The 40,998-nt window shown below is 60.3% G+C and carries 34 protein-coding genes and 1 tRNA gene; 9 read left to right on the forward strand and 26 right to left on the reverse strand.

Features of this window, described 5'->3' with window-relative positions; genetic code table 11:
* Window positions 1–484 precede the first annotated feature (484 nt).
* From rplT to recJ, 9 genes are all read right to left on the reverse strand, one after another.
* Window positions 485–844 (reverse strand): 50S ribosomal protein L20, encoded by a 360-nt coding sequence (gene rplT / locus AAAX77_RS08820; RefSeq protein ID WP_006234421.1) that lies wholly within the window; start codon window positions 842–844, stop codon window positions 485–487.
* Window positions 845–890: 46 nt separating this feature from the next.
* On the reverse strand, window positions 891–1,082 hold the full coding sequence (gene rpmI, locus AAAX77_RS08825) for a 50S ribosomal protein L35 (protein WP_006234422.1): 192 nt from the start codon (window positions 1,080–1,082) through the stop codon (window positions 891–893).
* A gap of 32 nt (window positions 1,083–1,114) precedes the next feature.
* Window positions 1,115–1,684: a translation initiation factor IF-3 gene (gene infC / locus AAAX77_RS08830; RefSeq protein ID WP_006234423.1), complete on the reverse strand. Its 570-nt coding sequence runs from the start codon at window positions 1,682–1,684 to the stop codon at window positions 1,115–1,117.
* A gap of 376 nt (window positions 1,685–2,060) precedes the next feature.
* Window positions 2,061–2,147 (reverse strand) — tRNA-Leu (locus tag AAAX77_RS08835).
* 39 nt (window positions 2,148–2,186) lie between these two features.
* On the reverse strand, window positions 2,187–3,620 hold the full coding sequence (locus AAAX77_RS08840) for a transglutaminase-like domain-containing protein (RefSeq protein WP_349105883.1): 1,434 nt from the start codon (window positions 3,618–3,620) through the stop codon (window positions 2,187–2,189).
* Window positions 3,621–3,875: 255 nt separating this feature from the next.
* Window positions 3,876–4,742: a class II fructose-1,6-bisphosphate aldolase gene (gene fba, locus AAAX77_RS08845; protein WP_035137086.1), complete on the reverse strand. Its 867-nt coding sequence runs from the start codon at window positions 4,740–4,742 to the stop codon at window positions 3,876–3,878.
* A 194-nt stretch (window positions 4,743–4,936) separates the two neighbouring features.
* Window positions 4,937–5,620, reverse strand: a complete 684-nt coding sequence (locus AAAX77_RS08850; RefSeq protein ID WP_349105884.1) for an MBL fold metallo-hydrolase — start codon at window positions 5,618–5,620, stop codon at window positions 4,937–4,939.
* A gap of 88 nt (window positions 5,621–5,708) precedes the next feature.
* Window positions 5,709–8,069, reverse strand: a complete 2,361-nt coding sequence (locus AAAX77_RS08855; protein ID WP_117769793.1) for a bifunctional (p)ppGpp synthetase/guanosine-3',5'-bis(diphosphate) 3'-pyrophosphohydrolase — start codon at window positions 8,067–8,069, stop codon at window positions 5,709–5,711.
* Window positions 8,070–8,084: 15 nt separating this feature from the next.
* On the reverse strand, window positions 8,085–11,372 hold the full coding sequence (gene recJ / locus AAAX77_RS08860) for a single-stranded-DNA-specific exonuclease RecJ (protein ID WP_349105886.1): 3,288 nt from the start codon (window positions 11,370–11,372) through the stop codon (window positions 8,085–8,087).
* Window positions 11,373–11,646: 274 nt separating this feature from the next.
* On the opposite strand from recJ, the gene AAAX77_RS08865 reads away from it, so the two are divergent.
* Entirely contained in the window at window positions 11,647–12,645 is a 999-nt protein-coding gene (locus tag AAAX77_RS08865; RefSeq protein WP_349105888.1) for a bile acid:sodium symporter family protein, read from the forward strand.
* A gap of 27 nt (window positions 12,646–12,672) precedes the next feature.
* On the opposite strand, the gene AAAX77_RS08870 is transcribed toward AAAX77_RS08865, so the two are convergent.
* The 8 genes from AAAX77_RS08870 to AAAX77_RS08905 all read right to left on the reverse strand — a co-directional run bounded on the left by AAAX77_RS08870 (window position 12,673) and on the right by AAAX77_RS08905 (window position 20,628).
* Window positions 12,673–13,473, reverse strand: a complete 801-nt coding sequence (locus AAAX77_RS08870) for a DUF4931 domain-containing protein (RefSeq protein WP_349105889.1) — start codon at window positions 13,471–13,473, stop codon at window positions 12,673–12,675.
* A 3-nt stretch (window positions 13,474–13,476) separates the two neighbouring features.
* Window positions 13,477–14,154: a copper homeostasis protein CutC gene (locus AAAX77_RS08875; RefSeq protein ID WP_196032236.1), complete on the reverse strand. Its 678-nt coding sequence runs from the start codon at window positions 14,152–14,154 to the stop codon at window positions 13,477–13,479.
* 175 nt (window positions 14,155–14,329) lie between these two features.
* Window positions 14,330–15,031 carry an ABC transporter ATP-binding protein gene (locus AAAX77_RS08880; protein ID WP_035137222.1) on the reverse strand — a complete coding sequence of 234 codons (702 nt, stop codon included), beginning with the start codon at window positions 15,029–15,031 and terminating at the stop codon, window positions 14,330–14,332.
* 12 nt (window positions 15,032–15,043) lie between these two features.
* Window positions 15,044–15,904, reverse strand: a complete 861-nt coding sequence (locus AAAX77_RS08885; RefSeq protein ID WP_271748688.1) for an ABC transporter ATP-binding protein — start codon at window positions 15,902–15,904, stop codon at window positions 15,044–15,046.
* Window positions 15,894–16,973, reverse strand: coding sequence for a branched-chain amino acid ABC transporter permease (locus AAAX77_RS08890; RefSeq protein WP_349105891.1), 1,080 nt, complete (start codon window positions 16,971–16,973; stop codon window positions 15,894–15,896). The genes AAAX77_RS08885 and AAAX77_RS08890 overlap by 11 nt, the downstream gene beginning before the upstream one ends.
* A gap of 9 nt (window positions 16,974–16,982) precedes the next feature.
* A complete protein-coding gene (locus AAAX77_RS08895) occupies window positions 16,983–17,864 on the reverse strand; it encodes a branched-chain amino acid ABC transporter permease (RefSeq protein ID WP_035137220.1) in 882 nt (293 codons plus the stop codon).
* 139 nt (window positions 17,865–18,003) lie between these two features.
* Window positions 18,004–19,191: an ABC transporter substrate-binding protein gene (locus AAAX77_RS08900; protein ID WP_161155122.1), complete on the reverse strand. Its 1,188-nt coding sequence runs from the start codon at window positions 19,189–19,191 to the stop codon at window positions 18,004–18,006.
* Between the two features lie 270 nt (window positions 19,192–19,461).
* Window positions 19,462–20,628, reverse strand: coding sequence for an ABC transporter substrate-binding protein (locus AAAX77_RS08905; protein ID WP_349105893.1), 1,167 nt, complete (start codon window positions 20,626–20,628; stop codon window positions 19,462–19,464).
* Between the two features lie 250 nt (window positions 20,629–20,878).
* On the opposite strand from AAAX77_RS08905, the gene AAAX77_RS08910 reads away from it, so the two are divergent.
* Window positions 20,879–22,222, forward strand: coding sequence for a homoserine dehydrogenase (locus tag AAAX77_RS08910; RefSeq protein WP_346963605.1), 1,344 nt, complete (start codon window positions 20,879–20,881; stop codon window positions 22,220–22,222).
* Between the two features lie 271 nt (window positions 22,223–22,493).
* Here AAAX77_RS08910 and AAAX77_RS08915 read toward each other — a convergent pair whose 3' ends face one another.
* The gene (locus AAAX77_RS08915; protein ID WP_349074588.1) at window positions 22,494–24,056 is read right to left on the reverse strand and encodes a cation:proton antiporter; all 1,563 of its coding nucleotides are present in this window, start codon (window positions 24,054–24,056) and stop codon (window positions 22,494–22,496) included.
* A 184-nt stretch (window positions 24,057–24,240) separates the two neighbouring features.
* Between AAAX77_RS08915 and AAAX77_RS08920 the strand changes: the two genes are divergently transcribed.
* Both AAAX77_RS08920 and AAAX77_RS08925 read left to right on the forward strand, forming a co-directional pair.
* Window positions 24,241–27,987, forward strand: coding sequence for a phosphoribosylformylglycinamidine synthase (locus AAAX77_RS08920; RefSeq protein ID WP_349105896.1), 3,747 nt, complete (start codon window positions 24,241–24,243; stop codon window positions 27,985–27,987).
* A gap of 99 nt (window positions 27,988–28,086) precedes the next feature.
* Entirely contained in the window at window positions 28,087–29,022 is a 936-nt protein-coding gene (locus tag AAAX77_RS08925) for a DMT family transporter (protein ID WP_349105898.1), read from the forward strand.
* A 189-nt stretch (window positions 29,023–29,211) separates the two neighbouring features.
* On the opposite strand, the gene AAAX77_RS08930 is transcribed toward AAAX77_RS08925, so the two are convergent.
* From AAAX77_RS08930 to AAAX77_RS08945, 4 genes are all read right to left on the reverse strand, one after another.
* Window positions 29,212–30,354: a diguanylate cyclase gene (locus AAAX77_RS08930; protein ID WP_349105900.1), complete on the reverse strand. Its 1,143-nt coding sequence runs from the start codon at window positions 30,352–30,354 to the stop codon at window positions 29,212–29,214.
* Between the two features lie 190 nt (window positions 30,355–30,544).
* The gene (locus AAAX77_RS08935; protein WP_349088836.1) at window positions 30,545–31,567 is read right to left on the reverse strand and encodes a 2-keto-3-deoxygluconate permease; all 1,023 of its coding nucleotides are present in this window, start codon (window positions 31,565–31,567) and stop codon (window positions 30,545–30,547) included.
* 150 nt (window positions 31,568–31,717) lie between these two features.
* On the reverse strand, window positions 31,718–32,041 hold the full coding sequence (locus tag AAAX77_RS08940; RefSeq protein WP_349105902.1) for an AzlD domain-containing protein: 324 nt from the start codon (window positions 32,039–32,041) through the stop codon (window positions 31,718–31,720).
* Window positions 32,031–32,723 carry an AzlC family ABC transporter permease gene (locus tag AAAX77_RS08945; protein ID WP_343006571.1) on the reverse strand — a complete coding sequence of 231 codons (693 nt, stop codon included), beginning with the start codon at window positions 32,721–32,723 and terminating at the stop codon, window positions 32,031–32,033. The genes AAAX77_RS08940 and AAAX77_RS08945 overlap by 11 nt, the downstream gene beginning before the upstream one ends.
* A 127-nt stretch (window positions 32,724–32,850) precedes the next feature.
* On the opposite strand from AAAX77_RS08945, the gene AAAX77_RS08950 reads away from it, so the two are divergent.
* Window positions 32,851–33,663, forward strand: a complete 813-nt coding sequence (locus tag AAAX77_RS08950; protein WP_349105903.1) for an HD domain-containing protein — start codon at window positions 32,851–32,853, stop codon at window positions 33,661–33,663.
* Here the strand turns inward: AAAX77_RS08950 and AAAX77_RS08955 are convergent.
* From AAAX77_RS08955 to AAAX77_RS08965, 3 genes are read right to left on the reverse strand one after another with little or no spacing between them, the layout of a single operon-like run.
* Entirely contained in the window at window positions 33,660–34,865 is a 1,206-nt protein-coding gene (locus AAAX77_RS08955; RefSeq protein WP_349105905.1) for an electron transfer flavoprotein subunit alpha, read from the reverse strand. The two genes, AAAX77_RS08950 and AAAX77_RS08955, sit on opposite strands and share 4 nt — an antisense overlap.
* A complete protein-coding gene (locus tag AAAX77_RS08960) occupies window positions 34,866–35,681 on the reverse strand; it encodes an electron transfer flavoprotein subunit beta/FixA family protein (protein ID WP_196032209.1) in 816 nt (271 codons plus the stop codon).
* Window positions 35,682–35,683: 2 nt separating this feature from the next.
* Complete coding sequence (locus AAAX77_RS08965) at window positions 35,684–37,285, reverse strand: FAD-binding oxidoreductase (protein ID WP_349105907.1); 1,602 nt, start codon at window positions 37,283–37,285, stop codon at window positions 35,684–35,686.
* A gap of 345 nt (window positions 37,286–37,630) precedes the next feature.
* Between AAAX77_RS08965 and AAAX77_RS08970 the strand changes: the two genes are divergently transcribed.
* From AAAX77_RS08970 to AAAX77_RS08980, 3 genes are all read left to right on the forward strand, one after another.
* The gene (locus AAAX77_RS08970; protein ID WP_035137058.1) at window positions 37,631–37,927 is read left to right on the forward strand and encodes a hypothetical protein; all 297 of its coding nucleotides are present in this window, start codon (window positions 37,631–37,633) and stop codon (window positions 37,925–37,927) included.
* Window positions 37,924–38,433, forward strand: coding sequence for a hypothetical protein (locus AAAX77_RS08975; protein ID WP_055310535.1), 510 nt, complete (start codon window positions 37,924–37,926; stop codon window positions 38,431–38,433). The genes AAAX77_RS08970 and AAAX77_RS08975 overlap by 4 nt, the downstream gene beginning before the upstream one ends.
* An 89-nt stretch (window positions 38,434–38,522) precedes the next feature.
* Window positions 38,523–39,122 carry a hypothetical protein gene (locus AAAX77_RS08980; protein WP_195568625.1) on the forward strand — a complete coding sequence of 200 codons (600 nt, stop codon included), beginning with the start codon at window positions 38,523–38,525 and terminating at the stop codon, window positions 39,120–39,122.
* A gap of 31 nt (window positions 39,123–39,153) precedes the next feature.
* Here AAAX77_RS08980 and AAAX77_RS08985 read toward each other — a convergent pair whose 3' ends face one another.
* Entirely contained in the window at window positions 39,154–39,384 is a 231-nt protein-coding gene (locus AAAX77_RS08985) for a hypothetical protein (protein WP_349105908.1), read from the reverse strand.
* A gap of 21 nt (window positions 39,385–39,405) precedes the next feature.
* Between AAAX77_RS08985 and AAAX77_RS08990 the strand changes: the two genes are divergently transcribed.
* Window positions 39,406–40,836: a hypothetical protein gene (locus tag AAAX77_RS08990; protein ID WP_217107697.1), complete on the forward strand. Its 1,431-nt coding sequence runs from the start codon at window positions 39,406–39,408 to the stop codon at window positions 40,834–40,836.
* Window positions 40,837–40,998: the final 162 nt, after the last annotated feature.

Genomic DNA, 40,998 nt, shown 5'->3' on the forward strand with positions numbered 1-40,998 from the left:
CCGTTCGATTCATATGGTTCTAGTATAGGAAAAGGAATTTCTCGGGGCCGCCTCTCGGCGGCCTTGCGAAAAACAAATCCAAGTTAGACCATTTCAAATGGTTCGATGTCTGCCCGGATGCGACACATCTGGTGTGTCCATCCTCGCAGTATCCGGTTCTCAAGGTGCACGCCCCGCGGCTGATCCGGTTCCACCGGGCCGCGCGGCAAGGAGATATATTGCCAGACCGGAGGGCCCCCGCGGGCGGGAATTCCACTCTTCACAAGTCCTACACAATACATCGCTTCCTATATAAGTCATAGAAAGGCTGGTGCAGAAATACTGCACGTATCAGATGATGACCCTTCGGTTAAGAGATATATAAAGATCGGTCACCTGTAAGTGTCTATCTACCCGCGCTTTTGCTATATAAACCAGCGCTTCAGATAAAAAGAGGGAGCGCCGCGCACAACGCGACACTCCCCTAGCGATTCAAGAGAATCTATTAGGCCTCGAGAGCCTTCTTGGCGATGGTAGCCAGCTCGTTGAAGGACTCGATGTCCTCGTAAGCCATCTGAGCCAGGACCTTGCGGTCGAGCTCGATGCCGGCAACCTTCAGGCCGTGCATGAACTGAGAGTAAGAGATGTCGTTCAGGCGAGCAGCAGCGTTGATACGAGTGATCCAGAGAGAACGGATCTCGCGCTTCTTGTTGCGGCGATCACGATACTGATACTGCAGGGAGTGCTGGACCTGCTCTTTAGCATGCTTGTAAGTACGCGAAGCGGCACCGTAGTAACCCTTCGCACGGTGCATAACGGTACGGCGCTTCTTCTTGGCGGCAACAGCGCGCTTAATACGTGCCATGTTCTATCAACTCCTAGACGGTAAAACGAAAAACGGGAACGCGAACTTAGGCGAGACGCGACTTGATGACCTTGCGGTCGGCAGCGGCGATCTCGGTCTCCTGACGGAAGCCACGCTTACGCTTGGTGGACTTCTTGCTCAGGATGTGGCTCTTGAAAGCCTTGGCGCGCATAAGCTTGCCGGTACCAGTCTTGCGGAAACGCTTCTTGGTGCCGCTGTGGGACTTCATCTTAGGCATGAAATACTCCTTAATCGGTTACAGAACACTAGTTACTTGGTATCGCTTGCCGCTTTATCCTCATCGAAGGCGCCCTTAATCGGGGCGAGCAGCATAAGCATGTTACGGCCTTCCATCTTAGGCTTGGACTCGACCGTAGCGTAAGGCTTGAGATCCTCGGCGAGACGCTCGAGAACGTTAAGGCCCTGCTCCGGGTGAGCCATCTCACGGCCGCGGAACATGATGGTGATCTTAACGCGTGCGCCCTTCTTGAGGAAACGCAGAACGTGGCCCTTCTTGGTCTCGTAGTCGCCAACGTCGATCTTGGGTCGGAACTTCATTTCCTTGACCTCGACCTTGGACTGGTTCTTACGAGCAGCCTTGGCCTTCATGGCCTGCTGGTACTTGAACTTACCGTAGTCCATGACCTTGCAGACCGGCGGCTCCGCGTTGGGAGCGATCTCGACTAGGTCGAGACCCTGATCGTCGGCGACGCGCTGGGCATCGCGGATGGCGAACAGGCCGAGCTGAGAGCCATCGACGCCAATCAAACGGCACGAAGATGCAGTGATCTCGTCGTTGATGCGGGTGTCATCAGACTTAGCTATTTTCCCTACCTCCATTCATAAAAAAATAACCCGGCGCTTCTCAGCAACCAGGTCGTACACATAGAGTTCCTCGATTTGAGGAAGGGAATCTAAGTTGTATGACCAGTCAGCTGCTCATTGGCGCCAAAAGGTGGGAACCCTCGGGTTCCTCTTTAGGGCATTGCGGGAACAACGCCTTGCGAATAATAACACGTACAGCGCGTTATCACATTACGTACACGAAAAAGGGGGCCGCAACCCCCTTGAACGTTCACTTGCATGTATGGTGCCCGACGCGAGACTCGAAGGGCCTTCGCTTCGCGAAGCCCCGGGCTTCGGACGCGTGGCGCGCTCACGCGAGTTCGGCACGAAAAAGGGGGCCGCAACCCCCTTGAACGCTCACTTGCATGTATGGTGCCCGAGGCGAGACTCGAACTCGCACGTTGTTGCCAACGGTGGATTTTGAGTCCACTGCGTCTGCCAATTCCGCCACTCGGGCACGCAATGCGTGAGTTAGTTTATCACAGCTTTCTACCGATTAGTCCGAAAATGGAACTTCGAGCATTTCGATAAGTTCGACCGTGCGTAGCATCTCGCGCTGACGGCATCCGCGACCGTCGACCGAAGCCTCACCCATCTGGTTATCGTAAGGGTCCTCGCGCATGCCGTCGAAAGAGGGCTCAAACTCTGCCTGGAATCGATTGTTGGCCACCATACGCCACGGGTCGAGATTGCCAAAGTAGTGACGGCGGCGCCACTCCTCCCCCATCCTGCGAGCAGAAGATCCAAATGACACGTCGGCGTTGAGCCAACCGGTCTGCGGCGTATAGAACTCTGCCCAGTCGTGCGACCCCACCGAATCGGGCGCAACGTACAGGCCGCTCTGCCAACGGGCAGGCACGCCCGCGATACGGCACATGGTGATAAACGTGAGCGCCATAACGCCGCAATCGCCGCGGAGCGAATGCGCGCAGTCATCGGCAATAGATCCCAAAAGCAAGTACGGCGGCTGATAGCGATAGTCGATATACTGCGTCAGGTAATCATAGATAGCACGGGCGCGATCGAGCGGATCCTCGAGTCCGCCAACAACACTGGCCGTCAGCTGCTGCAGATACGGCGTAAATGCAATGTGCGGACGGTCCTCGGAAATATCCTCGGGCAGAGGCGCGTCCATACGCGGATGAACCGGAAGTATGCCACCGTAGACATCACAATAAGCAGCATCGATGTGATAACGATAAGTCACCGAGAATGAGCGCTCACTCGAAGAAGACCACGAGGCGGTACGCGCCGAAGCGTTCGCGGGAGCAACAGCACCCTCCGGCGTCATGTCGAGAATCTCGACCCGAGACTGCTGACGGCAGGCAGCCGCGACGGGAAGCCAAGCGCAAACGGTCTCCCCCTCCAGAGCGCCGGGGACAGACACGGACGCTTTAAGCGTAATGACGCGAGCCAATCCGTTTTGCGACTCCATCTCCTCGAGCATCTGGTTGCGCAGTGCAATTCCGTCCGTAGGATCGGGCCGCATGCCGGGAACCTCTTTGGGATATACGCGAAGCGAATCGAGGAAGTTGTCGAGAACGAACAGCTCGCCATCGATAAAGCGCCAGTCAATACGCTTACGGTCAATCAGATCGTCAAACTGCTCCTCGGTAAACTCAGGCCACTCCTCGCGAATCATCGCAATAGCTCGATCGCGCGACACCGAAAAATGAAGCGGCGTCTCAAGCATGCGATACCGCTCGGCACGAACGCAGGCAGCAAGCGAGGGATCGGGATTCTGCCCCAAAAGACGATCACAAGCCGCAACAGCCTGCGTCAAATATCCGGCATCCTTGAGTCGAAGAATCTCGGGCGGCAGTCCAATATCGAGATGACGGAAATCATCACAGCAAACATCAACAGAGCAACCAACAGGACCCTCGTCAATGACCTTCCCATCCGAAGGCAGCACCTTAACAACAGCCATACTAAAACTCCAAGTCACTAGAACGCTTGAAGTCCATTGTAGCGAGATAAAAAAGAAAGCCCCAACAAGGGAGCCATCAACACCGCCGAACGGTAGCAAAAATGAAATCAGCCCAGTAACCCTGTAGCGAGTTAACAAAGGAGGCCCCGTTTCCCCGGAGCTGATTCCGTCGCGCGACTTCTGGCGAAGCCAGGTGAGCGCGAGGGAAACAGCGTAGGGGAAACGGGGCCTCCGGCGGGAAAGTTAAACCGCTACTTACGCCTTGTTGACGGAGCCAAACTCCTCCATGAGCTCCTTGGTGCGGGCAACGATGTTGTCGCGACCAGGCTTGAGGAGCTTGCGGGGGTCAAAGCCCTTGCCCTGCTGATCCTTGCCGGCCTCGATGTACTCGCGAACACCCTTGGCGAAGACGAGCTGCAGATCGGTGTTGACGTTGATCTTGGAGATACCCAGGGAGATGGCCTTCTTGATCTGATCCTCGGGGATGCCGGTGCCACCGTGCAGGACGAGGGGCAGGTCGCCGGTCTGAGCCTTGATCTCGCCCAGACGCTCGAAGGAAAGGCCAGCCCAGTCGGCAGGGTACACGCCGTGGATGTTGCCGATACCGCAGGCAAGGAAGTCGACGCCCAGGTCAGCAATCTGCTTGCACTCAGCAGGATCAGCGAGCTCGCCGCTGGAGGTCACGCCGTCCTCGGTGCCGCCGATGCCGCCGACCTCGGCCTCGATGGACATACCCTTGGAGTGGGCAAGCTCAACGAGCTCCTTGGTGCGGTCGAGGTTAAGCTGGAAGGTCTCCTCGTGAGAGCCGTCATACATGATGGACGTGAAGCCGGCCTCGATGCACTTGAAGCAGTCCTCGTAAGAACCGTGATCGAGGTGAAGGGCGACGGGAACGGTAACGCCCGTGGCCTCGACGGCAGCCTTGACCATGTCGGCGCAGACCTTGAAACCGCCCATCCACTTAGCGGCACCAGCGGTGCACTGAAGGATCAGCGGAGACTTGGCCTCCTCGGCGGCCTGGAGAATAGCCAGGGTCCACTCGAGGTTGTTGGTGTTGAAGGCACCGAGACCATACTTGCCGGCCTCGGCCTTCTTGAGCATGTCTGCTGCGTTGACGAGCATAAAAGAAACCTCCTGTAAGGTTGCTCCGATAACGCCTGAGATTTTACCACGACATACCCGAGCATAAACGTTCGTTTGTTCACGAATACCATCCGATTGGACAAATTTTGACCGTTTGCCCCACAGAATCGACCCACTGGGGAAAATAGCTTGACGATTGAGCGGTCTTCGTGGTTCGGAAGACGGCTTCGAGCCTACATCTGCATAAACGGGTTCTGCATAAGTTCGCGCGCCATCGTGGTCGAATCGCCATGGCCCGTCAAGCAAACGGTATCGGGCGGAAGCATCTTGGCAAGTTTGGAGAGCGAGCGCATAATCGCCGCCTCGTCACCGCCGGAAAGATCGGTACGACCGTGGCTGCCCGGGAAAAGCGTGTCGCCCACAAAGGCGATGTTTCCCTGCTCGGTCGCGGCGAACAGGACGATGCCGCCCGGCGTATGCCCCGGCGTCTCGATCACCTGCAGGCAGACGTCGCCCACCTCGATTGTATCGCCCTCGGCAAGCAAGCGCGTCGGCTCACCCGGATCGGGCGTCTCGATACCCCACATGGCGCGCTGCTCCTCGATATTTGCGCGAGGTACCGTCACGTCCTTAGCGCACAACTCATATAGTGCGCTGTCGCCAACGACAGCTCGAACCCCGGCAACCCCACCAACATGGTCGGCATGACCGTGCGTGCAGACAGACCCGAGTACGCGCACCTCGGGATGCGCGGTGCGGATATGCTCCACAAGACGCTCGCCCTCCCACGCCGGATCGACGATTAAGCACTCGTCATTCGAAATCACGGCGTAGCTGTTGGTCTGAATCGGGCCGTTGACGAGCGCCTCAATCGAAGCCGTGCCTCGGGGTGTCAGGTCCAAAGTCATATCGTCCATGCGCATACCCTCCTTCTAAAATACGCTCGAGGCACCAAACGATGCCTCGAACGTAACCAATATCTATGATGCTGAGAGGCTCTCGCACTTACACACGGCGCTTGAGTTGCGCTCCGCCCTCGCCGGGCATAAGACGGCGAGCGTCGTAGACCGAATCGACACTGCTGATGGAAGCCAGCAGCGGATCCAGACCACTCGCGTCCGAGATCTCGACCATAAAGCGCAGGGTTGCAATACCCTCGCGGTTGGTCGACGTGGCGGCAGAAAGGATATTGCCGCCCGCATCGCCAATGGCAATGGTGACATCCTTGAGCAGTCCCATACGGTCCAGGCACTCGACCACGATCTCGACCTGGAAGAGGGTGTCGGCAGCGCCGTCCCACTCCACATCGATCATGCGCTCGGGGTGCTCCATGAGGCCCTTGACGTTGGGGCAGTTGGCGCGATGTACCGAAACGCCACGACCGCGCGTGATGAAGCCGACGATGTCGTCGCCCGTCACGGGGTTGCAGCAATGAGCCAGACGGACCAGCAGGCCGCTGTTGCTCTCGCCCTTGACGATAATGCCGTTACTTGCGCTCTTGCCGCGCTTTTGCGGCTTGCGGTTGGAGCCGCGAGCAGGCTGTTTCACGACCTCGGCGATAGCCTCGGCCTTGGTGAGCTGTTCCTCGGGCTTGGGGTCCAAGATTTGCTCGACCTTATTGCCCACAGCGCGCGGGGCAACCTTGCCGGCGCCGACGGCGGCAAACAGGTCCTCGAGCTGCTTGAAGTTAAACTGCTCCGCTACGGCGTTGAGCGCACGCGTCGAACGCGGCGTAGAAATGCCATAGCCACGCTTCCGCAGGTCCTTGGCCAGCATATCGCGGCCGGCAGCAGCGTCGTCATCCTTGGTCGCAGCGGCAAAATAGCGGCGGATCTTTGACTTGGCCGAAGGTGTCTTGACGATCTTGAGCCAATCACGCGACGGCTTGGAACTCTTGTTAGTCAGGATCTCGACACGGTCACCCGTCTTGATCTCGTGCGTGAGCGGAGCCACCGCACCGTTGATTTTGGCGCCGACGCAATGGTTTCCCACCTCGGTGTGAACGGCATAGGCAAAGTCGAGCGGCGTGGAGCCGGCACGAAGCGCCATGACCTCGCCTTTGGGCGTGAAGACGAAGATCTCCTGATCGAAGAGGTCGACCTTCAGCGAATGCAGGTATTCCTTGGCGTCGGTGATCTCATCAGACGCAGCCCAATCGAGCGAATGCTTGAGCCAGTTGATCTGGTCGTCCAAACGTTGAGCGTCATTGGTCTTGGAAGCAGACGATCCGCCCGACTTCTTATATAGCCAGTGGGCGGCAATGCCGTACTCGGCCTGCTCATGCATCTCGTAGGTTCGAATCTGAATCTCGAGCGGACGAGCCGTGGGGCCGATGACCGTCGTGTGGAGCGACTGGTAGTTATTGACCTTGGGCATGGCGATATAGTCTTTAAAGCGACCAGGCATAGGGTGCCACAGCGTATGCACCGCACCGAGCGTGGAGTAGCAATCGCGCACCGAATGGGTAATAACGCGCAGCGCCACCAGGTCGTAGATCTCGGAGAACTCCTTGCCCTTGCGCTTCATCTTTTGGTAGATGGACCAATAGTGCTTGGAGCGGCCGTTGATCTGAAAGTCCTCCAGACCAATGCGGTTGAGCTCATCGGTAAGCGTCTTGATGGTCTCGGCAAGGTAGCGCTCGCGGACCTCGCGCGACTCCGCCACCATGCGCGCGATGCGCTGGTAGGCATCGGGCTCCAGGTAGAAGAAGGACAGGTCCTCGAGCTCCCACTTAATAGAGCTCATGCCCAGGCGGTCGGCCAAGGGCGCGTACACGTCCATGGTCTCGCGAGCCTTAAACAGGCGACGATCCTCGCGCAGGGCCGCCAGCGTACGCATGTTGTGCAGACGGTCGGCAAGTTTAACGATGATGACGCGGATGTCCTTGGACATGGCGAGGAACATCTTGCGCAGCGTGAGGGCCTGCTTCTCGTCCATGCTGTCGACTTCGATGTTGGTGAGCTTGGTCACGCCATCGACGAGCTCGGCCACCGTATCGCCAAACAGGCCGGAAACATCGGCAAGCGAGGTCTCGGTGTCCTCGACGGTATCGTGCAGCAGCGCGGCGCACACCACATCGCAGTCCATCTTGAGATCGGCCAAAATGATGGCAACCTCGACGGGATGGTTAATGTACATCTCGCCCGAGCGGCGCTTTTGGTTGCAGTGCTTCTCGGCGGCAAAGCAGTAGGCTTGCTCCACCTTAGAAAAGTCGTCCTCATTCATATATTTGAGGCACAGGCGCTCCAGCTTGTCGTAGCTGTCCGCCATAATCTCGGGCGGCAGCTCATCGGCATGCTTATAGTGCTCCATCTCCGAAAACGGCTGGAGGGTGGAATCATGGGCGGTACGGGCTGCGGCATCCATCGAGGTCCCCTTCCCCTAGGCCCGCGGTACGATCGGGCGGTTAACTTTGGCTAGCATATCAGAAGCGCACGAATCGAGCGCCCAGCTCCGGAAAGCCGAAAACTCCATGCGCGAGCGCAAGCCCTCCAAATAGCGAATTGACCTACTCAATTGCACGCGGCCGGGGTTTTCGGCCATCGCGATGCGACGGGTGTCGTCAAACCCCGAAACGCGACAGAAACCAAGCTCTTCGAAGATTCCTAGGCCGCTTTCCACCGAGCGCTCGTCGACCGGCGTGCGAGCATCGATGGCAAGGCACATCTGCGCGATGTCGATATCGCTCGCGCTAAAGGAATCGTCCCCGGTTTTGCCGCGGTTGGAGCGCCACATGGTCTGCAGTGCGCGATAGAGCGTGACGAGCTCGTCGCGCTCGGGCGCATAGCAGTCGAGCAGGCGCTCGTTAATGCGGGCGTCGCGCGACGAATAGAGCAGATGGATCACGGCGGGCTGGCCATCGCGACCGGCGCGGCCGCTCATCTGGTTAAACTCAATGCCGCCAAACGGCATGTGATAGAGCACGACATGGCGGATATCGGGCAGGTTGACGCCCTCGCCAAAGGCAGATGTCGAGACGATGCAGCTGAGGCTGCCGTCTCGGAAAGCTTCCTCCACGCGACGGCGATCGGAACGCGCAAGCCCCGCGTTATAGAACGCGATATGGGTTGCGCAATCGGGCACACGCTTGCGCAACGTCTTGGCGAGCGCCACGGACTGGTCGCGCGAATTGACGTAGATGACGGTCTTTTCCCCCGTCGCCACAATCGACACCAAACGGTTCTCGCGACTTGCAAGATCACGGTCGTCCTCGAGCTGCAGGTTCTCGCGCACCGTCTCGTCGACCACCGTGCGAGTGATCGGCAGCATGCGGGCAAGCTCGGCCACGACCGGAGCCGTCGCGGTGGCCGTCGCAGCCATAACGACCGGGTCGCCCAGGGCTTTGAGGATATCGGGCATGTCGAGATAGGCGCTGCGGTCGCCGCCCTTGGCAAGACCGGCATGATGCGCCTCATCGATAACGACAAAGCCGATGCGGCCCGAACGCGCGAAGCGGTCACGGTGGATAGATAGGAACTCGGGCGTCGTGAGCACGATACCGGTGCGGCCCGAAGCTAGGCCGGCGAACACGTCATCGCGTGCGGCCTCCACGGTCTCGCCGGTCAGCACGCCAACGCCAATGCCAAGCGATGCCATCGTCGACGAGAGGTGATAGGCCTGGTCGGCAACAAGCGCACGCAGCGGATAGACAAAGATGCTCGCACGTCCGCGAAGCACCGCCTCACGCGCGGCATGCACATGGAAGATGAGCGACTTGCCGCGGCCCGTTCCCATAACCGCCAAGACACTCTGGTGATCGGCCAAGGCGTCGAGCGCCTCAACCTGCGCGCGGTGCGGCTGGTTCGATCCGATAAAGCTATGGATAAGCGAGCGCGTGAGCTCGGTATAGGAAAGCTGGGCGAGCGTCTCGCGCTTGCGCGACTCCAAGCGCAGGCCGGAATCCGCCGGCTGCACGCCACGACGAAGCTCGCATGCCGGATCGTCGACGCTGGGCAGCGTGGTATCGCGGACCAGAACATCCTTGATCATGAGCTTGGGCTTCACACGACCCTGCCAATGCTCGGCAACGGCCTCGAACACCAAGTCGACAGCGCTATCGCAGTTGATGAGCTTATCGATTTGCGGTACACGAAACATGATGGCCGGCACACTCGCGGCGCCATCCGTCGCCACGAAGCGCATGTGCTCGCCGGTCTTACCCACCACGGCGCGATCACACATCGTCACGCCCTCGGCAGCCAGCAGCGGCACCTTATTACCCTGGCCAAACGGCTCAAGGCGGGAAATCTGCTCGATGGTCTCGATATTTAGCTCGGAGAGGTCAACGGTGGCGGCAACCTCGTCAGTGTCCTCAAAGTCCTCGGCGGGAAGCTCCGATAGCACGGCCGAAAGGCGACGGCGGAACTCGTCGAGCTTGGATGCCTCGATAGTCACACCCACCGCACCGGCATGTCCGCCGCGACGAATCATCAGGTCGGAACAGCGCTCGACGGCGTCAAACAGGTTAACTTTGCCCACCGAGCGACCAGAGCCGCGCGCGATACCGTCCTCGATCGAGAACAGCAGCGCCGGCACGTGGTAGCGGTTGGTCAGACGGCTTGCCACGATGCCCTTGACGCCCTCGTGCCAGCCTTCGCCGCCCACGACGATCGCGCGTCCGCCGTCATAGGTCTCCTCGACCTTTGCCATGGCATCGCGCGTGAGCTCCGCCTCGATCTCACGGCGTTGGCGGTTGATTTCCTCGAGCTCAGCCGCCAGTGCGCTTGCTTCGATGGGATCGCGGGCAAGCAGCAGGTCGAGCGCCAGCTTGGGATCGGCCATGCGACCGGCAGCGTTTAAGCGGGGAATGAGCGAGAATGACAGGCCATCCGCCGTAATGCTCGAAAGGTCCGCCTTGGCGAGCGCGGCAAGCGCGATATAGCCGGGGCGAGCGGTTACGCGCATCTGCTGGATGCCCTCGGCAACCAGCGCGCGGTTCTCGGGCGTGAGCGGCATCATGTCGGACACGGTGCCCAGCGCCGCGACCTCGATTAGCGAACGCCAATACGACGGCTTGCCCAGGCGCTCACCCAGGACTTGCACCAGCTTGAGCGCCACACCAGCACCGGCAAGCTCACGCGAGGGGCCCTCGTCCTCGAGCTTGGGGTCAGTCAGGGGCACACCCTGCGGCACCTGGTCGGAGGGCTCGTGATGGTCCGTGACCACCAAATCGATCCCCAGGCTCTCCAGATAGGAAACCTCTTCCTTGGCGGCAATGCCGTTATCGACGGTTACGATCAGCTGGGGGCGAGCGAGCTCGTTAACGCGGTCGAGCGCCGCGCGCGAAAGACCGTAGCCCTCATCAAAGCGATGCGGAATAAACGGCGTGACATCGGCGCCAAACGTGCGCAGCGCCTCGGTCAACAGGCAGGTCGACGTAATACCGTCAACGTCAAAATCGCCAAAGACTGCAATGTGCTCGTGGTTGCGAATAGCGCGCTCGACGCGGTCGGCAACGACCGACATGCCCGGGATAATGAGTGGGTCGGCCCAGTCGCGATCGAGCGAAGGCGTCAAAAACAATTGGCCCTCTTTGATGGAGCCAATGCCGTGCGCGACCATAATGCGCGCCACCAGCCCAGGAATGCCCAGACCAGCCGAAAGTTCCTTTTCGAGCTCGGGATTTTGCTGAGCGACCGCCCAGCGATGCGTCGTCTTAAGCGATGGCATAGGCACCCACCCCCGATAGGGGCAGGTCGCCGCGATACCTCTCACGGTTCATAGCGATGAGTCCTCTGTGTATGCCCGCTTCGGCAGGCAGATCTGTTGAACGGATTTATTATACCGTGCAGCGCGGACGCAAAACGCCGCGGTGCGCCGCGGTTTCGGCAAACGATGGCGGTAATGGCCTCGAAACAATCGAGCGTTTCAGCCGCACGGACACATACGAGCGTCTAGCATATCCATACAAACAAGTTCGCGGATAAAGGGAGTCGCGGGGCATATGAAGCAATGGGCTGGACTGGGGAAGTTCCTCGCGGGGCACATGCAGATCATCGTTCCGATTTGTGTGGCGCTCGGCGTGCTCTTTCCTCAACAGATCGGCGTTCTCAAGCCCATTGTTCCCGCCCTCTTCGCCTTTATGACGTTTCAGGGTGCGCTCAGCAACACCTTTCACCAGGTAGCCGAGGTGTTCCACCGTCCGCTGCACCTGATTCTGGCGTTGTTGGTCTCGGCGGCGCTTATTCCCATCGCGGCCTATGCCATGGGATCGTTGTTCTTTGGTTCCAACCCCAACCTTGTCTGCGGCATCGTGCTCGAATACAGTGTGCCCGTGGCAGTCACCGCTTTTATGTGGATCAGCATGTTCGGCGGCAACGGCCCGCTCGCACTCACCATCATCCTGACGTCCTCGGTCATCTCACCTGTGACGATTCCGCTTACGCTCAAGCTCCTGCTGGGCGCCACCGTCTCGATCGACGTGCCAAGTATGATGCAGAACATGGCCTTTATGATCGCTATCCCCGCCGTGCTCGGCATCGTGATCAACGAGCTCACGCGCGGATGGGGGCACGAAAAACTCTCCCCCGCGCTCTCACCCGCCTGCAAGTTCATGATGATGGGCGTTATCGCCTCCAACTCCACCGCCATGAGCGAGTACATGCTGCACATGAACGCGGTGCGCTTGGAAGTAGCCCTCTTTATTTTGGTCTTCGCCATCAGCGGCTTTGTCGTCGGCATTCTGGTCGCTCGCGCGCTGCATCTGCCATATAGCGAAACGACCACCATGTGCTTTACCTGCGGCATGCGCAATATCTCTTCGGGCGCCGTCATCGCCACGCAATACTTTCCGGGCGAAGTTGTGTTTCCCGTCATGTGTGGAACGTTGTTTCAGCAGGTGCTCGCCTCGCTTATCGGGCACTTCTTTGAGCGTCTGACCGGCGAGGAGCGCGCCGCCCAGCGCAAGCGCGTCGAGGCCGGCCGCGATGCAATGGCGCGCTAAACCGTCCGCAGTGTGCGGGCGCTCACTTTACGATGTGAGCGCCTCCAGATGTGCGCGGAGTCGCTCCGCATCGACATCGAGCGTGGTCTCAGCATTGACCTGAGCCAGCCGATACCCGACAAAGTAGGGCGAAACCACCCAACGCGGCAGCGCCTTGGCAATGGTCCGACCGTCCATGTGGTAGAAGAACAAGTTGTACGACTCTGCGCGACCACCATGGTGCTCGTTCAGGATATAGCGCAGAGCTACCTGAATCGCATCGGCGAAGAGGTCCGTCTCGGCTTGGTCTCTCGTGTCATCGCTAGCGGCGATTCTCTGCGGGGCTGAAACGTTGACCTCAAAGAACCCCATGATCGGTTCGGTTGAGATGTCGACCGAGATTCTCCCCTGTTGCCAGACACTGATGCCTTCAAAGTTGGCTGAGGTCAGCGCCGCATAGCCGTCCTCCTGTTCCAGGCCCACAATCTGCATGTGTGGATGGACGAGGCTGCCGCCCGAAAGTGGGCCTTTGTTCTTGTACATGAGCACACTGCGGTACTGTTGGGAATCGATCATCTGCTGCCAACAGCCCAGGGCAAACCGCATCACATGATGCAGCTCATCCGGTTCATAGGTCACCAGGTCGGCGTCGTGATTGGCAGACTCGATCAATACGGTCTGACGTGTGGCCCGCAAGGTCTTGAACTTATTCTCGAGCCAGATACAGTCACCATCGCGCTGGATGATGTTGGCAAGTCCCTCCGTGTCGCAAAAGGGGCACGCGGTGCCAGGGCGACGATTATCGTCGGGCTTACCGCTCGCCTGCTGAACGTCAAATACCAGCGCCACGGGTTATACCTCCAGCGGCACGATCTTGGTGCCATGGAGCTCGGAGACGCCTAGCGCCGCCGCGACCGCGTCGCGATTTGCCGTAGTGATGCCGCCGCCGGGAAGGATGGTCAAACGATCGCCCGCATACTCGATTAAACGAGCCAGGTAATCGAAATTATCCTCGATCGACGTACCGGCAGCGCCGCCATGCGTGAGGATGCGCGTAACGCCGCAGTCGGCAAGTGTATCAATCGCATCGAGCTGAGCCTCGGGCGAGAGCTGGTCAAATGACATGTGGAAGGTGATGTCGATGGGATCACGCTTACATTCCTCGGTCGCGCAGCCCGCAGCCATCACGAGGGCGCCAAGCGTAAGTTCGTCGAGCGCCCATCCGCCAGCGCAGGGTTTGCAGCAGCCAAAGACCAAGCCGTCAACGCCCGCACTCACGGCAAGGCCCAAGTCCATCTCCATCATGCGCAGCTCATCCTGGTTGTAGTGAAAGTCGCCGCCACGCGGACGGATCATGCACATCACCCGTGCATCGTGTTCGTGGGCATAGTTGGTCGTAGCGCTGATAACGCCGGCCGAGGGCGTGGTACCACCGACGGCAAGGTTATCGCACAGCTCGATGCGCCTTGCACCGGCCTCGATAGCCGCCGGCACCCGCTCAAAGTTCTCGGCACAAAACTCGTACAGCATAGATAGACCCCCAAAGACAGCAGATGTTTTCCGACGGGCATTGTCACACATCCCCATGAAGTTGCGGTGGAATAGGGACTGTTTTGGCGTCTAGCGCCCCCATTTAGTCCCTATTTCACCGCAACTTAAAAGGGGGCGCTGACCGGGTTGGTCAGCGCCCCCTTTGTTGAATGGATTAACCGCCCAGATAGGCCTTGCGGACGTTATCGTCGTGCAGCAGCTCTTGACCGGTGCCGGTCATGGTGATCTTGCCAGTCTCGAGCACGTAACCGCGCGTGGCGATAGAAAGCGCCATCTGCGCGTTTTGCTCGACCAGAAGCACCGTGGTACCGGCCTTGTGCAGGTCCTCGACAATCTGGAAGATCTGTTCGATCAGAATCGGTGCCAGACCCATGGAAGGTTCGTCGAGCATAAGCAGTTTGGGGTTACTCATAAGGGCGCGCCCCATAACGAGCATCTGCTGCTCGCCGCCCGAAAGGGTGCCGGCGACCTGGCGACGACGTTCCTTCAGGCGCGGGAACTGCTCGTAGACGCGCTCCAGGCCCGGAGCCACCGTGGACTTGGGCTGCGTATAGGCACCCATCTCCAGGTTCTCCTCGACCGTCATCTGCAAAAAGGCGCGACGACCCTCGGGAACCTGAGCCAGGCCCTTACCAACCAGCTTATCAGCGGGCGTATGAGTAATGTCCTCGCCCATAAACTTGATGGAACCGGTCTTGGAACGCAGCAGGCCCGAGACGGTCTTGAGCGTTGTGGACTTGCCGGCACCGTTGGCGCCAATCAAGGCCACGATCTCGCCCTCGTTAACGTTAAAGGAGATGTCCTTGATGGCGTGGATGGCGCCGTACCAGACGTTGATGTTGTAGACGGAAAGCATCGGCTCTGCCATTTAGTTCTCCCCCTTATCCTGCTTGCCCAGATATGCCTCGATAACAGCGTCGTTGTTCTGGATTTCCTCTGCCGTGCCCTTGGCGATGACCTTACCAAAGTTGAGCACGCAGATGCCCTCGCAGATGTTCATAACGAGCGACATATCATGCTCGATAAGCATGATGGCAATGCCAAAGGTGTCGCGAATCTTGACGATGTTCTCCATGAGCTCCGCGGTCTCGGACGGGTTCATGCCGGCAGCAGGCTCGTCGAGCAGCAGTAGCTTGGGGTTGGTGGCAAGCGCGCGGACGATCTCCAGACGACGCTGAGCGCCGTAAGGCAGCGATCCGGCCTGCTCGTTTGCCAGATGCTCCATATCAAAGATGGACAGCAGCTCCATGGCGCGCTCGTGAGCAGCCTTCTCGTGCTTCCAATACGTCGGCAGGCGCAGCACGCCCTCAAAGCCGGAGTAACGCTCCTGGTTATGCAGACCGACCTTGACGTTATCCTCCACCGTCATGGTGTTGAATAGGCGAATGTTCTGGAAGGTACGGGCAATACCCATGCGGTTGACCTGGTAGACCGACTTGCCCGAGGTGTCCTCGCCGTCGAGCAGGATGGTGCCATGCGTGGGCTGGTACACCTTGGTGAGCAGGTTGAAGACCGTGGTCTTGCCGGCGCCGTTGGGACCGATCAGACCGGCGATCTCGGTCTTGCCGATAGTCAGGCTAAAGTCGTCGACTGCCTTAAGGCCACCGAACTCAATGCCCAGGTGGATGCACTCGAGTGCAGGGCGTTGGCCCAAGTCGCGGTCGGGAACGATGGCGCCAGAAGGATACGGGACCATCTTGCCCTTCTTGAACTCAAATTTACTGGGCATCGGCTGCCACCTCCTTCTTGGGAGCAAAGCGGTCCTTGACGCGACCGAAGAACGCCTTGAGCTGCGGGTTGTTGGTAAAGATCATGACCAGGATCAGCACGATAGCGTAGATGAGCATGCGGTAGTCCGAGAACTGACGGAGCAGCTCGGGAAGTACCGTGAGCAACGCCGCCGCGATAACGGAGCCGCGCATATTGCCCAGGCCGCCCAGGACCACGAACACCAGGATAAGGATGGACGTATTGAAGTCGAACTTAGTGGCGGAAAGCTGCGAGAAGTTACCGCCGAAGAGAGCTCCGGCAGCACCGGCGAGGGCAGCGGAAACCACGAACGCGATCATGCGGTACTGGGTGACGGAGATGCCCACGGACTCGGCTGCAATCTTGTTGTCGCGCACGGCCATAATGGCACGGCCGGTACGGCTGCGAACCAGGTTGAGCACGATCACGAGTGCGACCATGACCAGGATGGCACCGGCGAGGAAGGTCGAGTAGGTCGACACGCCTGATGCGCCCTGCGCGCCCTTGATGATGGCGGTGCCGTCCTCGAGCAGATGCAGGTCGTCGATCGTGGAGTTGCCCGTGATGTTAAAGATCACATGCAGGCCGCGGGAGTCGACGCCCACGATAAGGCAGGTGACGATCTCTTTGATGATCTCGCCAAAGGCCAGCGTCACGATAGCCAGGTAGTCGCCGCTCAGGCGCAGGACCGGGATACCAATCAAGAAGCCCAAGATGGCAGCGGCGATAGCGCCGACCACAATGCTGATGATCAGACGCATCGGATCGGACGGAACGGCGCTCTCCAGCGCGACGGCGGTGACGATGCCCGTGTAGGCACCGACGCTCATAAAGCCCGCGTGGCCCAGCGACAAGTCGCCCGCGATGCCGACGACGAGGTTGAGGGAAATGGCCATGACGATATAGGCCGTGATGGGAACCAGCTGACCGGCGATCATGCGCGGGATCATGTGGTTGGACTGCATAAAGAACACGATGGCGAAGGCCACGATGCACATGGCGTACGTGACAAAGTCGTGACGCGTCTGCTTGTCTTTAAGAAACTTCATAACGCTCACCTACACCTTCTCGGGGACGTACTTGCCCAAGAGGCCGGCAGGCTTGACGAGCAGGACGATGATCAAAACACCAAAGACGATGGAGTTGGCAAGGCTCGTGGAAATGTAAGCCTGCGCCATCGCCTCGATGATGCCGATGAGAATGCCACCGACAAAGGCACCGGGGATGGAGCCGATGCCGCCGAAAACGGCAGCGTCGAAGGCCTTGATGCCAGGCATGGCGCCCGTGGTGGGCTGCAGGACCGGCGAGTAGGAGCACAGCAGCACGCCGGCGATGGCGGCAAGCGCCGAGCCGATGGCAAACGTCATCGAGATGGTGCGGTTGACGTTGATGCCCATGAGCTGAGCGGCGGCCTTGTCCTCGGACACGGCGCGCATGGCCTTGCCCATCTTGGTCTTACCTGTAAAGAACATCAGGCCGGCCATGATAACCAGGCAGGCGACGATGGTGACGAGCGAGACGGCGCTTACGTTGAACTTGGCCAAGAACTCCGGCACCTGGAAGGTGACGAGCGAAGTGAAGTTCTTGGGCGTGGCGCCCCACAGAAGCTGCGCGGCGTTCTGCAGGAAGTAAGACACGCCGATAGCCGTGATCAGAACGGCCAGCGGGCCTGCTTGGCGCAGCGGCTTATAGGCCAGACCCTCGATGAGAACGCCGAGAACCGTGCAGACCACACAAGAAAGAATTACAGATACCCAGCCCGGGAGGCCGAGATACGACGTGGCGCAGAACGAGACATAGGCACCGACCATGATGACGTCGCCGTGAGCGAAGTTCAGCATCTTGGCGATACCGTAGACCATGGTGTAGCCCAACGCGATGATGGCGTAGACGCTGCCCATGGACAGGCCGTTGACCAGGTATTGGATAAAGACCGTCATGTTCCACATCCCCCTTTCGAATAGGTTTCCAGTTGATGTATGAAACAGGGACGTTACACTGTCCCTAGATACCAAGCAAGCAGGGAAGGCCAAAACCTCCCCTGCTTGGGATCAAAACCGCTCTATGTAAGGCGGCCTATTAGGCCTGTACGTACTTGCCGTCAGTGATGACGTACGCCGTGGGCTCCTTCTGGACCTGACCCTTATCGTTCCAGGAGAGCTTGCCAGTCAGGCCGTCAACAGTAATGTTGCGCATAGCCTCGGGAAGCTTCTCGGCAACCTCGGTGGGGTCGGCGTCGACACCCAGGCCGGCCTCCTTGAGGGCCTCGACCACAGCATGCACGCCGTCGTAGGCGTCGGCGGCAAACTGGTCGGGGGTATCGCCGTACTTATCTTTGTAAGCGTTGACGAAGTCGGCGTTCTTCTCGTCGTCGGCGGAGAACGGGGTCATGAGCAGCAGACCCTCGGCAAGAGAGGTATCGAAGCCCTCAACGCCCAGGATACCGTCCATGCCGTCGCAGCCCATCATCTTGACGTCGTAGCCCATGTCCTTGGCGTTCTTGAGCAGGACGGACGCCGGCGTGTAGTAGATCGGCGCAAAGATCATGGTGGCGCCAGCCTGCTTAGCCTTGGTCAGCTGGTTGGTAAAGCTCGTGGCGGAGTCGTCCTTAAAGGTCTCCTCGTCAACAATCTCGAGCTTGGACTCAGCGGCCTGGGCCTTAAAGGAATCTGCGATGCCCGAAGAATAGGCGTCGCCGGAGTTATAGAACAGCACGAACTTCTCGTCCGCATACTTCTGCGCCAGGAACTTGGCAGCGTTGACACCCTGGTTGGGGTCGGTGAAGCAAACCTGGAAGACGCAATCCTTGCCCTTGGTAACATCCTCGGAGGACGCGGACGGGGTAATCATGAACGTCTTGGGGTCGTTACCGCACTCGGCGGCAACGGCAACCGACGCACCCGTGGTGGTCGGACCGACAAGGGCCTGCATGCCCCAGTCGAGCAGGGTGTTGAAGGCGTTGACGGCCTTCTCGCCGTCAGCCTGGTCGTCCTCGGCCTTGCTGACAAGCGGCAACTCCTTGGTCGAGAAATCCTTGCAGCCAAGCTCGACAGCCTGTGTAACGGACTTGCCGTAGGACGCGTTGGCGCCGGTCAGCGGGCCGATGGTGCCGATCTTAAACGAAGCGTCGCCCGACGCGGAACCGCTGTCGCCGCCGTTGGAGGAGCAGCCAGCTAGAATGGACATCGCCCCCAGACCTGCTGCGCTCGCGATAACGCTCCTGCGATTCATAACAGGGTTCAATGACTTACCGGTGAGGCTCGACATGCGGCTCTCCTCTCAAATCTCGTCGGGTTTCGGTTACCCGACAGGCCATCCTTCGCCGTGTTCGGCGTTCGCAAAATAGTAGACGCTTTAGTTGAGAAAAGTGGCGATTATTTCAACTTTTCTTTTGTTTTGTCCATTTATCCATAATTCTGCGTATTCCTGTCGGTTTATGCAGTTTAGCCACTTTATTGTGTGAAAGTAATGTTTCCGTTCTGTTACAGGCGTCCTTGCTCTGAATAAAACGGCCCGCCGGTCTCGATGTATATGCACTTAGGCGGCGATGTACTTACCGTCCTGAATCACATAGGCCGTAGCAGGCTTTTCGACCTGACCTTCGTCATTCCACGTTAGCTCGCCGGTCAGGCCGTCGATCTTGATCTTGCGCATGGCCTTGGCAAGGTCGCCGGCAATTTCGGCACCGTCGGCCGAAATGTCAATCCCCGCCCTATCGATAGCCTCGGCGATGGCGTGGACGCAATCGTAAGCGTCGGCGGCAAACTGGTTGGGCGTCTCGTCGTAGGCATCCTTATAGGCCTTGACGAAGTCGGCATTCTTCTCGTCGTCGGCAGAGAACGGGGTCATGAGCAGTACGCCCTCGGCAAGAGAGGTATCGAAGCCTTCCACAGAGAGCAGGCCGTCCATGCCGTCGGTACCCATGAGCGTCATGTCGTAGCCCATGTCCTTGGCGTTCTTGAGCAAAACGGACGCCGGCGTGTAGTAGATCGGCGCAAAGATGAGCGTGGCGCCGGCCTCCTTGGCCTTGGTGAGCTGGTTGGTAAAGCTCGTGGAGGAATCGTCCTTAAAGGTCTCGGTATCGACGATATCAAGTTTGGACTCCTTGGCCTGCTCGGCAAAGGCATCGGCAACACCCGAGCTGTACGTATCGCCGGAGTTGTAGAACAGGGCAATCTTGGCATCCGCGTACTTCTCGGCCAAGAACTTCGCGGCGCTGGCGCCCATGGTGGGATCGGTGAAGCAAACCTGAAAGACCGTGGTCTTATCCTTGGTGACGTCGAGAGACGAGGCCGAGGGCGTGACCATGAGCATGTCGTCGGCAATCTCGCCCGAGACAGCGACGGCAGCACCGGTGGTGACCGGACCGACGAGCGCCTGCATGCCCCAGTCACACAGGGTATTGAAGGCGTTGATAGCCTTCTCGCCGTCAGCGACGTCATCCTCGGACTTAAGCGAGAGTTTGAGGTCCTTGGTCGAGAAATCCTTGGCGGCGAGCTTGGCACCCTTCTCGGCCGAAACGCCATAGGTTGCCGCGGCGCCGGTCAGAGGGCCGATGACACCGATCTTGAAGGTCTTGCCGTCATCGGCGGAGCCGCCCTCCGAGCCACCCGACGAGCAACCAGCGAGCGCCGCGGTACCACCGAGCGCCGCGGCGCCAGCCAAGAAACTCCTGCGGTTAAGTACGTTGTTGATGCTAAACATGGTGTCCCCCTTTTCGCTGGCCGCGGTGCGGCCGTCTTGCGGTACAGGGCAAACCTTATGGTGCAAACGTTGACAGTTTGTTACGGAGTTTCGTTTGTAGCGAGCATGTTTCCAATGTTTCCGCAGCGTTTCGGGGGTGCCGTTTTGTGCGACTCCTGTTGCCTGGCGAGCATGCGCCCTCGGTTCACGCTAGAATGCACTCAACCTTTAAGCGGTTAATCCATCCATAAGATGCACGAAGGAGCTATCTATGAGCGAACCCCTGCGCACCGTGAACGTCGGTCTGATCGGTCTGGGAACCGTCGGCGGCGGCGTGGCCCGTCTGATCAAGAGCCACCACGATGAGTACCTGGCCGCCTACGGCATCGACCTTAAGCTGACCCGCGCCTGCGCGCTTGCCTGGGAGCAGGCCGAAGCTGCCGGTATTGAGCGCGAGGCCTTTACGAGCGACTGGCACGACGTCGTCACCGACCCCGCCGTCGATATCGTCGTCGAGCTCATCGGCGGCGAGCACCCCGCGACCGAAATCTTCACCACCGCCTTCGAGAACGGCAAGCACGTCGTCTCTGCCAACAAGGCCCTGCTGGGCCGTCATGTCGAGACGCTCGCCGAGAAGGCGCGCGCGTGCGGCGTGCAGATTAAGTGCGAGGCCAGCTGCGGCGGTGGCATCCCCATTGTCAGCACGCTCGAGCACGACCTGGTGGGCAACAAGATCCTGACCATCGCTGGCATTCTCAACGGCACCACCAACTACATCCTGTCGCGCATGGACGCCGAGGGCGCCGATTACGCTGACGTGCTCGCCGACGCCCAGGCAAAGGGCTATGCCGAGGCCGACCCGTCCGCCGACGTCGACGGCTTCGATGCCGCCAGCAAGACGGCAATCCTCGCCTCCATCGGCTTTGGCACCCGCGTTACCACCGACGATGTTTACCAGCAGGGTATCCGTACCATCGGTGCCGAGGACATCGCCCAGGCCCGTGAGCTCGGCTACACCATTAAGCTGCTCGGCATCGCCCGCAACACCGACGCCGGCGTCGACGTCCGTGTGCATCCCACGCTGATCCCCGCCGACCACATGCTTGCCAAGGTCAACGGCGCCATGAACGCTGTCTACGTGGTAGGCGACGCCGTGGGTGAGACCATGTTCTACGGTGCCGGCGCAGGCTCCTTCCCCACCGCGAGCGCCGTCGTGGGCGACATCCTGTCGCTCTCCGAGCAGATCAGCCGCGGCGTGGCTCCGCTGCCCGAGATTGAGCCCTATGGTCACAACCTCGCCTTTAAGCCCATGGACGAGCTCCAGACCAAGTACTATGTGCGCCTGAAGGTCGCCGACCGCGTGGGCGCCCTGTCCGAGACGGTCGACATCTTTGCCAAGCACAACATCTCGATCTCGCTCATCAACCAGGTCGAGGACGGCAAGTCGGGCGTCAACGATGCCTGCTCGGTCATCTTCCTGACGCATCGCGCGCTCGAGAAGGACGTCCAGGCTGCCGCGGCCGAGCTTGCCAGCGTCGGCTGTGTGGCCGAGGTCGCCAACGTCCTGCGCATCGAGGACGTTGAGGCTTGGACCGAAGGCGTCATGGCCAACTAGTCCACTACTTCGAACCTCAACGAAGCTCAACGCAAAAGGCGCGCCGTCTGCATCAACTGCAGGCAGCGCGCCTTGTTTTGTTTGTAAGGGAAACTGCGTCCCGGTATTTCAGCTCAAAACGGGGCGCAGTTTCCCTCAGGGCCCTCATGAGGAAACTGCATCCCATTTTGGACGCCGATTCTGGGACGCACTTTCCACAACGGGCCTCTCGCGGAAAGTGCATCCCACTCTGGACGCCAATTCCGGGATTCATTTTCCGCAGCGGTGTCGGCTACCTGCCGTCGTCGTCCTGGGCTTCATCGCGCGCATAGAGCTCCAGCATGCGGCGGCGGTATTCGCGCACGGCGAGCTTAGCGCGCTCCAGGCGGCGACGCTCGCGCGGAGTCAGCTCGGACGGGTCGACCTCGTCTCCATAGGTCTTATCGGCAAGAAGATGTGCCGCGTCCACAATACGGGCATCGATATGGCCGCTCGCCGCCTCAGCGGAAAGACGCTCGGCAATCGTATCGAGCGTAGGCAGGCCCTCAAATACGCGACCATGGCCATGCGATGTCAGCAACTCGTGCTCGCGTGCGAGCAGGCTTGCCAAATCGTGATGAGCACGCAGGATGTCGAGCGCATCGGATGGATGCTCGGCAACTTCTGCCACGGCGGCAACCGGCGCGGCGTCGACCACGCGGTAGAAGAGCTGCGCGAGCAATGGCATCAAGAACACCGTGATGGCACCAGCGGCAACCATGACCGACGCAATATCTTGCGACAGCGCACCCGCGTTGACGGCAACGCTTGTCACGGCAACGATGATCGGCAGGGCCGTGGTGCAGTACAGGGCCACGGTAATGCGGCCATACGCCGACACATCGCGCGTCGCGGGACAAATGCCCATAGAGATGAGAATGGGCACGGCACGAATAATCAGCAACGCCACGATAAAACCCGCGAGCAAGCCCGGGCGCGACGCCACGGCCGTCAGGTCGATCTTTGCGCCCGATACGGTAAAGAACACCGGAATCAAAAAGCCGTAGGCCAGGCCGTCGAGCTTGGTCTCGAGCGTATGGTTGCCCTCGGGGATGATATAGCGCAGGACAAAGCCGGCGGCAAAAGAACCCAACACGATGTCGAGGTCAAAGATGGCCGAGAACGCCACGAGCGTGACCAGGATGAGCACCGTCAGGCGCACGAAGGTCTGCGACGTGGTGTCGGCGCGTTCCTCGACAAACGCAAAGAAGCGGCTGCCGACGCGCTTGGAGCGGCTCGGGACCACGGCCAGCAACACGCAAACCACCGCAAACAAGCCAAGGATAACGAGCGTTTGGATGCCAGTGCGGGCAGACAACAGCACCGACATCGCGAGCACGGGACCGAGCTCGCCCCAAGTGCCATACGCGAGAATCGAGTCGCCCACGCGCGTGCCGGTGAGCGAGCGCTCACGCATAATGGGCACGAGCGTACCGAGCGCCGTCGAAGTGAGGGCAAGCGTCACGGCGATACCGTCGAAATGACTGACTGAGAACCACGGGGTAAAGCGCACGGCAAGCCAGGCGATACCAAACGTGACGACCCACGTCGCCAAGCCGTAGCGCCCCTCGACGCCCGTGATGCTCTTGGGGTCGATCTCAAAGCCGGCAAGCAGGAACAAAAAGGCCAGGCCGAGCTCGGACACAAGCGAGACCTCAGCATCTACATGGATGACGCCGAGCATATGGGGTCCCAGCACCGCGCCGAGCACGAGCAAAAAGACCGTCTCGGGAACGGGTTTTCCGGGAATCGCCGAGGCGATAAAAGGACTCGCAAAGGCCACGAGTGCGATGATGGCGAGCGAAACGAATGCCATGTGATGCCTTTCTCTTGTTTGCGCTTCACTGTAGCACCCTCGCCGTCCTCAACGCGCCGCGAGCTGTCGTATCATAGTGAGGTTTACAAACATGTGGCTCAAGGCGACCGCAGGGCAGACCCCGCAAACCGACCGCTGCCGCATACCGTACCGTACGCCCAACCGATCAGGAAGGCAGGAACCAATGGTCTCTCGTATCTACGTGGAGAAGAAACCCGGGTTCGACGTCGAGGCTCAGCAGCTCAAGGGCGAGCTGACCGAAATTCTCGGCATCAAGGGCATCGAGGCCCTGAGGATCATCAACCGCTACGACGTCGAGGGCATCGACGAGGAGCTTTTCCGCTCCTGCGTGCCGACCGTCTTTAGCGAGCCCCAGGTCGATGTGACCTACGACGAACTCCCCGCAAGCGATGACGCCGTCTTTGCCGTCGAGTTCCTGCCTGGCCAGTTTGACCAGCGCGCCGACTCCGCCAGCGAGTGCGTGCAGCTCATCAGCCAGGGTGAGCGCCCCGCCGTGCGCTCCGCCAAGGTCTATATGATCTCGGGCGCTCTGGACGAGGCCGCCATCGAGGCCATCAAGCACTACGTGGTGAATCCCGTCGAGGCCCGCATCGCCTCGCTCGACCTGCCCGAGACGCTGTACATGGAGACTCCCGAGCCCCAGCCCGTCGAGGTGCTCGACGGCTTCCGCAAGCTCGACGAGGCCGGCCTTGCCGCCTTTATCGCCGATCGCGGCCTTGCCATGGACGAGGCAGACATCGCCTTCTGCCAGCAGTACTTCCGCGATGAGGACCGCGACCCCACCATCACCGAGATCCGCGTAATCGACACCTATTGGTCCGACCACTGCCGCCACACCACTTTCGGCACCGTCCTGGACGACGTGACGATCGACGACGCCGTGGTGCAGCAGGCCTTCGACCGCTACATGGAGATGCGCCATGAGCTCGGTCGCGACGCCAAGCCCGTCTGCCTCATGGACATGGGCACCATCGGCGCCAAGTACCTTAAGAAGACCGGCGTCATGACCGATGTCGACGAGTCCGAGGAGATTAACGCCTGCACCGTCAAGGTGAAGGTCGATGTCGACGGCGAGGACCAGGACTGGCTGTTCCTGTTTAAGAACGAGACCCACAACCACCCGACCGAGATCGAGCCCTTCGGCGGTGCCGCCACCTGCGTGGGCGGCGCCATCCGCGACCCGCTCTCGGGCCGCAGCTACGTGTACCAGGCCATGCGTGTCACCGGCGCCGGTGACCCCACCGTCCCGGTTTCCGAGACGCTCGAGGGCAAGCTGCCGCAGCGCAAGCTCGTGACCACTGCCGCCGCCGGCTACTCCAGCTACGGCAACCAGATCGGCCTTGCCACCGGTCAGGTCAACGAACTCTATCACCCCGGTTACGTGGCCAAGCGCATGGAGGTTGGCGCCGTCGTGGGCGCTACCCCGGCAAACCACGTTCGTCGCGAGTGCCCCGCCCCCAACGACAAGATCATCCTGCTGGGCGGCCGCACCGGCCGCGATGGCATCGGTGGCGCCACCGGCTCCTCCAAGACCCAGAACACCGAGTCCATCGAGACCTCGGGTGCCGAGGTCCAGAAGGGCAACGCCCCTGTCGAGCGCAAGCTGCAGCGCCTCTTCCGCCGCGGCGACGCCTGCCGTCTGATCAAGCGCTGCAACGACTTTGGCGCCGGCGGCGTCTCAGTCGCCGTGGGCGAGCTTGCCGACGGCCTGTATGTCGACCTGGACACCGTGACCAAGAAGTACGACGGCCTGGACGGCACCGAGCTCGCCATCTCCGAGTCCCAGGAGCGCATGGCTTGCGCCGTCGCCGACGGTGACGTCGAGGAGTTCATGGGCTACGCCGCCGAGGAAAACCTGGAGGCTACCGTTATCGCCGAGGTTACCGCCGAGCCGCGCATGCGCATGGCCTGGAACGGCGTCGCTATCGTCGACCTGTCCCGCGAGTTCCTCAACTCCAACGGCGCACCCAAGCACCAGGTCGCCCACGTCTGTGCCCGCAGCGTGTGGCAGCCCAGCTGGGCCGGCACCACGCTCGCCGAGCGCATGACCTCGCTCGTCACCGACCTCAACGTCGTTTCCAACAAGGGTCTTTCCGAGCGTTTCGACTCCACCATCGGCGCCGCGACCGTGCTCATGCCCTTTGGCGGCAAGACGCAGCTCACCCCAAGCTCGGCCATGGTCGCCAAGTTCCCCGTGGACGGCGAGACCACCACGGCGAGCGCCATGGCATGGGGCTTCAACCCCTATCTGATGGAGGCCGACCAGTTTGCGGGCGCCTACCTGTCCGTGGTCGAGTCCATCGCCAAGCTCGTGGCTGCCGGCTTTGAGCACAAGCGCGCCTATCTCTCCTTCCAGGAGTACTTCGAGCGTCTGCGCACCGAGGCCGAGCGCTGGGGCAAGCCCACGGCAGCCGTCCTGGGCGCCCTCATGGCCCAAGTCGACCTGGGTGCCGGCGCCATCGGCGGCAAGGACTCCATGAGCGGTTCGTTTGAGGACGAGACCGGCGAGCTCAACGTTCCGCCGACCCTGATCAGCTTCGCCGTCGCCGTGGGCAAGGCCGCCCGCGCCGTCTCGCCCGAGTTCAAGGGCCTCACGCACCGCGTCGTCCGCATCGCCCCCGCCACCTATGGCGAGGACTACCGTCCCGACGCCCAGCAGTTGCTCGCCGCGTTTGACGCCGTCGAGGCGCTCACTGCTACCGGCAACGCCCTGGCCATATCCACGCCCGGCTACGGCTGCGGCGCCGAGAGCCTCTTTAAGATGTGCGTCGGTAACCAGATCGGTATCGAGCTTGCCGAGGATGTAGACGTGGAGAGCCTCTTCACCCCGCTCTACGGCAGCTTTATCGTCGAGCTCGCCGAGGACGCCGAGCTGCCCGAGGTCGCCGACGGCGTTGTCGTCGAGCCCCTGGGCACCACCGTCGAGGGCTATGTCATCGACACCGGCTCCGAGGTCATCGAGCTCGCCGAGCTCCAGGAGGCCTGGGAGAGCGGCATCGAGGGCGTCTTCGCCTACCGCAGCGCCGGCGAGACCCCCGAGGTCGAGACCATCGACTTCCGCGCCAAGGATATCCACGTGTACGGCGGTGCCAAGATCGCCCGCCCGCGCGTGATCATCCCCGTGTTCCCCGGCAACAACTGCGAGTACGACAGCGCCCGCGCCTTCCGTGCCGCCGGTGCCGAGGCCGACACCTTCGTGATCAACAATCTCACGCCCGAGGCCGTCGCCGAGAGCACCCACGAGCTTGCCCGCCGCATCCGTGCAAGCCAGATCGTTATGATCCCCGGCGGCTTCTCGGGCGGCGACGAGCCCGACGGCTCTGCCAAGTTCATCACGGCGTTCTTCCGCGCTCCCGAGGTCACCGAGGCAGTCCGCGACCTGCTCAAGGCTCGCGATGGCCTGATGCTGGGCATCTGCAACGGCTTCCAGGCCCTGATCAAGCTCGGCCTGGTGCCCTACGGCGACATCGTCGACGCCACGCCCGATGCGCCCACGTTGACGTTCAACACCATCGGTCGCCACCAGAGCCGTCTGGTGCGCACCCGCATCTCGTCCAACTTGTCCCCGTGGCTGTCGCAGTGCAGCCTGGACGACCCCTATACCGTCGCCATCAGCCACGGCGAGGGCCGCTTTGTCGCCAATGACGAAGTGCTCGCCCAGCTGATCGCCAACGGCCAGGTCGCCACGCAGTACGTGGGCGAGAACGGCAAGCCCAGCATGGATCTCTCCGTCAACCCCAACGGCTCCGCACTCGCCATCGAGGGCATCACGAGCCCCGACGGCCGCGTCCTGGGCAAGATGGGCCATGCCGAGCGTCGCGGCGACAACCTGTACCGCAACGTGCCCGAGCATGTCCCCGGCGATAAGTTCATGCCGATCTTTGAGAGCGGCGTAGCCTACTTCGCCTAAAGCTTTCCCATCGGGTACAATCCCCTCGGGTAACAACACCCGCCACCGGCACCCCCGGTGGCGGGTTCTTTTTTGCTTCGCGCATGTAGGAAGGACATCATGGAAAGCCGCAAGCCGTATCTCGCCACCCTGCCCGGACTCATCCTGGGCTGCCTTGTTTGCTGTGCACTCTGGGGGTCGGCCTTCCCCTGTATCAAAATCGGCTACGCACTCTTTGGTATCCCAACGCACGACGGCGCCTCGCAGCTGCTCTTTGCGGGCTTGCGCTTCACGCTTGCCGGCGCCTTGGTTATCGTTGGGATGAGTGCGGCCCAACGCCGCCCCCTCATTCCGCAGGCTCGCGACATCAAGCCCATCTTTGTCTTGTCGCTCTTCCAGACTATCGGGCAGTACTTCTTTTTCTATCTGGGCCTCTCGCGCGCCAGCGCCATGTCGAGCTCCATCATCGAGGCCAGCGCCAACTTCCTCGCAATCCTCTTTGCCGCCCTGGCATTTCACACCGAGAAGCTCAATACGGTCAAGGTGCTTGGCTGTGCGCTGGGCTTTGCCGGCGTCGCGCTCGTCAACCTCTCGGGCGCAGATGGCACCTTTGGCTTTACGCTCGACGGCGAGGGCTTTATCCTGTCCTCCACTGTTGCGGGTGCTCTTTCGACCTGCCTGATCGGCATCTTCTCGCGCAAGCACGACGGTGTTTTGCTTGCCGGCTGGCAGTTTTTAGTCGGCGGCCTGGTCCTCACCGCCATCGGCTTTTTGATGGGCGGTGCGCTCTACCCTACTGCGATCGTCCCTGCCATCGCGCTCATCATCTACATGGCGCTTATCTCCGCGGTCGCCTACTCGCTGTGGTCGCGCCTGCTTGCCGTCAACCCCGTCAGCCGCGTCTCGGTCTTTGGGTTTATGAACCCCGTCTTTGGCGTGCTGCTGAGCGCGCTGCTGCTCGGCGAGGGCCCTGGCACGAGCCCCGTTACCGTACTTGTTGCCCTGCTGTTGGTCTGCGGCGGCATAATCATCGTCAACAAACCCAAAAAAGCCTAGCGAGCTCACCTTTTAAGAGAGAGCCTTCACACACTTTAGCTTAATGGAATGCACTGGTTCTCGTTGATTTCGTACCGAGCCGCGGCGGCAGACGCTCGTCTTGCCGCACCGCGCCTGGGCGTTATGGCCGGTGGCCCCCGCAAACGCAAAAAGGGCGCACGACCATCAATGCGGTCGTATGCCCCTTTTCTAGCGTATTTGTACGCCGGCTTTCTTTTTCTCGGCCTTGACGCGATAGAGCTCCGCATCGGCAGCGCGAAGTAAGTCTTGCCAGGTATCAACACTATCGCCGACCCGCGCGCAACCGATGGACATCCGCAATGCATACGGCACCTCGGCATGCGCGAGCTCGTCGTTGATTGTCGCGCACAGATGCATGATATCCTGTTCCGCCGCTGCCTTTTGGAGCACCACGAACTCATCGCCACCATAACGCGCGATAAAGCCACCAGACGCCGAGCAGACATCCTTGAGCGCCGTCGCAACAACCTGAAGAGCATGGTCGCCCTCCACATGTCCATAGCGATCGTTAATCTGCTTAAAGCCGTCAGCGTCCATCATAAGCAGATATACATCTTCGGCCTGATCCACATTTGAAAAGAGCGACAGCATATAGGTCTCAAAACGGTTGCGGTTGTTGAGTCCAGTCAACGGGTCAGTCGAGATCAGTTGCTCCTGGTAGACGATGTAGAGCAGCAGGATGCTCAGCGTTATACCGACGCAAAGGCCCGGTACCGAAAACAAAACCTGGAAGGTACCGCCCACCAGAGCGGGAACCGCAAAAAAGGAGAGGGTGCGATAAATGGCCTTCTTTTGCAGGCTTTCGACTTTTCGAGCCTGAATAAAGGCATGCAAGGACGTATATATGACGTAGCAGTAGCTAACGATAGGCTGAATCATATAAAGCGCTCCGCGACGATATACGCCCTGCACATCGATATAGAACATAGTGTGCGTCCAATAGCTGGTAAATGCCAGCACGACCACCACTGCGGTTGGCAACGTTAAAAGTACCACCCTATAGGGCGTGGTCAGGAGCCGTGAGCCCTGCATCGTCTCGGAATAGAAAAACCAAATGAGGCACGCGATGGCGAACAGCGAAAACGAAACCGCGTTGGAAATCCAGTTGGCCGTAATGCCTACAGGAGTGCTCACGCCGTCCGAAAGCGTCCAGATCATATCGAAGAAAACGTACGCCGCAGACGTATAGCCGAGCATGCTAAATAAAAGTTGCTGGGTGCTCGAGAACAGGGAGCGACGGCTTCGCGCGGCAAGTCCGATAAGAACAATCATGCATAGCAGGAATATCTCAATCTTGAGTGCCTTAACCACTAGACGCCATCCCTTCAATATCCAAGTGGTCAGAATCGCCCAATTCGAACCTGGGCAATAAACACCCCCTACTCCGTAGGGGTAAAGGGAATAATAGCAGAGCGCCCGAACGTTGCTGCAAGACAGCTCTCGTTCGGGCGCCCATATGGCGCGAATTGCACACGTCGGCTTGATTGACTTGCGTCGACGATTACTCGCCGTCGATGTCGGTCGCGACGGCCTCCTCAATAGCCTCGACGCCTTCGACCGACAGATCCTCTTTGCCGTGGCAGAACTTCTTATCGACCCAGCCGGTCAGAATCGGAGCCATGATTGCCGTGATGATGACGGCGGTGGCGATCTGCGCATACGCGGTGGGCGCAAGCTCGGCATAGCGCGGAGCGACCTCGGCGAGGGCGACTGGCGTGGTCATGGCCGTGCCGGCAATGGTGGAGCATGCCACAGCCGCCTTACCGTTGCCGCCACACAGGCGCTCGAAGGCAAAGGTAATGGGACCGACGATAAAGAGTGTGATGAGACCCAGCAGGATGCCCGAAATGCCGCCGGTGATGAAGCTCGAAAGGCTCATGGACGCACCGAGCTGAAATCCGATAACGGCAATCGCAGGATTGGCGCCGGGAACCAGCAGGTTCTTGATGAACGGGAAGAGGTTACCCAGAACCATACCGATGACAAGCGGCAGGATGGAGCCGATGATGGTGCCGACGGGGATGTTGGCGAGACCCGAGACACCGAGGATGATCATGGTGACGGCAGGGCCGGCCGTAAAGAACAGGATACCGACGGCGCCCTGCTCGGACTCATCGCCGAACTCGCCCATGATGCCCGTATAGAGCGCCATGTTGCAAAACGTAATGCCGCCGATGATAGACACGGAGCTCAGACCCAGGAAGTTATCGTTAAAGAAATATGCCACGCCCAGGCCGAGAGCCGCTGCGACGACCAGCTTGGGAATCAGCACGACGATGCCGGTCTTGATGGCGCCCGGCGTGGACTTGAAGCTGATGCCGGCGCCCACAAACAGCAGGATCGCGGCGACGATGGTATTGGAGCCACCGCGGCAGGCAGCCGTAAAGAAGCCGCCGATCTCAAAAACCTGCGGGCAGAAGGTGTTGAGCAAAAGACCGACGATCATCGGATAGATCATGATGTCGCCCGGGATGCGCGGAACCTTGAATTTCTTTTGCTCGTTGGCGGTCGCTTCCTGTGCCATGAAACCCCCATTTCCGCTGACGCGGAACAAAAGCCCACGTCATGCTTTGCTACAGTAAAGTTTGACCATGGTACCAGAAGAAATAGACCAGCTCGGTGAAAAATTCGACAAGTTGGGATGGAACGAGATTCGGCGCCCGCGACGCCACCCCTATATAAGGCTCAAGACAATATAGAGTACGATGCCCGAGACGCAGCACCACAGCATCGATTTTGTCTTGACCGCCACGACCACGACGCCGACGGCCGCAATCCAGGGAATCAAGCCCTGCCACAAGCCGGCGTCGAAAGCGCCAGGGCTTATCAAATCGTTAGCGACCAGCGCCGCAAAGGCGGCGGGCGGAATATAACCCAAGGCCTCGGTAACGCGGGGCGACAGCGTTCTCCCGCGCAAGGCAAACGCCGGGGCAATGCGGAAAAACGCGATAGCCGCCCATGACGACAGCCACAGGACCAAAAACTCATTAACGGGCATCGCGAGCGCCCCTTCCTTCGGCGAAAGCATCGCACGCAAGCGCCGCGGCAACACCGACGAGCACGCTTGCCGGCACGGCGATATTCGTCCACCCCAAGAACTTGCATATGGCGACAGACACCGCAGCCATAACGGCAGCCACGACATTGCCGCGCGACAGTCGCTGCGAAAAGAGCAGGCAGATAAAGAGCGAGGTGCAGACAAAGCCAGCAATAGCGGTGGGGACATCGACAACGGCGCCTACAACGGCGCCCATCGTGCACGAAACGCCCCATGTCGCGATGAGGATCGCGTTGAGCGCAAAGGACTCGCGCGGGCCCCAATCCTCCCCTTCAACCAACTTGGCAAGCGAGATGCCATATGCCTCCTCGGTAAGCGTCGCGGCAACAGCCAGCGTCTGACGCTTCGAGGCACCCCTCAGATGGGGCGCGATTGATGCCGAATAAAGTGCAAAGCGCGAGGAGATTGCGGCCACACTTGCGACAATCGATGCCGCAGGCACACCTGCCAGCCACAGGTTGCAGACCATAAACTGGCCGCTACCCGTCACGAACGTGCTGCTCAGAGCAAAAACCATCCAGGGCTCCATCCCCGTCTGCGCCATAATCATTCCGCACGGCGCGCCTATCGCAACATAGGTAAGCATCACCGGCCAGACGGTTTTAACGATTTTGAGCACCATAGCGTTCCTCGTCCCGACAAGATTTCCGAGCCGCATTCAACGACGCGGCAGAATCATCGCCCGGTGGCAACCGAGTTCACCTACAATTGCCACCGGATCGAAAGACACAGCTTTTTAGGAAGTCATTATGACAGCTATCGATCGAGACCGGGCGCGCGCGGCCTTCAAAAGCTACACCGATGCCTACGACGCCACCAACCCACGCATCGCGCTCAAAATCGAGCATACGTACCACGTGGCCGAGGCATGCGATGTCGTAGCGCGCGAGCAGAGCTGGTCGTCAGAAGATATTGACCTAGCATGGCTTTGCGGCCTGTTACACGATATGGGCCGCTTTGAGCAGCTGCGACGCTGGGACACATTTAAGGATGCCGAGAGCATGAGCCATGCGGCGCTGGGCATCGAGGTCCTCTTTGGCGAAAATCCCGCCGATGCGCCCGCTGTAACGAGCATCCGCGACTTTATCGATGACCCGGCAGAAGATGAGCTCATCCGAGCGAGCATTGCCTATCACAGCGATTTCCGTCTACCCGCGCAGCTCGACGAGCGCACGCGGAGCTTCTGCGATATCGTGCGCGATGGCGACAAGATCGACATTATGCGCACCATCGCCGACAGCACTGTCGACACTATCCTCAAGGTGGACGAGAAGACGTTTCTCGGCAGCCGTTTCTCGTCGCCGACACTTGCCGTTTTTGACGAGCACCGCTGCGTCGCACGCGATGAACGCAACGAGCCCGCAGACTACCTGGTGGGACTCATCTGCTTTATGTTTGAGCTCGTCTATCCAGCGAGCCGCGCGCTGGCGCGCGAGCAGGGCGATATCTACCGCCTGCTCGACGCACCCTTTGGCATTACGCGGCCCTTTACCGACCCCGCCACGCAGGCGACTTGGAGCCGCCTAAAGGACGAGATGCGCGACTGGCTGGCGCGTGCCTAGCGCTCAAGCTGGGCCAGCAGCTCCTCGACGACCTCGACGGCATCACCGACAACCTTGTACTGAGCAGCACCAAAGATGGGGGCATCCGGGTCCTCGTTGATGGCGATAATGCACTCTGCCCCACCGATGCCGGCAAGATGCTGGATGGCGCCCGAAACACCGATACTCACGAGAAGCTTGGGCGAAACCGATACGCCGGTCTGGCCAATCTGATGGCGATACTCCAACCAGCCGGCCTCCACGACAGGTCGCGTGCAACCAAGCTCGGCTCCCAGAGCCTCGGCGAGCCTTCGCATCAGGGGCAGAATCTTCTTGGAGCCAATGCCGCGGCCCACCACGACCAAGCGCTCGGCATCGGCGATCGAGGCCTGCTGCCTCCACTCCTCGGCGGGAATCGAGATCTCGACACGAGCCTTAGCATCATCCGCAAGCGATATCTGGGTGATCGTGCCGGAGCGGTCGTAGTCAAAGTCGGGCGCCTTAAAGATGCCGGGACGAACCGTTGCCATCTGGGGACGATGATTGGGGCAGACGATGGTGGCCATCAGGTTGCCGCCAAACGCCGGACGCGTCTGTTGCAGCAGTCCCGTCTCCGTATCCATCGAAAGTACGGTGCAGTCAGCCGTAAGGCCCGTCTGCAAGCGCACGGCAACGCCGGGTGCCAGTTCGCGGCCAAAAGCGGTCGCACCGTATAGGATGGCCTCGGGTTTGCGTTCGGCTACCAAATCGCAGATCAAGCGGGCGTAGACCTCCGCATCGTTTTGGCGCAGGCGCTCGTCGCGACAGGCCAGGACTTCGTCGGCGCCCGCGCAAACCAGATGCTCCAGGTCGCCGAGAGAACCCTCGGGACCCATACCGATCAGTGCCACCAGACGGCAGTCGCGAGCATCGGCAAGCTCGCGGCCCTTGCCCATAAGCTCATAGGCAACGGGAGTCACCGTATCGTGCTCGTCGGTCTGCGCGAATACCCAAATGTCTCGATATGCATCAAGGTCCACCGCACCAGCGGCCTCGTCACGCTCGATCGAGATAGCGTTGACAGGGCAGGCGTCGACGCACCCACCGCATAGGATGCAGCCGTCGGTTACGCGGGCGCATCGGCTGGGTCGCTCGCCTTCCACTACGATGCCGCCCGAGGCACAGGCGCGAACGCAGCGACCGCAGCCGATACAGGCTTCGCTATCGATAATCAGTCCGCTCATCTATGCCATCCCCTCGATAATCTTGGCAAGCTTTGCCGCCTGCTCGGACGCCGTCCCCTCAACGGCCTCGCACGTTTGGTCACGGTCGGGCACAAACGAGCGCACGACCTGTGTCGGCGACCCGGCAAGACCGCAACGCGCGGGGTCGGCGTTCACGTCGGCGGCGCTGACCACGCGCACGTCCGCCTCCTCCGCCGCGCGAATACCGGCAATACTCGGCATACGCAACTGGCCAATCTCCTTGGCAGTCGTCATCGCGCACGGCATCTCAAGATAGACCGTCTCCTCGCCGGCATCGCAACCGTGAACGAGCGAAAGCGCACCGCACGTCGTAAAACCTGCGCTCTGCACGCAGCTCACATCGGTCACGCAGGGAATCTCAAAGGCGCCGGCAAGCTCGGGGCCAATCTGGGCCGTATCGCCATCCACCGCCATCTTGCCGCAGATGAGCAGGTCGAAGTCCTCGTCGAGCGCTTCGATGCCGCACTTGAGGGCATAGGTGGTTGCCAGGGTATCGGCGCCCGCAAAGGCTCGGTCGGTCAGCAGCAGCGCGTCGTCGGCGCCTCGAGCGATGCAGTCGCGCAGCAGCGATTCGGTCGCGGGGATGCCCATCGACACCACCGTCACGCGCACGTCCATGCCAAAGCCGATAAAGTCGTCCTTCAGCGCCAGCGCGCATTCCAAAGCGCTCGCATCAAAGGGATTAATGACCGCCTGCTTGCCATCGCGCACGATGGTATTGGTCTTGGGGTCCATCTTGACCTCGGTGCTGCCCGGCACGGCCTTGACGCACACCACCATATGGAAATCGCTCATCTTCACGCGCCCCCTTTCTGGACGAGCTCATCCAAGAGCTTCTCCGAAAACAGGTTACCGCGACCCAGCTGCCCGGCAGGATCGAGCTGGAGCTTGAGCCGCGCCGACTCGACCATGGCCTCGTGACCGTACATCGTCTCCAAGAAGCCCGCCTTGATCTTGCCGACGCCGTGTTCTGCGGAGACGGCACCGCCCATGGCCGTGACCTCGGAAGCCCACTGGGCAAAGAGTTCTCCGCCGCGGCGATAATCCTGTGCATCGCGCGGCAGAATGTTCACATGCAGATGGTTGTTACCGATATGCCCCCAGGCGGCAGATTCAAGCCCACTTTCCGCCAGCGTGCGGCGATAGAGGGCGATAACATCGGCCAAGTGCGCGTTGGGCACCGACATGTCCGAACCCAGTTTGGTGATGGTGGGATCCATGCGGCGGCGCTCGTCGATGAGCATGTTGACGCTCTCGGGCACCGCATGGCGGAAGAATCGCTGACACTCGCGATCGACCTCGGTGCGCGCGACCCATGTCGCATCGTCACTGCCGCCCGCAAGCTCCAGTACCCACCCCAAGTGATACAGCTCCTCAGTCGCCTGGGCTTCGTCGTCGCAGTCGAGCTCCACGTAGACACAGACCTTGGCGTCTTTGTCGAGCGCAGGCAGCGAGGCAAACGCCGTCGACTGCTCGCGCTGGCGACGTAGAATATCCAGGGCGCCAGCATCGAAGTACTCGATGGCAGCCGCATGGGACAGGACGGGACGCACAGAATCGGTGAAGGACACGGCCTTGTCTTCGCTGTCGAAGAAGCAGCTCACGCCCCAAACGACCGCGGGTGCCACCTGCAGGGCAATCTCGAGTTCGGTGATGACACCGATTGTGCCACACGCACCGATAAACAGATCGATGGCATCCATATCGTCAGCAACGAAATAGCCCGAAGCATTTTTTGTCTTGGGCATGGTATAGCCGGGAAGATCGAGCTCGAGTGTACGGCCCGCTGCCGTCACGAGCGACAGGTGGCGGCCCTGGGCAAAAGCCTCGCCGCGCCGAAGCTCAAGCAAATCGCCATCAGCCAGCACGACGTGGAGTCCCGTGATATGTGGGCGCATGGGGCCGTAGGCGTAGCTGCGGGCACCGGAGGCGTTACATGCCGCCATGCCGCCCAGACAGGCAGACGCCTCGGTGGGATCGGTGGGAAAAAACTGCTCGGGAGCCTCTTGGAACTCCTCGTAGGCCTCAAGCGATGCCTGGTCCCAACCAGCGGTCGGCAGCACCTTCTTGCTCAGCTGCTTGCGCAGCTCCGAGAGCACAACGCCCGGCTCCACGCGCAGCAGAAATTGGCCTTGTTCATCGCGGCGAAGGCCCAAATAGCGATTCATACGGGAAGTATTGAGGATATGCCCGCCGTGGGGCACGGCGCCGGCGGCAAGGCCGGTTCGGGCGCCCTGAACCGTTACCGGAACACGCTCGACATGGAGCTTTTCCAAAATGGCACGGACCTCGTTTTCCGTTGTCGGAAACGAGATGCTCGAGGCCTCGCCCGATGCGCGAGACTCGTCGCGACCATACTCTTCGAACTCGTCGGTGAAGGGTTTAATGGTTGCAGGCACGCGAACTCCCCCTTTAGCTAACTACAGTGTTTGCAGGGAGATGTTACCGCATCGTTTCGTCGACGTGTTCGAGACCGTCTCCATAATTGGCGTTTTTTACGTTCGTGCAATTCGGCGAGCGGCTTGATTTCCTCGGCAGACGATGCTTTTGACACATATGGCCCCGCCGTCGCCGACCGCGCGATTGTCGCTCGAAAAAAGTTGGAGTATTTTTTGCCGCCTTTTACCTGCGGAGACGCCAATCCGTCAAGCATTTGGTCAGAAATTGGTCAAGTAGCGGCTGATACGGTCGGCGTCGACAGCCAAAACCGATAGAAGTTTTGGCCCAGAAGCAGGGAGGTTCCCATGGCATATTACTGGCCCCAGTACGGCATCGCCATCGAAGTCGACGACGATCCCCATCTCCTGCCTTTCGACGAAGAGGCATTCCCCGATACGACGGTCTACCACGTTACCACCGATGTGATCTGCGACCCCGAGTCGTTCTCGGCGCTCGCCCACCACATCGCGCATATCCACGACATCGAGCTCCCTCCCGACTTCGACGAGCTCGTCTACTCGCGCCGTCTGATGCTTCACATGCTCTTTGGAGCGGACCCGTCCACCTTTGCGCGCGTCTATACCGCCAAGGATGCCGCATGAGCGCGAAGAAGCCACCCCACTTTGCAGGCCTGGGTCGTCGCAAGAAGCTCATCGTTGCCTGCTTGGCCATCGTCTGCGCCCTTGTCGCCGTAGGACTATACGCTTGGCAGTCGCAGCCCGTACCCGAGGCGGGCGCTTCGGTCACGACGGCCGAGGGCAAAACGCGTCAGGAAATCCAAGATGAGCTCGACGCCATCGTCCGCGACAACATGATGACGATTTCGGTCGCGCCGGTCGCTCAGCTGCAGGAGGACGGCAAGCTGCGCGTCAACGTGCAAAACGTCCAAGACAATAAATTTCCCCAGCGATTCCGCGTCATCCAAAACGACGAGACCATATACGAATCCGATGTGGTCGAGACCGGCAAAACGGTCGAGACATGCCCCGCCGGCGACATCGAGGAAGGTGAGGCGTACATCGAGATCCAGGCGCTTGAGGCCAAGACCTATGACAGCCACGGCAACCCGACACGCGTCAAGGTACGGGTTGAGCAAGCCGAGAACTAGCTTTCCGGTCGACGCGGCACCGCACGCGATTCACCAGCATTCGTCCAATCATCGCGGGGACGGCCCGCGGCGAATAGAAAGGAACGACCATGGACATCACCAGGAATATGAACGGAGCCAGAGCGCTCGTCGTGGGTGCAGGGCTCGCGCTCGCGCTCGCAATGGGCGCCGCCCCGACGCCAGCTATGGCAGCCGGGCGTGTTGGAACCACGAAGGTAATGGTCAAGACCGAGATCGACAACATCAAGTTCAACGCACCGACGGTTATTCCCTTCGTCGCCCAAGCCGACGGCACGCTTCAGGGTCCCTCAGAAGACGCGATCACCATCGACAATCTTTCGGCCTACGGCATCCATGTCACCAACATGAAAATCGACGCCATGAACACCTGGACCATTGCCGCCGACGCCAAGGCCGGAACCGCGCAGAACTCCATCGACTTTAAGGTCGGCCCCGACGGCGCACTCCAGAACGCCAGTGCCGCAACGCAGGGGACAGGCCTCGATCTTTCCAAGAATGCAGCCTTCGACATGGGCTACCAGGGCATTGCCGGCGGCACGGACAAAATTAAGCTCAAGACAAGCGGAAACGTCGCCCGCGTCACGCGCGATATCTTCCACGTAACCGGCGAAGGCGATCAGGTTGCAACGATCACCTGGACGGTCGAGCCCGGTGCGCACACGGCATAAGGCCGTCGCCCTGGCCGCCGCCGTCAGCATCCTAGCGTTTGGCCCAGCCATGGCCTTTGCCCAGCAAGAACAGGCGCAGGCCGCCACGCAAGTGACGGTCGACCTCTCGGGGCTCGACCGCGGCGACCGCGAGGAACCATTGGCGCAGACAGGCGATGGACGATGGCTCTTGGCAGCAGGCGCCACAGCAGCAGGCGCGGGAACCGCCGGCCTCGGCCTGCACATCAAACGCAGCCAGAAACAAAACACGGACAGGCCGCACTAAATTAGCTAAGGAGACCCCATGGCATCGAAGAACCTTTTGCCCGTCGTCGCACTCTGCGGCGCGCTCGCAACCGGAACGCCTGTCGCCGCTTGGGCGACTCCTGTCATGGCAGACTCCTTACCAGCAGCCCTAAGCTCCGCATCAAATCCGTCGAGCGCCATTGCGTGCAAGCGTTTTTCGATCGCACAGGCTGCAATCTCAACCTCGGGATGCCTTCGTCGTAATACGGACGGTTCGATAGTCGTGGATATCAATCGTTCGAACAAGGCAAACGGCTCCCAGGCGGGGTACGCCGTCTGCACGTGGCGCTCGGTTGTGCTCGACGCAGATGGCGATCCATGCAATTTAGAGCTGCGCATCGACATCGCTTCGATCGATGACTCGGCGAACGGAGCGAAGGTCGCCTTCGACGGTACGTTTTTTGAGAAAGGAGGCGGTATATGTCTGGGCTGCGCCGCCGCGAATGCAGACGACACGCAGCCCACCCTCTCATTCACGGCATCGTTGCGGCTGACCAAAGCCGGTACCGATGCCATCGCGGCGGGAGAAGCGTCCCTGCTGTTCTACGCCGTCAGTACCAAAGACACAGACGCTCATTTCGAGAAGCCATCCGGATCACTCAGCCTTACACGAGGGATAGAGGCAGGCCCTATTGAAATCGATGCCCGCGCGCAAAGCAGGCAACGCATTCTTGCCGACCCGGCGCTTCTCGAAATGGAGTGGAACGGATCCGGAGCCATCGGAATTCTCCCCTCCGCGTTTGACGCCAAGACGCTCCCCCCAAACGACGAACCCATCAACGCAACCATACAAGAAGAGAGCGCGGACAAAGAAGCAGGTGCGGGCGACACGCCGTCGCCGACAAACAGCGTCCCAGCTTCTTTCGAAGCGCCGAATGAGCCCGCTGCCGATCCAAACGATCCCGAGTTCGCGGACAGTCTGGGGCTTGCTGATCCTCAAGAGATCGATGAAGGTAACTGCTGCGTGCTTGCCGCGCTCGACCACACGGAGGTCATCGACGCTGCGAACATCGAAGTTGCCGCCGCCAATCAGCCCGTCCGCAAGTCGGCTATCATCGCATTTCCTGAATCCATCGAAGTCGTCTTTTTGCCATCGGGCGAGGTCGTGGCCCCAACACTGCTCACCTTGTTGGGCGCCAAGAATACTCGAAACGAAATTAAAAAGGTCACGGTTGTCGACCCTGCAACCACCGCCAAGCTGCGTCTATACGCCGTTGCTCCAGACGGAGGCAAGACCTTGGAATTCGATGGTGACACACTCCTAGCCTGGCGACGTCTGGACATTATGCAAGACGTCTCGTATCAGATCGAACTCGAAGGGTTTGATCGTGCCCGCGATGCCAATATCATCGCCGCGGCTATTGAATCCCCGCAGCGGCTTATGACACTGCGCTTTGAATACTATCCCTATGTCCCGACAACCACCTGAGGCTTAAATGCTGCGCATCATTCCTAATACCACTTGGTTGATTTCCGATCTCAGCCGAACACTTTGAGCGGATAGGCCGTTCCCGCAGTTAGCTGAACGCCCCCGCGGCCCCTCCTGGGGTCCGGGGGCGCCGTTTTCCCAGTTGAAGGAACGGTGGAGATG

This window comes from Collinsella sp. CLA-ER-H6 (assembly GCF_040092305.1).
Taxonomy (GTDB): domain Bacteria; phylum Actinomycetota; class Coriobacteriia; order Coriobacteriales; family Coriobacteriaceae; genus Collinsella.

Excerpts from the sequence above, each read along its gene's own strand:
- AAAX77_RS08885 (WP_271748688.1), bottom strand. The coding sequence starts at position 15,904 with ATGCCCAGTAAATTTGAGTTCAAGAAGGGCAAGATGGTCCCGTATCCT.
- AAAX77_RS08865 (WP_349105888.1), top strand. The coding sequence starts at position 11,647 with ATGAAGCAATGGGCTGGACTGGGGAAGTTCCTCGCGGGGCACATGCAG.
- AAAX77_RS08840 (WP_349105883.1), bottom strand. The coding sequence starts at position 3,620 with ATGGCTGTTGTTAAGGTGCTGCCTTCGGATGGGAAGGTCATTGACGAG.
- AAAX77_RS08890 (WP_349105891.1), bottom strand. The coding sequence starts at position 16,973 with ATGAAGTTTCTTAAAGACAAGCAGACGCGTCACGACTTTGTCACGTAC.
- AAAX77_RS08980 (WP_195568625.1), top strand. The coding sequence starts at position 38,523 with ATGGACATCACCAGGAATATGAACGGAGCCAGAGCGCTCGTCGTGGGT.
- AAAX77_RS08950 (WP_349105903.1), top strand. The coding sequence starts at position 32,851 with ATGACAGCTATCGATCGAGACCGGGCGCGCGCGGCCTTCAAAAGCTAC.
- AAAX77_RS08850 (WP_349105884.1), bottom strand. The coding sequence starts at position 5,620 with ATGGACGATATGACTTTGGACCTGACACCCCGAGGCACGGCTTCGATT.
- AAAX77_RS08955 (WP_349105905.1), bottom strand. The coding sequence starts at position 34,865 with ATGAGCGGACTGATTATCGATAGCGAAGCCTGTATCGGCTGCGGTCGC.
- AAAX77_RS08975 (WP_055310535.1), top strand. The coding sequence starts at position 37,924 with ATGAGCGCGAAGAAGCCACCCCACTTTGCAGGCCTGGGTCGTCGCAAG.
- AAAX77_RS08925 (WP_349105898.1), top strand. The coding sequence starts at position 28,087 with ATGGAAAGCCGCAAGCCGTATCTCGCCACCCTGCCCGGACTCATCCTG.
- AAAX77_RS08875 (WP_196032236.1), bottom strand. The coding sequence starts at position 14,154 with ATGCTGTACGAGTTTTGTGCCGAGAACTTTGAGCGGGTGCCGGCGGCT.
- AAAX77_RS08905 (WP_349105893.1), bottom strand. The coding sequence starts at position 20,628 with ATGTTTAGCATCAACAACGTACTTAACCGCAGGAGTTTCTTGGCTGGC.
- infC (WP_006234423.1), bottom strand. The coding sequence starts at position 1,684 with ATGGAGGTAGGGAAAATAGCTAAGTCTGATGACACCCGCATCAACGAC.
- rpmI (WP_006234422.1), bottom strand. The coding sequence starts at position 1,082 with ATGCCTAAGATGAAGTCCCACAGCGGCACCAAGAAGCGTTTCCGCAAG.
- AAAX77_RS08880 (WP_035137222.1), bottom strand. The coding sequence starts at position 15,031 with ATGCTTTCCGTCTACAACATCAACGTCTGGTACGGCGCCATCCACGCC.
- AAAX77_RS08900 (WP_161155122.1), bottom strand. The coding sequence starts at position 19,191 with ATGTCGAGCCTCACCGGTAAGTCATTGAACCCTGTTATGAATCGCAGG.
- AAAX77_RS08940 (WP_349105902.1), bottom strand. The coding sequence starts at position 32,041 with ATGCCCGTTAATGAGTTTTTGGTCCTGTGGCTGTCGTCATGGGCGGCT.
- AAAX77_RS08945 (WP_343006571.1), bottom strand. The coding sequence starts at position 32,723 with ATGGTGCTCAAAATCGTTAAAACCGTCTGGCCGGTGATGCTTACCTAT.
- AAAX77_RS08895 (WP_035137220.1), bottom strand. The coding sequence starts at position 17,864 with ATGACGGTCTTTATCCAATACCTGGTCAACGGCCTGTCCATGGGCAGC.
- AAAX77_RS08855 (WP_117769793.1), bottom strand. The coding sequence starts at position 8,069 with ATGGATGCCGCAGCCCGTACCGCCCATGATTCCACCCTCCAGCCGTTT.
- fba (WP_035137086.1), bottom strand. The coding sequence starts at position 4,742 with ATGCTCGTCAACGCAGCAGACATGCTCAAGAAGGCCGAGGCCGGCAAG.
- AAAX77_RS08970 (WP_035137058.1), top strand. The coding sequence starts at position 37,631 with ATGGCATATTACTGGCCCCAGTACGGCATCGCCATCGAAGTCGACGAC.
- AAAX77_RS08915 (WP_349074588.1), bottom strand. The coding sequence starts at position 24,056 with ATGGCATTCGTTTCGCTCGCCATCATCGCACTCGTGGCCTTTGCGAGT.
- AAAX77_RS08960 (WP_196032209.1), bottom strand. The coding sequence starts at position 35,681 with ATGAGCGATTTCCATATGGTGGTGTGCGTCAAGGCCGTGCCGGGCAGC.
- AAAX77_RS08990 (WP_217107697.1), top strand. The coding sequence starts at position 39,406 with ATGGCATCGAAGAACCTTTTGCCCGTCGTCGCACTCTGCGGCGCGCTC.
- AAAX77_RS08910 (WP_346963605.1), top strand. The coding sequence starts at position 20,879 with ATGAGCGAACCCCTGCGCACCGTGAACGTCGGTCTGATCGGTCTGGGA.
- AAAX77_RS08920 (WP_349105896.1), top strand. The coding sequence starts at position 24,241 with ATGGTCTCTCGTATCTACGTGGAGAAGAAACCCGGGTTCGACGTCGAG.
- rplT (WP_006234421.1), bottom strand. The coding sequence starts at position 844 with ATGGCACGTATTAAGCGCGCTGTTGCCGCCAAGAAGAAGCGCCGTACC.
- AAAX77_RS08935 (WP_349088836.1), bottom strand. The coding sequence starts at position 31,567 with ATGGCACAGGAAGCGACCGCCAACGAGCAAAAGAAATTCAAGGTTCCG.
- recJ (WP_349105886.1), bottom strand. The coding sequence starts at position 11,372 with ATGCCATCGCTTAAGACGACGCATCGCTGGGCGGTCGCTCAGCAAAAT.